Here is a 57,133-nt window from a genome sequence, read left to right on the forward strand (position 1 = left end):
TTGGGCCGGGGCCGGCAGGTCGATGATGGTCCACGACCGGCCGGCGGCATCCGTCGTCGTCTCAAGGAATGCGCGGAGGTCGCGCATCACCTCGTGGTCGGGATGAGCGGGATTCGGCTGCTCATGCAGGAGGATCGTGCCCGGCGACGGGATAGTGGCGACCATGTCGACGTGGCCGCGGGTACCGAAGTCCTCGTAGTCGCGGGTGAGACCGCGAGGCAGCCAGATGACCTTCGTGGCGCCGATGGTGCGCGCCAGCTCCTCCTCGACCCTGGCCTTGTCGGCATAGGGGTTGCGGCCGGGGTCGAGCTGCACGGTCTCGGTGATGATGACTGTGCCCTCGCCGTCGACGTGGATCGCCCCGCCCTCGTTCACCAGCATCGACGAGACGACGGGAACCGATGTCTCCCCGGCGATGAATCGGGCGATCTCACGGTCCTTGCCCCACGTCGCCCAGGCCGGAGCACCCCATCCGTTGAAGATCCAGTCGACCGCGCCGGGCCGGCCCTGCTCGTCAAACACGAAGGTGGGCCCGAAATCGCGCATCCAGAAGTCGTCGAGCGGGGCCACGACGACCTCCACCTCTGGCTTCAGATGACGACGGGCGTCGTCGACCGCCGATGGGTCGACGACCATGGTCACGGGTTCGAACTCGAGCACTGCGTGTGCGACCGATGCCCACGCGGCGCGGGCTGCCTCGCGCTCCTCCTCCGAGTCGCCGATGGTGAGTCCGGCGACGGGGAAGGCCATCCAGATCCGGTCGTGGGGAGCGGTCTCGGGGGGCATCAGCCAGGTCATGCGTTCAGCTCCAGTGCTGCCGGGCGACGGCTCGCGTCGCGGTATGGATTCGTGCGATACCAGAGCATCGCATAGAGGCTGCCGGCCACAAGGGGTCCGGCGAGGGCGGAGAAGTCGGCGCCGGCGAGGACCGCGGCGATCGGGCCGACGTAGAGGGTGGTGTTCGCCATGAGCACCGCGATGGTGGTGGCGACGAGCATCGCGATGACGCCAGGCCAGAACACGCCGTGGCTGTACCAGAACGGGCTGGTGCGGCTCTCATCGCCGAGCGCCCGACCGTCGTAGCGGTTGCGGCGCACCATGATGTCCACGGCGTAGACCGCCACCAGGGGGCCGAGCACCGTGACGCTCAGTTCGAGTGCGGCGCTGAAGGTGTCGAGGAAGTCGGGAGCGATGAACAGCGGGTAGGCCGTGATGGCTGTGGCGAGAAGTCCCGTGATCACCACGGTCCAGGCGCGTGGGATGCGCCCGAGGCGCCCGCCGAGAGCCTGGAAGTACAGGCCGGTCGAGTAGGCGCAGAGCACGTTGTTCGTGATGCTGCCGAGCACGATGACGAACAGGAAGACCGGATAGAACCAGGCCGGCACGATGGCCGCGATGGAGATCTGCGGGTCCGTCATGTCGATCACCGACCCGGCGAAGACGCCGAGCGCCGCGATGGCGACGGCCGGAATGAAGCCGCCGAGTGCCGTCCAGCCCATCACTGCCCTCTTCGACACCGAGGCCGGCAGATAGCGGGCGTAGTCGGCACCGGTGCCCCACGACAGCGGGTTGGCTGCGACGATGGCGAAGCCGAGCACGAGGATTCCCCAGTGGTCTGCCGTGGGCAGCGGCGCCGGCGCGTAGCCGTAGTCGGCCGCACCGAACACGAAGACGGCGAGCAGCACGAAGCAGACGGCGAGCGCTGCGGTGAAGGTGGGACTGAGACGGATGATCGTCGCGTGACCGTAGACGCTGATGCCGAAGCTGAGCACCGCCACCACGGCGAGCACACCCCACTCGGCGCCATCCGGCAGCGGAATGCCGAGGTGATCGAGCAGCGCCAGTGAGGCGAGGGTCGCGAAGGCGATGTTGATGATCTCGAAGAAGATGCCGATGGCCACGCCGAGCCCGGCCCCGAAGATCCGGTTGCCACGCACTCCGAACATCGAGCGCATCACGGTGACGCTCGGGGTTCCGGATGCCGGTCCGCTGATGGCGAGCCAGCCCACCGCGATCCACCACAGGTTGCCGAGCACCACGACGGCCAGCGACTCCCAGATGCCGAGACCGAGCAGCATGAGCACGCCGCCGATGACGAAGTACAGGTAGACCACATTGGCGCTCATCCAGACCCAGAACAGTTCCCGGGGCTTGCCGTGCCGTTCGCTCTCGGGGATGAAGTCGGTTCCCCGGGTCTCGATGACACCGGCCGCGTCGACCTCGTGGAGAGGGTGGGCGGATGCTGCTGCGGTTGCCGTTGCCGTGGCTGCGGCTGCTACTGCCGTTGCTGCGGCTGCGGCGTCCGCGCTTGCGGATTCCGCAGGTGCGGCATCCGAGGGTCGCGGGGAAGCGTCGATGCTCATGGGTCATGCCTCTCGATGGCCAGACGCCCTGCCGAAACAGGGCCTTGCTATTGATCGAGCGATCAATAAGATTGGGGAGACGCTACCCAGCCGGAGGTGATGATGTCAAGAGCGGTTCGTCCACGAGCGGCGCGCAAGAGCCCCGAGGAGCGTTCGGCCGAGATCCGTGCGGGAGCCCACGACGTCGCACTCGAGGGTGGTCTCTGGGCCGTGACTCTGCGCAGCGTCGCCGCGCGCGTCGGGGTGACGCCGGCTCTCGTCGCCCACTATCAGCCGAACATGGAAGTGCTGGTGGCCGACACTTTCACTGCCGTGGTCTCCGCCGAGCTGGCCGAGGTCGCGAGCATCGTCGAGCCGTACACCGCGCCGACGGACCGACTCGCAGCGCTCATCCACACGTTGGTCGAGGCTGGGCGCGACGACGTCACCGCCGTCTGGCTCGACGGCTGGAGCCTCGGTCGGCGCAGCGTCCCTCTGGCCACGGCGGTGCGTGCCCAGATGGATGCGTGGCAGCACCTCGTGCTCGGCGTCATCGAGGACGGATGCGCCACGGGCGCGTTCACCGCGTCCGACCCACAGGCGGTCGCCTGGCACCTGCTCGGCATGGTCGACGGGCTCAGCGCCCAGGGCCTGGTGTCGTACCGCGACCCAGCCGCCCGCGGACGCCTCATCACCGACGCCCTCGAGCACGCGTTGGGGCTGCAGTCGGGGGCGCTCGGGTCGCCGGGCCGACAGGCGTGACCAGCGGATGTTCAGCAGAGCGAGCTTAGGCTTGACCAATGACTTCTGAGACCTTCGACCGCATCACCATGTTCGGCGCCGAGTGGTGCAGCGACTGCCGCCGCTCCAAGCGCCTCCTCGACGGCCTCGGCGTGGAGTACGACTACGTCGACCTGGAGACCGTCGAAGACGGAGCCGACCGTGCCAAGGCGATCAGCGGACGCACCCAGATTCCCGTGGTCGTCTTCCCCGACGGCGATCACTTCGTCGAGCCGACGGATGCCACCCTGCGCGCCAAGCTCGAGACCGCCGCCGCGTAGGTTCACTTCGGGCTGAGCTCGAACCCGTCCCATTCGGGGCCCGCCGCCACGACCGCGGAGAATCATGCAGCTCCTGCTTTCGCCACTCGGGGCAGGTTGAACCTCGCCTTCCCGCCGAGTCGCGGCTCTTGATCGGGGTCGACGTGCGGCGGTGGGATGAACCACACCTCGTCCGCGGTGGCCCGGATTCCCCACCCGTCGCGGTGGATCATGTGGTGACAGAAGCTGCAGAGCAGCACTCCGTTGCCGATGTCGGTTCTGCCTTGATGTCGCTTCCACCAGCGGATGTGGTGGGCGTGGGTGTAGCCGATATTCTGGCCGCAGCTGGCGCACCCGCCGTCCCGTTCGAACAACGCGAGGCGTTGCGCTCTGTTGAACAGGCGGGCGGTGCGACCGACGTCGAGGGGGATGCTGTCGGTGCCGAGCACCATCGGGATGAGATCGGCGGATGCCGCCATGCGGCGCAGGGTTCCGGCGGAGACGGGCTGGTCGATGCCGTCGATACCTCCCAGGCCGTGCCCGGTGCGGAGAGCATCGAGGTCGATGCGGGTGATCGTGGTGACCGACGCGAGTGGCGGCAGAGTGCCGGTGCAGCCCAGCACGTGGCGCATGATCTCGACCAACGCGTCGGCCTGACGTTGCGGGATGCTGCGGTCATCGTCGATCACGGGTTCGGGTGACATTGCGGCTTCGCCGCTGCCCTTCTTCGTGCGCAGCCCGTCGGACACGATCGCCTCGATCGCCGTCTTGACGAGCCCCGCGGACTCCGGATCGAGCCGAGCGGTGAGTTCCGTCATCCCGGTGCGGGTCTGCCGTATGTTCAACGACCGGCCGAGCCATCGCTCCTCGTCCCGCGGTTCGGCGCCATCGGGATCGAGCCGCGCCTCAGCCTCTGCGATGACCCGCACCAGCAGGCTCAATGGCAGGTCGGCAGCGCGTTCGGCGAGGATCCGCTCGATGCCCTCTGCGGCGGTTGCGTCGGCCCGGGGTCCCACACGGTCGAGCATCCCGGTAATCGCCCCGGCCGCGTCGACGGAGATGAGCCCGGCGTCGAGTGCGGCGGCGACGTGCGGATGCCGCGCCGGCCTGGCCATGCCGGTGAAGTCCTGCCTGCGTGCCGTGGCAACACCCACAGCGATGAACCGGGCCGCCTCACCGGTGCCGCCGCCTGTCGATGCGGCGATCAGTCTGACCGGGGAGGAGAACCCGCTCTTCTTCGCCAACCCCTCCGCGCCCGACTCCGGGCCCGACCGTCGGCCGACCTCGGCCGCGGCCCGCACCAGGAGGGCGTCGGCATCACGGCGGAGTCGAGTCAGCGCATCCGTCACCGCCAGCAGACCCGGGCCACCCATCAGCTCGAGTCCACCCTGAGCATCGGTCGGCAACGGTCGAAAGGCGGGCAGGGCATCGGCCCACACCGCGGCCAGCGCTGCAACGTCGTGCAGCAAAGGAGCCAGTGGTGCCGGTACCTTTCCCATGCACACAGTCTCCCAGCACCCACCGACATTCGAAACGGACGAATCGCGCCATTGATCAGGGCTTTCAGGCGCAAGTGCTGTGGAATCTCGCGGCGCCAGCGAGCCTTGGGGAGGAGTGCCGGCGACTGCCAGTGGACGCCCTCCGACCGCGCGGGATTGAGTCCGTCAGCGAGCAGCCACGTACACCCACGCCGGCGTCCCCGATGCCAGCGTCACTGCCACCCGCACGTAGTCGGCCACCTCGTAGGCGTCGGCGGCCGCGAGCTGCTCCGGCGTGAGATCCAGCACCGAACCGGCAACCCTGTCCGTGGGGTCATCCGTCGCCTCGAGAATCGGATGCTGGTCCGACCCGCTCAGGGCGATGACGTGCGGGTCGGTGATCGTCAGCATCCCCAGTCGGAATCCCGGCAGAGCATCGTCGCGCGTCGGGAGTTCGGCGCCGAAGGTGCCGCGCTGCACCGAAGCGAGCCGCAGCGTCCCATAGGAGAAGAGATGTTCCACCGTCGCCGCAGTCCCGCCGCCGATACCTGCGCCGCCGCCGACACTCGGGCCGCCGCCGCCGTCGAAGCCGCCGACGTCGCCACCGCCGACGCCGCCACCGCCCATGCCACCGATCCCGCCGACGCCGCTCACGCTGACGCCGCCAACCTCGCCACGATGCTCTCGATGCGACGCTGGCGAGTGGCATCGGTCTTCGCCGACTCCACGTTCACCACATGCGCCTTCTTCGCGCTCGGTGAGAGCCTGTCGAAAGTAGCCTGCACCGGCGCCGACGCGGCGAGCGCCGCGGCCAGATCGTCGGGCACCGCCGTGACGCGCGGCTCGGTGTCGAGCGTGAGTTCCACCTCGATGGGGTCGCCGCCCTGGATGCCCGTCGCCGCACGCTTGTCGGAGCTGAAGGCGATGAGGTACTTGCCGCCCATCGGCGCCACCGTGCTGCGGTACTCGTAGCCGTTCACGGTCACGTTCACTGGAGGGCGCTTTCCGCCCCCGAGCGCCTCGATGACCTCCTCGGGCACGGGGATTCCCGTGTTGTTTCCGACCAGGAACATCGTCGTCGAGAAGCGCATGGCTCGATTATGGACCTGTCAGGCGGATGATGGGCCGGTCAGACCGACCGTGGAACCGGCCGGTTCGCCCATCGGCCAACGCCCGCAGTCCGTCGCCCGGTCAGGTCGTCGGCGGCGGGGCCTCGTCGTCATCCGTCTCGGCGCGCGATGCGTCTTCCTTCTTGTACATCTCGGTGAAGGAGACGGCGAGTGCTGTGCCGATGGCGACACCGATCGCGATCCCGATTCCCACGTTTCCCATGGCGACGCCGAGACCGGCGCCCAGCGCGATCCCGATGGCTAGGCCCAGCGCCCAGCCGCGTGCCGTCGGGTCCTTCGGATCGAATGCAGCCTTCTTCGTGTCAGCCATGAGTCGACGGTAGGCGGATGCCGTACCGGAAGGCATCCGTCGACCGGACGAACCCGCTCCCCCATGAGACGGAATCTCGAGCCGCGGATCACCGGATCATCTCTCCCGGAATAGCCGCCTCTCCTCGCCGGTTGCCCTTGGAGATGACTGCTCCACTCCGCCTCTCCGTTCTCGACCTCATTCCCGTGCGCAGCGGGCAGACGAGCTCCCAGGCGATGACCGCCTCGGTCGGGCTCGCCCAGCTTGCCGACACCCTCGGCTACACCCGCTACTGGTACGCCGAGCACCACAACATGCCTTCGGTCGCATCGACGACACCGCCCGTGCTCATCGCGGCAACGGCGGCGAAGACCGAGCGCATCCGTGTCGGCTCCGGCGGCGTCATGCTGCCGAACCATGCGCCTCTCGTCGTCGCCGAGCAGTTCGCCGCACTCGAGGCACTCGCCCCCGGGCGCATCGACCTCGGCATCGGCCGGGCCCCAGGCAGCGACCCGGTCATCACCCAGCTGCTGCGTATCAGCGGTCCGACCGCAGACGTCGACCGCTTCCCCGATCACATCGCCGACATCCAGGCGCTCATCCACCCCGGTGGAGCCGCCCTCCGCATGACGAGCGGCAGCGAGTACACGGTGCACGCGACCCCCGCCGCCGGCAGTGTTCCCACGATCTGGCTGCTCGGATCGAGCGACTACTCCGCCCGCCTGGCCGCGAGCCACGGCCTGCCCTACGTGTTCGCCTATCACTTCTCCGGCGACGGCATCGAGGCGGCCCTCGAGCTCTACCGCACCAACTACACGCCGAGTCCCGAGCATCCGGAGCCGCAGACGTTCCTCACGCTCAACGCCTCCGTCGCACCGACCGCCGAAGAGGCCCGCCGCCGCGCCCTGCCCCAGATGCGCGCGATGGCCCGCCTCCGCACCGGACGCCCGCTGAGCGTTCTCGAGACCGTCGAGGACTCCGAGAACTCGGGTCGCGACACCGCGACCGACGAGCTCGTCGCCGCCATGGAGAAGCGCTGGGTCATCGGGGCTCCGGATGCCGCCGGCCAGGCGGTCCGCCAGCTCGCCGCGCGCTACGGAGTCGACGAGGTGATGGTGTCGCCCATCAGCGGCGCGTTCGCGAGCGACCCCCTCGACGCGACGCCGGGCCGTGCCCAGACACTGGAACTGCTCGCGGGCGAACTGCTCTAGCCCCCCGCTGCTCGCCGGGCTGCCCAAGCCCACCGGGTCGGATCTGCCCACCCCCGGTCGGACTTCGCCCAGAACGCAGAAGCTGCGGGTCAGAACGCTCTCTGACCCGCAGCTTCTCCGTTCTCGCCGCTACAGCACCGGATGGTTCGAGCGGATGCTGTCGGCGGGGTCGTAGACGACCTTGATGGCGCGCAGGCGGTCGAGTGCTGATCCCCAGATGGCGGCGGGCGCCTGAGCCCCTTCGGCGAAGTTCTGGTAGAGCACCTCTGAGCGCCACGGGGAGAGGGCATCCGCCAGGCGAACCACGGATGCCGCAGCAGCGGCGCCCAGCTCGGGCGTCGCCGCGATGCCCCCGCCGAACACCAGGAACTCGGCGTCGAGGTGCGCGACGACGCCGGCTCCCCGTGGAGCGCGGCCGGCCGCACCGCCCACGTGACGGATCTCCGCCGAGAGCAGCGCAGAACCCGAGCCCGCTCCGACAGCGGCCACGAACGCGTCGACGGCGTCAGCCGTGAGCTCGGCCAGTGCGAAGCCATCGCCGACGCCGGGAACGGGACCCTGCGGGTCCATGTGCAGTTGGTCGAGCTCCGCCATCGGAGTGGGGCGGAACGTGTCGATGGCCGGGCCCAGGTCACGCAGCGGTGCGAGCACGTCGTCGGCATCGAGCGGAGGCGCCTGCAGCACCGCCTCGATCACGACATAGCTCTGGCCGCGCAGGAAGTCGGGCAACTCGGGCACGGGCGGGAACTGCAGGATGCGACCGACGCTGGTGACCTGCTCCGGCACGTCGGCGGTCCACTCGCGCCACGCCTGCAGCACCCGACTCGCGTCGGCGAGCGGGAAGAACAGCGTTCCGGCGTAGACCTCCGTCATCGGGAACAGCCGCAGTTCGATGGCCGTCACGATGCCGAAGTTGCCGCTTCCGCCACGCACGGCCCAGAACAGTTCGGGCTCATGGTCGGCGTCGATTCGGCGCAGCAGTCCATCGGCCGTGACGATCTCGATGGCGGTGACGCTATTCACGGCGAGGCCGTGCGAGCGGGCCAGCCAGCTCACGCCGCCGCCCAGCAGGTACCCGGCGATGCCGACGTCGGCGCTCGATCCGGCGAGAGCGGCGAGCCCGAAAGTCGCGGCCGGCGCGGTGACGTCGGCCCAGAGAGCACCCGACTCGCAGCGGGCGATGCGGGACTCCGGCACGATGCTCACGCGGCGGAGCGCGCTGGTGCGCAGCAGGATGGTGTCGGCCAGGGTGTCCGCACCACCGAGCGGGCCGGCATTGTGACCGGTGCTCTGCGGCGCGACGCGCAGGCCGAGCTCGCGGGCGGCGTTGACGGTCAGCACGACGTCGTGCGCGCTGCCGGCGATGACGACGGCGGCCGGATGCTGGTCGACGGCGAGGTTCCACGCCGAGCGAGCGGCATCCCAGTCGGCATCCTCCGGAAGGTGCACCGATCCGTCGAGGGCGTCGCGCAGAGCCAGGAGGGCACGGGCATCGGAGGAGGGCGAGGTCGGTGCCGGAATCGACGCGGCAGCGGGGGCGGGGATCGGTACAGCAGCCGGGGTGGCAACCGGGGCAGCGGACTGGTGGGCGATCGACTCGGCGATCGCGGCGGGCGCAGGGGTGTTCACAGATGGGTCCTTTCGGGTGAGGCGCTCCTCGGGTGGAGCTGCTCCGTCACGGAGCGGATGCCTCTACACGATCGGCGGGGCCCGAGGCCCTCCTCCGCCGCACGAGGCGCGAGCTCCATCGAACACCCGCCGGCGGCGGCGCCCATCGGTGTGCACCCGGCACTCGGCTCGGGGAGAACCCGCAGATCGATGCGGCACGGATGCAGGTATGCAGGATCACGCCCGAGGTGGCCGCGATATGCGGCCGTGTCGCCTCTGGTCCTGCATTCGTGGCGACATCTGCTCCAGCACACGACGAAGCCCCCACCCGGCGGACCGGATGGGGGCTTCGTCGTGACGCGGAGGCCGCGGGCTGTGCCTACAGGGCAGCGAGCTCGCGCAGCAGCTCGTCGCCGGGCCGCGTGTCGACGAAGTCGGCCGCGATCTCGGCGCGCTCGAGCAGCTCGCTCATGCGACGCTGACGCTGACGAGGGATGAGGGTGACCACGGTGCCCTGCTTGCCGGCGCGGCCGGTACGGCCGGCGCGGTGCAGGTAGGTCTTGTACTCGTCAGGGGCGTCGGCCTGGATGACCAGGTCGATGTCGTCGACGTGGATGCCGCGGGCTGCGACATCCGTCGCCACGAGAACGCTGACGCGTCCGGAGGTGAGCTGCGCCAGGTTGCGCGTACGGCGCCCCTGGTTGAGGTCGCCGTGGAGCGAGACGGCCGGGATTCCGGCGTCATCCAGCAGGTCGGCGAGCTGCTCGGCGAAGGCGCGCGTGCGGGCGAAGACCAGGGTCTTGCCGTCGCGGTCGGCGAGCTGCTCGATGATGGCGGCCTTGTCGCGGTGCTCGATGACGAGCACGCGGTGATCGATCGTGGAGGAGGCCTGGTCTTCACCGGCGACCTCGTGCACGGCCGGGTTCACGAGGAACTCGTTGACGAGAGTGGCGACACCCTTGTCGAGGGTGGCGGAGAACAGCAGCTTCTGGCCGCCGTCCTTGGTGTGGCGGAGGATGCGCTGCACGGGCTCGAGGAAGCCGAGGTCGCACATGTGGTCGGCCTCGTCGAGCACGGTGATGGCCACGTCGCTGAGGTCGAGGCGACCCTGCTCGATGAGGTCCTCGATGCGACCGGGGGTTCCGATCACGATGTCGACGCCGCGCTGGAGGGCACCGACCTGCTTGTACTGCGGCACGCCGCCGTAGATCTGCGTGGTGAACAGGCCGACGCTCTGGGCGATGGGCTGCACCGTGCGGTCGATCTGCAGGGCGAGCTCACGGGTCGGAGCGAGGATGAGCGCACGCGGCTTACGGCCGATCTGGCGCTTTCCGCCGGACTTGCCGCTCTGCGCCCACTGCTTCATGAGCAGTTCGACGGTGGGAGCGGCGAAGGCGATGGTCTTGCCGGAACCGGTCTTGCCGCGGCCCAGAACGTCGCGACCCTCGAGCACGACCGGGATGGTCGCCGCCTGGATCGGGAACGGGCTTGCCGCTCCGAGGGCGGTGAGGGCTGCGACGATGTTGCCGCCGAGGCCGAGGTCGCCGAAGCTCACGCCGTCGACATCCGTCGCCTCGATGGCCTGGGCCTCGAGACGCTCGAGCACGACGTCGTCCTCGGGGGTGAAGTGCCCCTTCTGGTCTCCGTGCACGCGGCCGGTGTTCTTGTGCTCGCGCGACGGGTAGAACTTGCTGTCGCTGCGGTCCGACGTCTTGAAGCCGGGGCGCTCGTAGGAGCCGCCGCGGTCGTCGCGGCGCGGGGGGCGCTCGCTGGCGTTGTAGGCGGGGCGATCCGAACGCTGGGCGCGGTCGTACGCGGGCCGCTCGGTGCGGTCTGCGCGCGGGGCGCGCTCCTCGCGGAGGCGGTCGCCGTAGCCGGACTCGCGCTTGCCGTAGGCGGGGCGGTCGCCGCGCTGCGGACGGTCGGCGCCGTAGGCCGGGCGGTCCGTGCGGGCGTTGCGGTCACCGTAGGCCGGGCGCTCCGTGCGGGCGTTGCGGTCGCCGTATGCAGGACGCTCGGTGCGCGCGCTGCGGTCGTTGCGGTCGCCGTAGGCCGGGCGCTCCGTGCGGGCGTTGCGGTCGCCGTATGCAGGGCGCTCGGTGCGCGCGCCGCGGTCGTTGCGGTCGCCGTAGGCAGGGCGCTCTGAGCGCTCCGAACGCTGACCGTAAGCGGGACGCTCGCTGCGCTCTCCGCGCTGCGGGCGGTCGTTGGAGTAGGAGGGACGGTCGCCGCGGGGAGCGCGGTCTCCGTAGGCGGGACGCTCGGTGCGGGCGTTGCGGTCACCGTAGGCCGGGCGCTCTGAGCGCTGGCCGTAGGCGGGGCGCTCGCCGCGCTCTCCGCGCTGAGGGCGGTCGTTGTTGTACGACGGGCGGTCGTTGCCGTAGGAGCGACGCTCTCCGGCACCGGATGCAGCACGCTCGGCGCGCTCGTCGGCGTTCCAGCGCGCCTTCTTGGCGGGGGCTTCCGACTCCGGCTTGTAGCCGCGGTGTCCGGGGCTGCGCGAACCGGACTTGGGTCCGTTCTTGCCGCTCCGGGCGTAGGGATCGAAGTTCTTGGCGGGTCGACCGCCAGCGGGCTTCTTGTTATTGGGCATAGCTCGTTCCTGGGTTGTTCTCGCGTACATGGCAGAACAGCGTGCGCACCAAAGCGCAGCGCAGCTGAGAACCCGGAATCTTCGTCGCCCGGGGCCGTTCACATACAGTGTGATTTTCGCCAGCAGAATTGCTGCGAAACCGGCCCAACAGACTTACAAACCCATCCGCACACAGTGCGGTGTCAAGAGCCGACTGAGAGAGCCTAGCGGACGAAGCTGGGAAACGTCGATGAAATATGCCCGGCCTAGCATGATCCCCGTGTCAGTCAGCATCACCGTGGAACCGCCCCGCCAGCCCGAGATCGAAGACCTCCTGCTCCAGTCCAGCGCGTACGCCCAGTCCCTGTATCCGCCGGAGAGCAACTTCCTGTTGGACATCGACTCGCTCGAGCAGCCGGGCGTCACCTTCTATGTCGCCCGCGGAAAGCACGGCGATGCACTCGGATGTGCCGCCCTCGTCGCCGAGCCCGACAACGACGCCCACCCGCCGACCGCTGAGCTCAAGCGCATGTTCGTCGCCCCCGAGGCGCGCGGCATGCGCATCGCCAGCCAGCTGCTCGGGCGCATCGAAACGGATGCCGCCGGTGCCGGCATCCGTCGCATCGTGCTCGAGACCGGCGACCTGCACGACGCCGCCCAGGCGCTCTACCGGCACGCGGGCTACGAGCTCATCGAGCAGTTCGGGCAGTACGTCGGCGAGCCCCACAGCGTGTGCTTCGCGAAGGAACTCCCTCGAACGGGAGATTAGGAATCGGGCCGATCCGGATCTATCCTCATCTCACGCTCAGTCGACCGGTCTCGGCACGTGGAGCTCGATCCACGCCGCACGACCGGAGCATCCGTGAAGTTCTCCCGACCCGCCCAGGGACGACCCCGCCGTCGAGCGCTCATCGCGCTCGCCGCATCGGCGACGGCACTGATAGGCGCCGCCATGCTCTCCGGCTTCCACGCCGAACTCCACGACATCGATCCGGCAGGCTCCGATCGGGCCAGTGAGCTGACGACAACCGAGCGCATCGGCATCCGCACCTGGACCGTGGCCACGGGAATCACCGTGGAGCCGGACATCACCTACGGAACCCGGGAGGACGGCACCCGTCTCGACCTTGATGTCTGCTCGCCGGCATCCGACCCGGCTCCCGGCGAGACCCGCGTCGGCATCGTGTCCATCCACGGCGGCAGTTGGGCGCGCGGCGACAAGTCGAACGACGACTGGCGCCACGTCTGCCAGTGGTTGGCCTCCGAGGGCTTCGTCGCCTTCTCGGTGAATTACCGCCTGGTCCCGACCGTGCACTTCCCGGCCGCCATCGACGACGTCGGACTGGCCGTCGAGTGGGTGCGGGCGCACGCCGAGGACTACGGCATCGATGCCGCACGCATCGGAGCGTTCGGCGGATCGGCAGGCGGAAACCTCGCCGCCCTTCTCGGCACCCGAGGCGAGGGGCCGCTCGACTCGGGCTCCCGAGTCGCCGCCGTCGCCGAACTCAGTGGACCCATCGACCTCACGGATGCCGCCATGCAGGCGAGCGGCGCCGGTGAACTCGTCGAGCGCATCGCCCTCAACTACCTCGGCTGCGACCGGCTGGCCGACTGCCCACAGGCGGCCGACGCGTCGGCGACGACCTTCATCGATCCGAGCGACCCGCCCGTCTTCATCGGACACTCCGAGGGCGAGTTCATCCCGCTCGGACAGTCGACGCTCTTCTCCGAGGCGCTCAGCGACGCCGGAGTCGCCAACACGATGCAGGTCATCCCGGGAGTGGGCCACTCCATCGGAATCCTCGACGATGCGATGCGCACAAAGGTCGCCGACTTCTTCCGGGCGACGCTCGCACCGCCGGTCGTGACGGATGCGGCTCCGGCGGTCGACGCGACACCGACGACCGCCGCACCGCTCGCGGCAGGCTGACCGCGCACTGCGCTTCGGGCGGAGCGGAACGACCCGCTCGCTGAGGCCCGGACGCAGTCCGCGGTCGAAGCGCACCTCAAGTCCACCTCCAGCCCACCTCGTGGCCGGTTCCGCCGTCAGCGGGCGGTGGACGGCGTCGCGGCCCCACGGATGCGACGACTCAGCTCCGTCGCCGTGCGCGTGATCTCCGCGGCGAGATCGGCGCGGTCGAAGGGCGCCACGTTCTCCCGAGGGAAGGTGCTCGCTATGCCGGCGGCCGGCCAGCCCGCGTGATCGAGCACTGCCACCGCCACCGAAGCGAACCCGGCCGTGATCTCCCCGTCCTCCACCGCGAATCCGTCGGCACGCACCCGATCGAGCACGCCGCGCAGTTCCCTGAGGGTGCGGGGGCCCGTCGCCTCGACGTCGTCGCTGCGCGCCACGAAGGCGGCGGCATCCGGATACAGCGCACGAACCTGGGCGAACGGCAAAGCGGCCAGAAGCGCCCGCCCGCTCGCGGTGAGGTGCGCGGGAAGGCGTACTCCGACATCCGTCACCAATGAGGGCCGCCGCCGCGCACGCTCCTCGACGATGTAGAGCACGTCGCGTCCGTGGAGAACGGCGAGGTGCGCACTCTCCCCCGTTCGGTCGACGAGCGCCGCCACCAGCGGACGACCGAGCAGCGAGAGCGGCTGCTGACGGGAGAAGCCGCTGCTCAGCTCGAAGGCCGCCACTCCGAGGCCGTAGCGTCGCGCCTCGGGCAGGTGCACGACGAAGCCGCGCTCCTGCAGCACGCCGAGCAGGTGGTAGACGGTCGAGCGCGGCAGGCCGAGGGCGCTCGCGATCGTCGACGCCGGAACCGGACCGCGTTGCGCCGCCAGATGCGACAGGATCGCCAGGGTCTGGTCGGCTGCGGGAACCTTGGGGCCGGGCATGCGCTCAGTCTGGCATCCCAGACGTGCGCAGTCATCGGCCGGCTAGGCCGCACGGAGGCAGAGTCGACTCCGACCTCAGCGGATGCGGGCCGAACGCCGAGTCGCCCGGATCTCATGCGGGAGCTCCGCCATCTGTCCCACCCGCAGCGCGTCGATGGCTGCGAGCGCCGATTCGAGACCGAGTGCCGAGCTGCCGTACCAGCGTCCGCAGGTGAGCACGACGCAGCCGTCGAGAGTGAAGTACCACCCGTGCGTGGCCGGCTCCGCCCCCGAGACGAGGAGGATGTCGAGATCGTTCACGGCCCGGCGGATGCCGATCGCGTGCTCGTGCGCTGACGCGAACGAGTCGTACCAGCCGGCGCTGCGCGCGAGTTCGCGGTTGTTCGACGCCAGCACCCGCCAGACGCCCGGGTGCTCGGCCCGATCGGCGCCGGTGACCTTCGGGCCGACGGGCGCGGGCCGGGAGTCGCCGGCGACGGAATCTCGGAACCGCCCCCAGGCGCGCAGCATCGGGTCTGCACCCGACCGGAAGGTCGAGAAGACGATCCTCGGGCTCCCGGTCACGGGTCCACCCTCCCGTGCGCCGGTGACATTCCGGGGGACTTCCGCTGAATCGGAGGTGAAGCGCGTGCGCCCGTCTGGGATCCCGGACACGGATGCCGCTCCCGCGGTGGCCGAACGGCCCGGCCTGGAGTGGGATCGAGAGCATGAGCACCAGCACCTCCCTCCCGGCATCCGAAGCCGCGCCGCGCACCGCGTCCGCGTCAGCCTCATCCGCAGCAGTCACCGTCGGCATCGGACCCCTGAACGTCGAGGACGTCGTGGCCGTCGCACGCCACGATGCCGTGGTCGTGCTCGACAAGGCCGGCCTGGTGGAGGTCGAGAAGAGCCGCGCGATCATCGACGCCCTGGCCGAGGATCCCGAGCCGCACTATGGCATCTCGACAGGCTTCGGCGCTCTCGCGACCACCTTCATCGCCGCAGATCGTCGCGCGCAATTGCAGGCCAGCCTCGTGCGCTCGCACGCTGCGGGATCGGGCTCGGAGGTCGAGCGCGAGGTGGTGCGGGCGCTCATGCTTCTGCGCCTCTCGACGCTGATGACGGGCCGCACGGGCGTGCGGCGGGTCACGGTGGAGACCTACGCCGCGATCCTCAACGCCGGCATCACCCCGGTCGTGCGCGAGTACGGGTCGCTCGGCTGCTCGGGCGACCTGGCCCCGCTGTCGCACTGTGCCCTGGTGGCCATGGGCGAGGGAGAGGTGCGCGCGAACGATGGAGAGCTGCATCCGGCAGCCGATGCCCTCGCCGCGGCAGACATCACTCCCCTCCAGCTCGGAGAGAAGGAGGGCCTCGCCCTCATCAACGGCACCGACGGCATGCTCGGCATGCTCGCACTGGCCATCCACGACCTGCGGATGCTGCTCACGACGGCCGACATCAGCGCGGCCATGAGTGTGGAGGGGCTGCTCGGCACCGACGCCGTCTTCGCTCCGGAGCTGCACCGACTGCGCCCGCAGGTCGGCCAGGCCGTCGCGGCGGCGAACATCCGCGCGCTGCTCGCGGGCTCCCCCATCGTCGCCAGCCACAAGGGTCCGGAGTGCACCCGCGTGCAGGACGCCTACTCACTGCGGTGCGCCCCCCAGGTGCACGGTGCGGCCCGCGACACGCTCAGCCACGCGGCATCCGTCGCCGACTGCGAGCTGGCGAGCGCGGTCGACAATCCGGTGCTGACGCTCGACGGTCGGGTGGAGTCGAACGGCAACTTCCACGGCGCCCCGGTCGGCTACGTTCTCGACTTCCTCGCCATCGCCGTCGCGGATGTCGCGAGCATGTCCGAGCGCCGAACGGACCGCTTCCTCGATCAGGCCCGCAACCACGGCCTGCCGCCCTTCCTCGCCCACGAGGTCGGCGTCGACTCCGGCCTCATGATCGCGCAGTACACGGCGGCCGGGATCGTCAGCGAGCTGAAGCGGCTCGCCGTGCCGGCATCCGTCGACTCGATCCCGTCGTCGGCCATGCAGGAGGATCACGTGTCGATGGGCTGGGCCGCGGCGCGGAAGCTGCGCCGCTCGATCGACGGCCTGACCCGGGTGCTGGCCATCGAGGTCATGACGGCGGCACGCGGCCTCGACCTGCGGGCACCGCTGCGTCCGGGCGCTGCGACTGGAGCCGTCGTCGCGCTCGTGCGTACGGTGGCGGAGGGTCCGGGACAGGACCGCTTCCTCTCGCCCGAGATCGAGGCGATCGTGGGCCTCGTGGCATCGGGAGCCGTCGCCGCAGCCGTCGGTGACGTCGTCGACGCGAACTGACTCGATTTCGGTAACGACTCGACGTCGGTTCAGCCGGAATTCACCGATCCGGTGCCCGATCGGCCCCGGAATCCATTGTCAGCGGGCTGGGCGAGTGACAGACTGAAAACGTCCGGTCGAACGGCCGGACATCCATCGCCCGAATGATGGAAACCAGAGCGTATGCAGACGTACACGGATCAAGGGCCGGCGGTACGACGGGGAGTCGTCCGCCGCATCGCCCTGCTGTCCGCTGCCACTCTGGTGGCCACCCTCGGCATCCTCGGTGTTCCCGCCTCGGCTCTCGCCGACGGATGCGACCCGACGGCGATCAGCGAGTCCACGGCGACTCCAGCTCCTCCGACGACGGCCGACCCCGAGGCGGCGGCGGAGGCCGAGTGCGACAGCGTGAGCACGCCGACGCCCACGCCGACGCCCACGCCGACGCCGTCACGGGATCCCGAGCCGACGCCGGACCCCACTCCCACGCCCACCCCGACGCCCAAGCCCACCCCGACGCCGACGCCGAAGCCGACGGAGACGCCGCGACCGACACCCGGACCCACCGAGACGCCGACGCCGACGCCGACGCCTTCACCTGACCCCACGACACCGACTCCGGCACCGACGACACCGCCCACCACCGCACCGACCCCGCCCGAGCCCGACGACGCCATCGCCCAGATCCCGGTGCGGCGCCCGATCATCAGGTCGTCGGTGATCTCGGCGCAGGCCAAGGCCCGAGCAGCCAGCATGCTCGCCGCGAAGACGAAGCTCGAAGCGGCGCGCGCCACCTACACGAAGGCCACCCGAGCCTACGAGTCGGCCCAGGCTGAGGTCGATGCCGCCCGCAGCGTGGCCGACAAGCTCGAATCCCTCGCCGACGCCGCCGACCTGAAGGCCCAGACCTCTGCCCGCGCGCTCCTCCAGGTCGCGCATGCCGCCGGGACGCATGCCGGACCGAGTTCGCTCGATGCGCTGTTCGACGCACCGGAGGGCGACCTGCTCGCCTCCCTCGGCGCCGTGAAGCAGCTCGATCGCATCTCGGCGAACCCGGCCGAGCTCGGCCTGAAGATGGAGGCTGACGCCGCCAGAGCCGATGAACTCCGCGAGAAGGCGACCGACGCTGCGCAGAAGGCCGCCGCCGTGCCGCTCGATGAGATGCAGCTCGCCATGAAGGCCGCAGACAGCACCGTGGGGACGGCGACGGCGGCACTGGCGACCGTTCAACTGCAGGTGGCGACGGCGGGTGAGGTGGCCCCGACCGTGCCGAGCGCCGTCGACCGCGGACAGCTCAGCGAGGCCGGCTGGACCACTCCCGTGATCGGCCCCATCACCGACGGCTACGGCCCACGACCGGAACGGCCGGCCGGCGCCGGCCCGTTCCACTACGGCGTCGACATCGGTGCAGCCTGCTCGACCTGGATCGGGGCTGCGACGGCGGGAACCGTGGTCGACACCGGCTGGTTCGGCTCCCTCGGCAACTGGGTGCTGATCGATCACGGCAGCGGCGTCGAGACGGCCTACGCCCACCTCGCCACCGGCGGCACAGTGGTGACGGTCGGCGAGAGGGTCGAGGCCGGCGATCCCATCGGCCTCGTCGGCAGCACGGGAGCATCCACCGGATGCCACCTGCATGTCGAGGTGCGCCTCGACGGTGTCCGGGCAGATCCGATGCCGTTCTTCGCGGCGCGCGGAGTCGTCCTGGGCGGCTAGGCCGCTGCCACTCGGCAGGAGCGTCAGCCCTCGTCGAGCACCCCCATCAGGCGGGTGGTGGTGCCCCAACTCCGAACCGTCATCCGCTGGAACACCGGCAGAGCCATGAGCCTCTGGATGCGGGTCTTCGTCGCCTGCGCAGCGACGCGCGAGAAGTACAGGGCACCGGGACCCGGCGCGATCGCATCGACGCCCTCCCGCAGCTCGGGGAGCTGAGGCCAGACCTCGTCGGCCGTCAGGGGCTGCTTCAGGAAGTACACGTCGCTCCGCAACGCGTCCGAGCCGTGGTCGGGCGGCGCAGCGGCGATCGTGGCCGCGAACTCCTCAGCCGACCGGACCACCACGAGCACTGGGATGCCGAACGCCTGCCGGAGCATCAGTTCGAGCGAGTCCTCGAGCGCCGGACCCGTCGCCGGTGACGCCGCCGTGAACACCACGTTGCCGCTCTGGAGGAGCGTCTGCACGTCGGCATACCCGGCGGTGCGGAACGCATCGACGAGCGCCGGCATCGCGACCAGGTTCCTGCCGCCGACATTGATTCCGCGCAACAGCGCGACAGAACGCGACATCACACCACTGTGGCACGGGCCCACTGGGCGCGCATCGGTCTCCGCCGCGCGTCTGGGATCCCGGACACTCGGACGGCGGCATCCGTTGCCGATGGCAGCGGCGTGCTGTGTGATCGATGCATGACCGATGCACCCACAGTCGCGCGCACAGTCCGGGCCTCCCGCGGAACCACCCTCACGGCGAAGAGCTGGCAGACCGAGGCGCCTCTGCGCATGCTCATGAACAACCTCGACCCCGAGGTCGCCGAACGACCGGAGGACCTCATCGTCTACGGCGGAACAGGCAAGGCCGCCCGCAACTGGGAGGCGTACGACGCCATCGTGCGCACCCTCGAGGGACTCGAGAGCGACGAGACGTTGCTCGTGCAGTCCGGCAAGCCCGTCGGAGTGTTCCGAACCCACGAGTGGGCGCCGCGCGTGCTGATCGCCAATTCCAACCTCGTCGGCGACTGGGCGACGTGGCCCGAGTTCCGACGCCTCGAGGCCCTCGGTCTCACCATGTACGGCCAGATGACGGCCGGCTCCTGGATCTACATCGGAACCCAGGGCATCCTGCAGGGAACCTACGAGACCTTCGGGGCCGTTGCACGATCGCTCGCCGCGCGCTCGCCTCGGAACGCTGCGGTCGGTGGAATCGCTGCGGACGGCGCCGTTGGTGCCCACGGCGCCGACGTCGAGAGGGCGACTCTCGCCGGAACCCTGACCCTGACCGGCGGATGCGGCGGCATGGGCGGAGCGCAGCCGCTCGCCGTCACCATGAACGACGGCGTCGTACTCATCGTCGATGTCGACGAATCGCGCCTCGCCCGCCGCGTGGAACACGGCTACCTCGACGAGTACACGGCCGACCTCGACACCGCCGTCGAGAGAGTGCTGGCCGCCAAGGCGTCGCGCACGCCGCTGTCGGTCGGTGTCGTCGGCAATGCCGCGACGGTGTTCACCGAGCTGCTGGAGCGCGGGGTGCCGATCGACATCGTCACCGACCAGACCAGCGCGCACGACCCGCTGCACTACCTGCCGGAAGGTGTGTCGGTCGAGCAGTGGCATGAGCTGGCGGCATCCGACCCCGATGCATTCACCGAGCGCTCACGGGCATCGATGGCCAAGCAGGTCGCTGCCATGGTGGGGTTCCAGGATGCCGGAGCCGAGGTCTTCGACTACGGCAACTCGATCCGCCGCGAGGCCGAACTCAGCGGCTACGACCGCGCGTTCGCCTTCCCGGGCTTCGTTCCCGCCTACATCCGCCCGCTCTTCGCCGAGGGCAAGGGGCCGTTCCGCTGGGCGGCGCTCTCGGGCGACCCGGCCGACATCGCGGCGACAGACCGCGCCATCCTCGAGCTGTTCCCCGAGGACGAGCACCTGCGACGCTGGATCACGCAGGCCGGCGAGAAGGTGCACTTCGAGGGTCTGCCCGCCCGCATCTGCTGGCTCGGCTACAAGGAGCGGCACCTAGCCGGCCTGAGGTTCAACGAGATGGTGGCGTCGGGAGAACTGTCGGCGCCCGTGGTCATCGGCCGCGACCACCTCGACTCCGGCTCGGTGGCCTCGCCCTACCGCGAGACCGAGGCGATGGCCGACGGCTCCGACGCGATCGCGGACTGGCCGCTGCTCAACGCCCTGTTGAACACTTCGTCGGGCGCGACCTGGGTCTCGATCCACCACGGCGGCGGGGTCGGCATCGGCCGTTCCATCCACGCCGGCCAGGTGATCGTCGCCGACGGCACGCCTCTCGCCGCCGAGAAGATCGAGCGCGTTCTGGTCAACGACCCGGGAACCGGCGTGATGCGCCACGTCGACGCCGGCTACGACCGCGCCCGCGAGGTCGCTCACGAGCGCGGTCTCCGCATCCCGATGGAGGAGTGATGGCGCCCCAGCCCGCCTCCTCGTCGCCGTTACCGTCCTCGTCCTCCTCGTCGTCCCCCGAGTCGCCCGTCTTCGTCGCCACGACGTCCTCCGAGAGCCCCCGTGACGACGAAAACGGGCGACTCGCCGGGGGTTCAGAGGGTGCAGCGGGGGCTGCGGCGAGGTCGGGCGCGGGGAGTGGGGCGGCGACGCGTTGGACGATCGGCAACATCGGCGAGCTCGTGACCAACGAGCCGGCGCACGGACGCGAGGGCGGAAAGCTCGGCATCATCCGCGACGCGGCCGTCGTGATCGAGGGCGGGCTGGTGTCCTGGGTCGGTCCCGCCGCCGAGGCGCCTCAGCCCTCCGGGGTGGGCGATGACCACGAGCTGGTCGACGCGGGAGGGCTCGCCGTCATCCCGGGGTTCGTCGACTCGCACGCCCACCTCGTGTTCGGCGGCGATCGCGCCGCCGAGTTCGAAGCGCGCATGGCCGGTCGGCGCTACGAGGCCGGCGGCATCCGTTCGACGGTCGCAGCGACCCGTGCGGCATCGGACGACGACCTCCGGATGCGGCTGGCCGCCTTCGTCGCCGAGATGCTGGCACAGGGCACGACGACGATCGAGATCAAGAGCGGCTACGGCCTGAGCGTCGCCGACGAGGAGCGCGCCGTGCGCCTCGCACGTGAGGTGACCGAGGAGGTCACGTTCCTCGGGGCGCACGTGGTCCCCGCCGAGTACGCCGATGACCGGGACTCCTACGTCGATCTCGTGGTGGGAGAGATGCTGGCGGCGTGCGCACCGCACTCCCGGTGGATCGACGTGTTCTGCGAGACCGGCGCGTTCACCATCGCCGAATCGCGGCGGGTTCTCGAAGCCGGCATCGCGGCCGGCCTGTTGCCCAGGGTGCACGCCAGCCAGCTCGGCGAGGGCGACGGCGTTAGGCTCGCCGTCGAGCTCGGAGCGGCATCCGTCGACCATTGCACGTATCTCACGGATGCCGACGTCGCAGCGCTCGCCTCATCGGGCGCGGACGGCGACGGCACCGTGGCGACGCTGCTGCCCGGCGTCGAGTTCTCGACCCGCCAGCCCTACCCCGATGCCCGCCGCCTTCTCGACGCCGGGGTCACGGTGGCGTTGGCCAGCGACTGCAACCCGGGATCGAGCTTCACGAGCTCCCTGCCGTTCTGCATCGCCGTGGCTGTGCGGGACATGGGGATGACACCGGGCGAGGCGCTGTGGGCTGCGACAGCCGGCGGCGCCGCGGCACTGCGCCGCGACGACGTCGGAGTCATCAGACCCGGTGCGCGAGCCGACTTGGTGCTGCTGAGCGCTCCGAGCCACGTGCACCTGGCCTACCGTCCGGGCGTTCCGCAGATCGCGGCGGTCTGGAAGGACGGCATGCCGGTTCGCCCGCTCGCTCGCTGAGGCCCGGCGAAGCCGCGGCCGAAGCGCTCCTCAGCGCGCATCGAACGCTGACTTCGTCCGCCCCTCAGCGAGCGAAGAGGACGTGCCGGCGGGTGATCACGCCCTGCGCAACCACGCCGCCGACTCGCCGTCCAGTCGATCTCCGACGAGAGGCGCGCTCGCGATGAGCACCTCGCCGCCGGGCAGTGCGACAGGCTCGGTGCCGAAGTTCAGCACGATCTCCCAGCCGTTCGGGCGGCGGAAGTGCAGAACGTCGGCACGATCGGTGGCGACCCACTCCAGTTCCTCGGCCGTCTGCAATTCGTGGCGCAGGGCCAGGGCGTCGCGGTAGAGCGAGAGCGTCGATGCCGGGTCTGCTGCCTCGGCCTCGACCGACGAGTCGCCGAACCAGGACGGCTGGGGCAGGTGCGCGGAATCGCCGCCGAACCCGAAGGAGGACCCGTCGCGGGTCCAGGGCAGCGGAACGCGGCATCCGTCCCGCCCGATGTCGACACCCGGATTGCGGAAGAACGCCGGGTCCTGTCGCTCGGCCGCCGGGATGTCGGCGACCTCGTGCAGGCCGAGCTCCTCGCCCTGGTAGATGTAGGCAGACCCCGGCAGCCCGAGCATGAACAGCGAGGCGGCACGTGCTCGCCGCAGCCCACGCGCCCGGTCGAGCACCGGCGTCACGCCGCCCGACAACAGCCACTGGGATCCGTGCTTCTCATCGGCATCGGCGCGCAGCGGCAGGCCGTACCGGGTGGCGTGGCGCACGACGTCGTGGTTCGAGAGCACCCAGGTCGTCGACGATCCGGATGCCTCCGCCAGAGCCAGGTTCGCCGTCACGATGGAGCGGAACTCGGCCGCATCGAACTCCGACTCGAGCAGGTCGAAGTTGAAGGCCTGGCCGAGTCCCTCTGGGCTCGCGTAGCGAGGACGCCGAGACGACTCCACCCAGGCCTCGGCCACAGCCGTGCGCGGGGGCGAGTAGCTGTCGAAGACGCGACGCCACTCGGCGTAGATCTCGTGCACCTCGTCGCGATCCCAGAGCGGGTGACCGCCGTCCTTGGGCATGGCATCCATCTCGGCCTGGCTCGGCAGCTCCTCGTCCAGCCTCTTGGCGAGGCCGTGCGCGACATCGATGCGGAAGCCGTCGACGCCCCGGTCCGACCAGAACCTCAGGGTCTTCACGAAGTCCTCGTGCACCTCCGGGTTGTCCCAGTTGAGGTCGGGCTGCTCGGTGGCGAAGTAGTGCAGGTACCACTGGCCGTCCCCGACAGGCTCCCACGCGGGCCCTCCGAAGGCGCTGGTCCAGTCGGCCGGCGGGAGCGACCCATCGGGCCCGAGGCCGTCACGGAAGATGTAGCGTGCCCGCGCGGCGGACCCTGCCGGCGAGGCCAGGGCCTCGACGAACCACTCGTGGCGGTCAGAGGTGTGGTTCGGAACGATGTCGACGATGATCCGGATGCCCGCCCCGTGGAGCGCGTCCACCATTTCGTCGAAGTCGGCCAGCGTTCCGAGCCGGGGATCGACGTCCCTGTAGTCGTCGACGTCGTAGCCGCCGTCTGCGAGGGCCGATGGGTAGAAGGGGCTCAGCCAGACCGCGTCGATCCCGAGTTCGCGCAGGTACGGAACCCGTGCGGTGATCCCGGGAAGGTCGCCGATGCCGTCGGCGTTGGCGTCGGCGAAGCTGCGGGGATAGATCTGGTAGACGGCGGCCTGGCGCCACCACGTGGCATCCTCGGTGAGCGGGGAGATGACGGTGGTCTCGAGCACGTCGGTCATGGGTGAGTGGGGTTCCTTCCGGTTGGGTGGTGCGTTTCTCGAACGAGAGGAGCGGTCATCCTTTCACGGCGCCCTGCGTGACGCCTTCCATCACCCAGCGCTGGGTGAACAGGTAGACCACGATGGCCGGGGCCATGGCCATGAGATACGACGCGAACGAGACGTTGTAGTTCGTGCTGAACTGCGTCTGGAAGATGTTCTGGATGACGGGAAGCGTCTGCTGGGAGGAGTCGGCGATGATGAGCGACGGCATCATGAAGTCGTTCCAGGAGGCGAGGAACGCGAAGATCGCGACCGTGGCGCTCATCGGCGCCAGCAGGGGGAAGATCAGCCTCCAGAACGTCTGCGTGGTGGTGGCGCCGTCGATGCGTGCGCTCTCCTCCAGCTCGAGCGGGATCGACCTGAGGAAGGCCGTGAACAGCAGGATGCTGAACGAGAGCTGGAACATGATGTGCAGGATCGTGACGCCCACGGGATTGGCGAGGCCGAGCAGCCCGGTCAGCTGGATCTGCGGGAGCGCGACGACCGTGAACGGCAGGAAGAGTGCAGCCAGCAGGTAGTAGAACGACCAGCGGAAGAACCGGCGATCCCAGTTGCGGGCGATCGCGTAGGACGCCAGCGCGCTGAGCAGCACCGTGCCGATCACGGTTCCGGCGGTGATCAACACCGAGATGGTGAACGAGACCGGGAAGTTCGTCAGCTCCCACGCCTTCGCGAAGCCCGAGACGTCGATCGGCGACGGGAGGGAGAACGCGTTGCCGTCGACGGCCTGGGCACCCGACTTCAGCGACATCGACACCGTCACGTAGAGCGGGACCAGCACGGTGAGTGCGCACAGGATGAGGATGATCATCACAGCCCAGTTGGTGCGTTCGCGGCCGACCCGACCACGGCTCGGCCGGGTCGTCGCCTGCGGCTGCCTGGCGGTCCTCTTCGCGTCTCCGAGCGGAACGCTCGCTGCTGCCTGAGTCATGCGATGGCCGCCTTTCCGCGGGTGATCCGGAGTTGGATGAGCGAGATGACGATGGCGATCACGAAGAAGATGGTGGCGTTGGCCATCTGGTAGGCGTAGTCGCCGCCGGTGAACCCTGTGAAGATCGTCATCGCGATGCTGCGTGTCGAGGTGCCGGGTCCGCCGTTGGTGAGGCCGACGATGACCTCGTAGGCGTTCAGGTAGTTCTTGAACCCGAGGATGACGTTGATCACCACGTAACCTGCGACCAGCGGCAGGGTGACCGACCAGAGCTGACGGAACGGCTTGGCTCCGTCGATCGCCGCGGCCTCGTACACCTCGCCCGGGATCGACAGCAGTCCCGCGATGTAGATGAGCAGCGTGGCCGGAATGGACTGCCACGCTGTGACGATGACGATCGAGAGCCAGGCGAGGTCGGGGTTCGCGAGGATCGACTCCTGCAACGGGCCGATGCCGACCGCCGTCGCGAAAGCCGGGAGCGAGTTCGAGAACAGGAAGTTGAACACGTAGGCGATGACGATGCCCGAGATGACCATCGGGATGACGAAGACCGCTCGCAGCGCGGTCTTCGCCCTGATCTGCGCGGTGAGACCGACGGCGAGGAGGAAGGCGATCACGTTCACCAGGACCACCGTGACGATGGCGAAGCCGAAGGTGAAGAGATAGCTCGAGAGGATCGCCGGGTCTGAGAACACGGCGATGTAGTTCGTGATGCCGATGAACTCCCACTCGCCGAACCCGATGAAGTTCGTGAAGCTGTAGAAGATTCCGAGCAGCGCGGGCACCGTGATCGCCAGCGTGAACAGCACGAGCGACGGAACGAGGAACAGGTAGTACACCCGGTCGGTACGCTGCCTGCGGTGCGGGTCCCGGCCCGCCGGGGGTGCCGTCGTCGTCGGGGATCGATCGGCGGATGCGGCCGTCCGCCCGGTCGATCCGGTCGATGCGGCTGATGATGCGGTGGTGGTCATTGCCTGGTGTCCTCTCGGGTCGCCTCAGCCACGGAGCGCGAGGCGCGCCCAGTCGGCGTCGAGGCGGCGCAGCGTCGCGTCCACGTCGGCGCCCGTGACGATGGACTGGATGTAGTTGTCTGTCGGGATGCTGAGCGGCACGAACTTCGACGCGCCCTGGTAGAACCGGCCGTCGTCGTAGTACTTCTGCATTCCGACGATGCGCTCGTCGGTGGCCGGCGCCGCGTCGACGGTGGTCCCGAAGCCGAGGAACTCCGCGTTGTACTCGTCGAGCGTGTCCTGCTCCATGAGATACGACACGAACGCCTTGGCCGCCTCCTTCTCGGTGCTCGCCTCGGGCACCCACAATGCGAGGTCGAGATTCACTCTCACCTTGAGGTCGTCGGGGTCATCCGTCATCGGAAGGGGGAAGGTGCCGAGTTCGACGTCGGGATCGGTCTTCGCGATCTCGCCCAGGGCCCACGGACCCTGCAGGTACATCGCCGCCTCTCCCTTGGCCATCGCCACGTTGCCGTCGCCATAGCTCCGGCTCGCCGCGTTGTCGTTCGAGTACTCCGCGAGCTCCACCATCCGTTCGACCGGCTCCTTCAGGGTCTTCTCGAAGGAGACCTCGGAGTCGGGACCGACCTCGGTGCCGAGCTCGTCCAGGCGGTCGTAGAAGTCGGCGACGTCGATGGAACCGCCCACCGTGTAGTCGAACAGGCCCTGGCCGACAGTCCACGGCTCCTTGTAGGTGCTGTAGATGGGCGTGATCCCGGCCGCCTCGAAGGTGTCGCAGGCGGCGATGAGTTCGTCCCAGGTGGTCGGCACCTCGACACCGTTCTCCTCGAACAGCTTCACGTTGTAGATGACGGATGCCGCAGCCACGGAGTACGGCAGAACGCTCGTGCGGCCGGGATACGTGGCGTACTGGTCGACGAGTTCCTGAACGTCGGGGCGGATGCGCTCGGCGACGGGGAGATCCGAGAGATCCGACAGGGCGCCGCGCTCCATGAAGCGCGCCATCTCCTCGTTGTAGTTGAGGAGCCCCACGTCGGGCGGGTTGCCGCGGAGGAAGCCGGCCGAGAGATTCGACGCCGTGTCGAGATCCACGTGCACGTCCGACTGCTCGGCGTTGAACTTCTTCGCCAGCTCGCGAAAGTACGGAATCGCCTCGGGCTTGCTCATGTGGAAGGTGATGTCGGTCGGCCCGCCGGAGTCCGTGGCGCAGCCCCCGAGGCCGAGAGTGAGGCCGACCGCCGCCGTGAGCGCGAGCGCCGTTCTCGAGCGCCACCGGCGCCGTTCCGTCTGCCGTTCTGATCCGTGGGGCACGTCGTCGTCTCCCTGTGTGGTCGGCGGCACGTCGGCGTGCCGCATCCGGTCGTCATAGATTTAGAGTGTAGATTTACTCGGTGTAGGAAATACTGAAGCATCCTCGAGGAAAGGTCAAGGGCTTGCCAGAATCGGCTGCGGCGAACTCCCCGACGATGCTGCGCCGTCGCAATGCCGACGTCGTGCTGCGTTTCGCATGGACCGGGCGGGCTTTCACAGCGAGCGACCTGATCGCCCACACCGGGCTCACGCGTTCGACGGTCATCGGGGTCTGCGATGAGCTCGTCGACCGTGGCTGGCTCCATGAGCTCGACGACGCCCGCAGCGTCGGCGAGTACAGCAAAGGGCGCCCGGCCCGTCGGTATTCACTGCGGGCGGATGCCGCCACCGTCGTGGGAGTCGACGCCGGCCTCCACAGGGTCACGGCCTCAGTGGCCGATCTCCGGGGTGTCGTGCTGGGAACGTCGGAGCGGGTCATCGCCGACGACGCCAGCGGCGGGCAGCGGCGGGCCATGGTGACGGCCGTCATCGCGGATGCCGTCACGTCGGCGGGAGTGGACGGAGACACCGTGCGGGCGATCTGCGTCGGGGTGCCGGCACCGGCGGACGCATCGGGTGCGTCACCGCAGGCCGACGGCTTCTGGTCGCTCTCCAACCCCGACTTCACAGGACTGCTCGCTGACGAGCGCCGTCTCGTCGTCGTCGACAACGACGCGAACCTCGCGGCGATCGCCGAGGCCGCGGAACCCGCCGGACACGGCGTCGGCGTCGACTCGTACATCACCCTGCTCTCGGGCGAGCGCCTGGGCGGCGGCATCGTCGTCGACGGCCACCTGCTGCGCGGGGTTCGCGGTGGGGCCGGGGAGATGCGCATGCTCGACCACGTCGAGGGAGTCGGATCCGCCGACGGCGCCGCCGTCCTCATCCGGGAGTGGTCGCGGGATGCTGTCGGCGACGGCTCCGTCCCGGCCGGAAGCGTGCTGCGTCACGCCGAGCGCGCGGAGTTCGACGCCCAGGACGTGCTCGATGCCGCACACGCCGGCGACGTGGGTGCCCTCGAGATCACGCGGCGCCTGGCCGACAGGTTCGCGCGCATCTGCGTCGTGCTCGGCGAGCTTCTCGACGTGCAGCGCGTCATCATCGCCGGCGCCATGGCCGAGCCCCTCGAAGCCGTGCTCGACGCGGCGCGCATCTCCATCGAGGGCTACGACGACCCGACGTCGCCCGAACTGGTCGGCTCCAGACTCGGCGCCGGCGTCGTGAGCCTCGGTGCCGTGCACCGCGCCATCACCGCGGTGCGGGAGAGCGCCCTCGACCTGACGCTCGCTCCCCCGGAGCCGTCGCCGGCATCCGTCGTGCGTTGAGGCCGGAGGGCCGCCGGCTGTCGGGGGTTCCCGTCAGTGCGCGTGCGCCGGTGAATCGAAGCGCACCGCGGTCGGGCGCCTCTCGGCGAGTCCGGTCCACGCGTCGGCATCGAAGGTGAACTCCGCGACAGCGCAGGTCGGCATCGCTGCGATGGCCTCCGCTCCCCGGTCCATGGTGAAGTGCGCGGCCAGGTCGCTCATGCCGGGGTCGTGCGCGACGACCATGACGGTTGAGCTCGAGGCATCGGCATCCGTCTCGTCCAGCTCGGCGACGACGTCGAGCATCGCAGCGGGTGACGCGCCGTAGAGCCGGTCGAGCACCCTGATGCCGTCGGCCGCGTAGCCGAGTTCGTCGGCGATGATCGTGGCCGTGGTCAGCGCCCGAACGGCGCTGCTCGAGAACACGACGTCGGGCGCGAGGCCGCGTTCATGCATCAGCCGGCCCATGCGCGGTGCGTCCCGACGACCCCGATCATTCAGAGGGCGCTGATGGTCGGTCAGGTCCGGGTCATCCCAGTCGGACTTCGCGTGCCGCACGATCACGAGGGTCTTCATGCCAGTCCACGCTACTCCGACGAGCCGCGACGCGCCCGGAGAGCGGGCGGCTACGATCGCCCCATGACAGCCGCCGCGCCCACAGCCACCCTCGACGGCTGGGTGGTGGCGCCGGTGACAGGAGCAGGCATCACCCACGACTGCTACGAGAAGGGGAGCGGCCCCGGGGTCGTGCTCATCCCCGAGGTTCCCGGCATCACGCCCGAGGTGCTCGGCCTGGCAGAACACCTCGTCGCCGAGGGATTCACCGTGGTCGTTGCCTCGCCCTTCGGCGAGCCCGGCCGACCGATGACCCCCGCCTACACCGTGGGCGTCGTCGCGCGTCTCTGCGTCTCGACGGAGTTCCGTGCCTTCGCGACGGATGCGGCCCGACCGATCAGCGCCTATCTGCGCGCCGTCGCCGCCGACCTGAACGCGCGCACCCCGGGTTCGGGCGTCGGCGTGATCGGCATGTGCTTCACCGGCGGGTTCGCCCTGGCCGCTGCCGTCGACGACTCGGTGCTCGCGGCCGTCGCCAGCCAGCCGTCGGTCCCGTTCCCTCTCGGCGCGCGGCGCATCGCCGACCCCGGCATGAGCGCGGCGGAGTTCGATCGGGTGGCAGCGCGAGCCGCATCCGGAGACCTGTGCGCCATCGGACTGCGGTTCAGCGAGGATCGGGCGGCGCAGGGCGCGCGCTTCCGAACGGTGAAGGCTCGCCTCGGCGACGCGTTCGAGATCATCGAGCTCGACTCATCGCCGGGCAACCCGGGTGGATTCGCGGGCACGGCGCACTCGGTGCTGACGGCAGAGCTGCGAGAGACACCGGGGCACCCCGCGCTCGGAGCTCGCGACAGGGTCGTGGCGTTCCTGCACGACCGACTCGACTGAGCGGCCGGCCCTCTGTGAACCTCGGTTCACAGGACCAGCGCGCCGATGAGGGCTGGCAGAGCTGCATCCTCGCCCTGATCCTGTGAACGGATGCGGCGCCCGTCGACGCGCCTAGCGCAGCGCGACTCCCGCGAGGGCCTCGAGCACCAGCAGGGCGGCGAGGCGCACGGTGCGGCCGTCCTCCGCATCGGCCGTGGCGTCGACCTCGGCGATGTCGATCGACCGCACCCGATCGTCGGCTGCCGCGGCGCGGGCGGCCGCTCGCAGCTCGTACGCCGAGATGCCGCCCGGCACGGAAGCCGGGCAGCCGGGCGCCACCGACCGATCGCAGACGTCGACATCGAGGTCGACGTGGATAGGACCTCCAGCGGCCCCGGCGATGTCGAGGGCCTCGGCCATGACGTCGCTCATCGGGCGGCGGTGCAGCTCGTCGCGATGCACGACGGTGATGCCGTGATCGAAGGCACGGCGGGCGTACTCGGCGGAGTTGACGAAGTCGGCGATGCCGATCTGCACGATGCGCCGCCCGTCGAGTCCGGCCTCGATGAGGCGGCGCACCGGGGACCCGTTCGACTCGCCGTCGCGCAGGTCGTAGTGGGCGTCGAGGGTGATGAGACCCGCCGTCGGGAGCTGCTCGCCCCAGACGCCGAGTGCTGTGGCGACGGTGAGGGAGTTGTCACCGCCGAGTGCCACGAGCAGGCGCGCCTGCTCGGCCGCATCCGCCACCGCCGCGATCGCGCGTCCCTCGCCGATCGGCCCGTCTGGGTCGTCGACGTCGCCGACGTCGACCGTGACGAGGGAACCGAGGTCGAGGTGGTCGAGCACGAGCCGGGATGTGGAGCTGCGGTCGGGCATGAGTGCCGGGCTGTAGCGGCGGAGCGCCTCGCGGATCGCGGCCGGAGTCGCGTGGGCTCCGGTGGGCGACAGCGAGGTGCGCCAGGCCGGGATGCCGACGATCGCGACATCGGGGTGGATGCCGGGCTCCAGCTCGTCGAGCGACGGCCAGTCTCCGGCCCGAGGCCACAGCGGGTCGTGCGGGAGACCGTGTTCGGCGTCGAGATCGGAGACGGGGTCTGTCGCAGGATCGGTCACTCTTCGAGCCTAACGAGTGGACCGGTTCCGGGGAATCGGGAACAGAAACCGAGTTCTGGCGTTACAGTGAAGTACCCCCCGGGGGTATGTGGACGAATGAAGGAGTGAGCCGGCATGGCCGAGAAGAACCTGGCGACCGAGGCAGCGGCCGAGCACGAGCACCAGCACCAGCACCAGCACCATGACCACGCGTCGCACGACACCCACGCGGGTCATGACGCTCACGCCGGCCATGACGCTCACGCCGGCCATGACGCTCACGCCGACCATGATGCCCACGGCGGCCACGGCGGCCACGCTCATCACGTGGACCGGTTCCGCCGCCTGTTCTGGATCATGCTCGTCATCGCCGTGCCCGTCATCGCGTTCAGCCCGATGTTCGCGATGCTGCTGGGGTACGAGCTTCCGGCGGCATCCGTCGTCGACTGGGTCTCGCCCGTCCTCGGCACCGTCATGTTCGCCTGGGGTGGGTGGCCGTTCCTCTCCGGCGCCGTCTCAGAGCTGAAGAGCCGGCAACCGGGCATGATGCTGCTCATCGCGCTGGCCATCACGGTGGCGTTCGTCGCCTCGCTGGGGGCGAGCCTCGGGGTGCTCGACCATGAGCTCGACTTCTGGTGGGAACTCGCCCTCCTCATCGTGATCATGCTGCTCGGACACTGGATCGAGATGCGCTCGATCGCCCAGGCATCGTCGGCACTCGACGCCCTCGCTGCCCTCCTGCCCGATGAGGCCGAGCGGGTGACGGATGCCGGCTCCGAGCTGGTCTCCCCGTCGCAGCTCGCGCTCGGCGACGTCGTCATCGTGCGTCCTGGTGGTCGAGTGCCTGCCGATGGCGAGGTCACCGAGGGGAGCGCCGATATCGACGAGTCGATGATCACCGGAGAATCGCGGCCGGTGCTCCGCGGCCCTGGCGATCACGTCGTCGCGGGAACCGTCGCGACCGACACGGCGGTCCGCGTGCGCATCAGCGCCGTCGGAGACGACACGGCCCTCGCCGGCATCCAACGTCTGGTGGCCAAGGCCCAGGCGTCGAGCTCGCGGGCGCAGCGCCTCGCCGATCGAGCGGCAGCCTGGCTGTTCTGGTTCGCCCTCGGTTCCGCCCTGATCACTGCCGTGGTGTGGACGGCGCTCGGCTACCCCGATGACGCGGTCGTCCGCACCATCACGGTGCTGGTGATCGCCTGCCCGCACGCCCTGGGTCTGGCCATCCCCCTCGTCGTCTCCATCGCCACCGAGCGCGCGGCGAAGGGCGGCGTGCTCATCACCGACCGTCTGGCTCTCGAGACCATGCGCACTGTCGACGCCGTGCTGTTCGACAAGACCGGCACCCTCACCAAGGGCGAGCCCGTGGTGACGGATGCCGTGGCGGCACCGGGCTTCGACCCCGACACCCTGCTCGCACTCGCAGCAGCCGCCGAGGCCGACTCCGAGCATCCGCTCGCCAGGGCGATCGTGGCGAATGCGGCGTTCCGGGGCCTCGATGCGCTGCCGGCGACGGGCTTCGTCGCCTCGGCGGCCGTCGGCGTGAGCGCGACCGTCGACGGGCACGAGGTGCACGTGGGTGGTCCGGCGCTGCTCGCCCAGCACTCTCTCGATGCCCTCGCCGCGTCGCTCGGCTGGTCGGAGGCCGGAGCCACCGTGCTGCACGTCGTCGTGGACGGGCGCGTCGCCGGCGCCCTCGCGCTGGCCGACGAGGTCAGGCCGGAGTCGCGTGAGGCCGTCGACGCGCTCCACCGTCGCGGCATCCGCGTGGTCATGATCACCGGCGACGCCGAACCCGTCGCCCGCACTGTGGCCGCGAGCCTCGGCATCGACCGCGTCTTCGTCGGCGTGCGCCCGGAGGACAAGGCCGAGAAGGTGCAGGAGCTGCAGGCGGAGGGCCTGCGCGTGGCCATGGTCGGCGATGGCGTGAACGACGCGCCCGCGCTCGCCCAGGCCGACGTCGGCATCGCGATCGGCGCCGGAACCGACGTGGCCATGGCATCGGCTGGCGTGGTCCTGGCCAGCTCCGACCCCCGCTCGGTGCTCTCGGTGATCGAGCTGTCCACGGCGAGCTATCGCAAGATGCAGCAGAACCTCTGGTGGGCTGCCGGCTACAACCTGCTGTCGGTTCCTCTCGCCGCCGGCGTGCTCGCCCCCATCGGCTTCGTGCTTCCGATGTCGGTCGGGGCCATCCTGATGAGCCTGTCGACCGTCATCGTCGCCGCGAACGCCCAGCTGTTGCGCCGACTCGATCTGCGTCCCGAGGTGTCTGTGCGCCGCTGAGGGACGACGCGCCCATCAGCGCTCGAAGTGCGCGGCCTCGTCGGCCGAGAGGGCGTAGTCGATGCGGCGGCGCTGGTCATCCGTCATGCCGACGGAGTCGAGGTCGTCGACGTGCACCCACATCACCTCGGTGTTCTCCCCGTCGTTCGGATGCGGGTCACCCGAGACGTACCGGCAGCGGAATGTCAGGTCGAGGTACACCGACCTGTCGCCGTTCTCGTAGGTGATCGGCTCGAGCACGTGCACCCAGGCGAGGCGCTCGACCTCGATGACGACGTTGGTCTCCTCGAAGGCCTCACGCACGGCCGCGACAGCAGGTTCCTCGCCCGGCTCGATGATGCCGGCGATCGGAGCGATGCGGCCGTTGTCTGCACGGCGGGCGACGAGCACCTCGTCGCCGCGCAGGATCACGGCGGTGACCCCGCTCAACCAGAGCGGGGCGGTGCCGATGGAGCGGCGCAGGTCGAGCACGAAGTCGGGGGTTGGCATGACGTCACCCTACCCAAGCCGTTGGTCGAGTAGCCCGCGACGAAGTCGCAGGACAACCCGTTGGTCGAGTAGCCCGCGACGAAGTCGCTGGCCCACCGCTGGTCGAGTAGCCCGCGACGAAGTCGCAGGACAACCCGTTGGTCGAGTAGCCCGCGACGAAGTCGCAGGACAACCCGTTGGTCGAGTAGCCCGCGACGAAGTCGCAGGCGTATCGAGACCACCCCTCACCCGATCGCTCGGTCGTGAGGGGTGGTCTCGATACGCGTCCTCGCTCCGCTCGGTCGCTCCTCGACCGGCGAGAGTGGTCTACTCGGCGGGCACGGCCTCCGCGGCGCCGGCCTTGGCCGCCTTCTTCTCGGCCCGGCGATCGCGCGCGCCCTCGACCAGGTTGTACAGCGTCGGCAGCACCACGAGGGTGAGCACCGTCGATGACACCAGGCCGCCGATCACGACGATGGCGAGGGGCTGCGAGATGAACCCGCCGTGCCCTGTGAGGCCGATGGCCATGGGCAGCAGCGCGAAGATCGTCGCGAGAGCCGTCATGAGGATCGGGCGCAGACGACGCGAGGCACCGTGCATGACGGCCTCCTCGACGCCCATGCCGCGCCGCCGGTACTGGTTGACCAGGTCGACGAGCACGATGGCGTTCGTCACCACGATTCCGATCAGCATCAGCACGCCGATGAGCGACGCGACACCGAGCGGGATGCCCGAGACGATCTGCAGGATGATCGCGCCCGTGGCCGCGAACGGAACCGAGACGAGCAGTAGCAGAGGCTGACGCAGCGACCGGAACGTGGCCACCATGACGATGTACACGATGAGGATGGCTGCGAGCAGAGCCAGGCCGAGCTGGCTGAACGCGTCGCCCTGGCTGGCGGTGACGCCGCCGATCTCGGCGTTGGCGCCCTGCGGGAGCTCGGTGTCCGTGAGGGCCGTCGTCACCTCGGTGTTGGCCACCGAGAGGTTGTCGGTGCCGGGCGTCGCCGTGATGGTGGCGCTCCGCAGTCCCTTGACCGTGGTGACGGATGCCGGACCCTCGGTGTTCTCCACCGTCGCGAGGGTGTCGAGTGCCACCGGGCCGGCCAGGGTCGGGATCGGCAGGGCCGAGAGCTCGGCGATCGTCGTGGGCGGGTTCTCCGACTGGAGGTAGATGGTCAGCGTCGAGTCGTCGATGGCGATGCTGCCGATCGTGCTCGGCTGCATGGCCTGCGAGACGATGCTTCCGATGGCGACCTCGCTGAGGCCGGCCTGGGCAGCGGCGTCCCGATCGACCGTGACGGCGATGTAGGGCAGCGAGGCGCTGAGGTTCGACGACACCGCCTTGATCGAGTCGAGGTCGCCGAGAGCCGACACGATCTCGTCCGAGGCCTTCTGGAGGTCGTCGCTCGACGAGGCCGTCACGTCGACGAGGATGTCGCTGCCGCCGCCGAAGCCGCTCGATGCCGTCACCGCGATCTCACCCTGATCGGTGATGTCGCCGAGCTGGTCCTCGATGTCGGCCTGCACGGCCGTCGCGTCGGCGTCGGGGTCCGTCGTGATCGAGTAGGTGATACCGCCGGCGCCGCCGGTGAACGCGTCGCGCAGGGCACTGCCGGAGGAACCGATGGTGAGCTGGACGGTCTCGACGCCGTCGGTGTCGAGCAGGGCCTTCTCGACCACTGTCGCCGCGGCATCCTGAGCCGCGAGCGATGTTCCGGGCTCGAGCGTCTGCGTGACGGTCAACGTGTTCTGGCCGGTCGCACCGAGGAAGTTCGTCTTCATGAGCGGCGTGAGCGCGAGCGTGCCGAGGAGAACGAGCACGGCGATGAGGATGGTCGCTACGGAGTGCCTGAGCGTCCAGCGGATGATCGGCAGGTAGCCCTTCTGCAGGCGCGACGGGTGCTCGAGCTCGTCGTAGTCGGCCGAGCCGCCCTCGTCGGCCGGAAGCTCGACGGCCTCGTGCTTGCGAGGCTTCGGCGGGCGCAGGAACCAGTACGCCAGCACCGGCACGATGGTCAGCGACACCAGCAGCGACGACAGCAGGGCGATCGTGATGGTGAGGGCGAAGGGCCGGAACAGCTCGCCCGTCACGTCGCCGACGAAGGCGATCGGCAGGAAGACGGCGACGGTGGTGATGGTCGACGCCGTGATGGCCCCGGCGACCTCCTTCACCGCGCGCAGGATGGTCTCGGCGCGATCGACGCCCGCGACCATCTGCCGTTTGATGTTCTCGATGACCACGATGGAGTCGTCGACGACGCGGCCGATGGCGATGGTGAGGGCGCCGAGCGTGATGATGTTGAGGGTGTAGCCCGTCGCCTGCATGCCGATGAAGGTGATCAGCACGCTCGTCGGGATGGAGATGGCCGTCACGAGGGTCGAGCGGATCGACATCAGGAAGATCAGGATGACGATCACGGCGAAGAAGAGGCCGAGCAGGCCCTCCTCGGTGAGGGACTGGATCGACTGCTCGATGAACGGCGCCTGATCGAAGACCACCGTGATCGTGGCGTTCGAGCCGAGCTTGTCCTCGATCTCGGGGATGAGGGCGTTGACCCCCTTGGAGACGTCGACGGTGTTGGCCGATGGCAGCTTCGTCACGGCGATGGTGAGCGCCGGCTTGCCGTCGACACGCGAGATCGACGTCGTCGGGTCATCGGTCTCGGCGACGGTGGCGACATCCCCGACGGTCTGGATTCCGGATGCGAACGCCGCAGGATCAGTCGGCACGAGGGGCAGCGCCGCGATGGCGTCGACGGAGTCGAGCTTCGCACCGGACTGCACGGTGAGGGTGAGGTCGTCCTCGGTGATGGAACCGGCGGGCAGCAGCACGCCGTTCTGCTTGAGGGCGTCGCTGATGGCCTGGCTGGTGAGCCCGGCCGCCGCGAGCGCGGCGTCGTTCGGCGTGATCGTGACGCGCTGGCCGATGGCCCCGGTCAGCTGGGCGCCGTTGACGCCGTCGACCTCCTCGAGATCGGGCAGGGCGAGCTTGGTGATGTCGGCGGCGAGACTCTTCTCGTCGTCGTCGCTGGTGACGGCGAGCTGCACGATGGGCAGGTCGTCGAAGCTTCCACTGAACACCTGCGGCTCCACGCCGTCCGGCAGGGTTCCCTTGACGCGATTGATGGCCTGGGTGAGCTTCTGCTCCGCCGTCGCGAGGTCGGTGCCATAGGTGAACTGGGCCGTGATCAGCGACTGGTTGGTGTTGCTGACCGCCGTGGTGCTCTCGAGGCCCGCCACACCCTGGATGGCCGACTCGACGGGCGTGCTGACGTCGTTGTTCACGACCTCGGGCGATGCACCGGGGTAGCTGGCCACGATCGCGAGCTGCGGGAACTGGATCGACGGCGCGAGTTCCTGCTTCAGCGTCGTGAGGGTGATGCCACCGAAGATCGCCACCACGACGGTGATGAGCGCGATGAGTGCGCGGTTCTTCATGCTGAGAACGGCAAGGAAGTGCACGGGTGATCCCCTCGGGAACAGGTGTGGATGCCGCGAGCTGCGACGGGAGGTGGTCGGCGGCGACTCACCAGGGTTCAGTATCGCATTGCAGTGACTGCAAAAAGGTCACGGGCAGCTGTGAACCCTGACGCGGATCGAGATCCCTCGACCCGCGCCCCGTCGGCGGAGCAGACTGGAGGCATGGCCCTCCACATCACCGGCGACGACGCCGCAGACGACCTCCTGACCCAGAGCCCGCTCGCGCTCATCATCGGCATGCTGCTCGACCAGCAGGTGCCGATGGAGACGGCTTTCGCCGGTCCAGCCAAGATCCGGGACCGCATCGGCACGCTCGACGCATCGGCCATCGCAGCCCTCCCCGAAGACGAGTTCGTCGAGGTGTTCCGCACGCCGCCGGCCGTGCATCGTTTCCCCGGATCGATGGCCGGCCGCGTCCAGGCCCTGTGCGCCGCCATCGCAGGCGACTGGAGCAACGACGCCGCTCAGCTCTGGACGCGCGGCGATCCCGACGGCGCCGAGGTGTTCCGCCGCCTCAAGGCGCTGCCGGGCTTCGGCGACCAGAAGGCGCACATCTTCGTCGCCCTGCTCGGCAAGCAGTACGGCTTCACCGGGAACGGATGGCGGGAAGCGGCAGGCTCCTACGGGGAAGAGGGCTCGCACCGGTCCGTCGCCGACATCGTCGACGCCGACTCGCTCGCCCAGGTGCGCGAGACGAAGCGTGCCGCGAAGGCCGCCGCCAAGAAGTAGGGGAGCCGGCCGGCTCAGACCACGGCCGCCAGATACGGGGCATCCGGAACCGGATGCGAGCCGAGGGCGGCCCACGACCTGGCGAGCGCCTCGACGGCCCGGTCGGTCTCCTCGGGCGTGTAGCCGATCGGGATGCGCAGGAACCTCTCGAAGGCGCCGTCGATGCCGAAGCGCGGCCCGGCGGCGATGATGAGGCCGTGCGCCCGGGCTCCGAGGGCGAGTTGAGAGCTCACGGGAGTGCCGAGGTTCACCCACGTCGCGAGGCCGCCGTTCACGTGCGGCACGCTCCACTCCGGGAAGGTCTCTGCCAGACGGGCCTCGAGGTGGTCACGGCCGATCCTCAGCTGCTCGCGACGGATCGCGAGCACCTCGTCCATGCGGCGCAGCACCTGCTTCACCACCAGCTGATCGAGGATGGGCGTGCCGAGGTCGTTGTGTGACCTGTTGGCCACGAGCCGACGGATGAGCGGGGCCTCGGCGCGGATCCAGCCGAGCCGCAGGCCGCCCCACACCGTCTTGCCGACGGAACCGATCATCACGGCGTCGCCGTAGGCCGCGAGCGGGAGGTAGGACTGCCGGCGGTCGATGTCCATCTCGGCCGTGGTCTCGTCGGCGACGATGATCGTGCCCTGACGCGAGGCGGCGGCCAGGATCCTCTGGCGTGCCTCGACCGTCATCGATCGGCCGGTCGGATTGTGGAAGTCGGGGATGAGATAGGCCAGAGCAGGATTGCTGAAGCTGATGGCCTGCACGAGGTCGTCGGCCTCGTCGGCGCCGTCGTCGTCCGCACCGTCGCCGAAGGTGCGGGCACCGGATGCCGCATCCCTCTCGGGAGTGATGCCGACGGGGACGAGCCTCGCGCCGGCAGCCCGCAGAGCCTCGTACGAGTGCGGATAGGTCGGCACCTCGATGACGGCACGGTCACCCCGGCTGACGAGGGTCCGCGACAGGAGGGCGATGGCGTGCTGAGCACCGATGGTCACCATGATCTGGTCGGGGCTGGTGGGCAGGCCCCTGTCCGCATAGCGCTGGGCGATCGCCTCGCGCAATGAAGGAATGCCCACGGGGTCGAAGCCGTGGCCGAGGAGGTGAAGGGGGAGTTCATCGACGGCCGCACGCGCGTCGTCGGCCAGACCCGGGATGGCGGGAGTAGTCGCCTGGCTGAAGTCGAGGAAGCCGGCATCGTGGGACGGCGCTGGTGCCTGGCGCGCCCCCGGCAGCCTCGCTGCGCTTCCCGAGCCGCGCACGCTGTCGAGATAGCCGGCCTCACGCAGGTGCCTGTAGGCCGCGGTAACAGTCGTACGACTGACCCCGAGACGCTCCGAGAGCTCGCGCTCGGCCGGGAGCCTGGTGTCGACGGGGATGCGCCCATCGAGCATGAGAAGGCGGATGCGCTCGGACAGAGCCAGATAGGCCGCTGCACCTCCGGAACGCCAGTCCCCGAGCAGGTTCTCCACGGATCGCGCGGTCAGTACCGTCTCAGCCATAAGGCCACTTTAGGTGAATTGGATATTTGATGGAAGGCCAATCATGTAATTGGATTGACCCATGCCCTCGACCGCCGCATCCGCCCCTCTGCTCATGAGCCGCCGCATCGCGCAGCTCCTGGTCGGACTCTTCCTCTACGGAATCGGCATCTCACTCATCGTGCGCGGGCAGATCGGCGCCGCGCCGTGGGACGTGCTCACCCAGGGCATCGCGAAGCACACGGGTCTCACGTTCGGGCTCATCACCATCCTCACCAGCGGCGTCGTGCTGCTGCTCTGGATCCCCCTCCGCCAGCGGCCGGGCGTCGGTACCGTGCTGAACGCCCTGCTCGTCGGGCCGTCCGCCGACATCGGCCTGGCGCTCATCCCCACCGACCTGCCGCTCGTCGCGCGCATCTTCGTGTTCATCGCCGGCCTGCTCGTGCTGGCCGGAGCCACCGGCCTCTACATCGGCGCACACTTCGGCCCCGGCCCTCGTGACGGCCTCATGACCGGCATGCACCGGCGCACGGGCTGGCCCATCTGGATCGTGCGGACGGGCATCGAGGTCGTCGTCGTCGCCATCGGCTGGGCTCTGGGCGGCAATGTCGGCATCGGAACCCTGGCCTTCGCGCTGCTCGTCGGTCCGCTCTGCGGCTGGGCCATCCCCTTCTTCGCCATTCCCCAGGCGACGACGGCAACGGATGCGGCGACCGAGCGCACCCTCGAAGGCGACGCGGTCCCGTCGGAGCCCGTCGTGGACTCCCCCGCGAACTAGCGCCAGCGCTCGCCCACCCACTCACGCGCTTCGACCGCGACTTCGTCGGGCCTCAGCGACCGGGCGTGGCCGGCGACCCCTCAGACCACCCAACGCACCAGGAGGTGCCCCATGTTCGTCGCCATCACAGCTCTCGCCATCCTCGCCCTGTGGGGCGTCGCCGGCACCGTCGTCGCTCTCGCTCGGGACGGCTACAGGCGCGTGCCGACGCGCTGAGGGCAGTTGGGCCCCCACCGCTGGTCGAGTAGCCCTCCAGCGCTGGTCGAGCAGCCCTCACCGCTGGTCGAGTAGGCAGCGAGCGCAGCGAGCAGCCGTATCGAGACCACTCCCAGCGTCGCGCAGACACTGGTGTGATCTCGATACGCGTCCTCGCTGCGCTCGGTCGCTACTCGATCAACGGCGGGGCGCCCCTCCTCGCCGCGCTCGGTCGCTACTCGATCAACGGCGGGCCGTGGGTCAGCTCAGCTGCTCCGCGTAGACCTTCATCGCGTCGCGCACGAAGGTGGCTCCCTGCACTCCGCCGTAGTTCGCCGCGAAGCGCTCGTCGGCCACGTACATCTCGCCGAGGCCGACGAAGTACTCCTTCGTCGGCCGGCCCTGCGCGCTCCCCGGAGTCCCCGGGATGCCGCCGAGCCACTCCGCGTGCCGCTGTGCGAGCGCCTGCGCCTCGTCGCTGTCGGGCGCCACCCCGCGAGAGGCGGCGTCTGCCCAGTCCGCGGCGAGCGCCGACTGACGCTGCTGCCAGTCCTTCTTCTCCGCGGCGCTCATCGAGCGCCACCACGCGTCGCTCTTCGCGTACGCGTCCTTGCCCCAACGGTCCTCGACCTCCTCCTTGTACTCGGTGTGGTCGAATCCGTCGAACATGTTCTCTGCCATCAGTTGTTCACCTCCTTCCATTCCCAGAATCGTGTTCTCGACCGACGCGATCTGTCGCGCCAGCCGGTCCTGTTCGCGTTGCAACCACGTGAGGTGGTTCAGCAGCGCTCGTCCCGAGTCGTGCTCGTTCTCGAGCACCTCGCCGATCGCCGGGAGCCCCAAGCCCAGATCACGGAGCAGCAGGATGCGCTGCAACCGCACGAGCGCCTGCTCGTCGTAGTACCTGTAGCCGTTGCTCCCGACGCGGGTCGCCTCGAGCAGCCCCACCTCGCCGTAGTGCCGGAGTGTCCTGCTCGTGGTGCCCGCGAGCTTGGCGATCTCCTGAATGGACCAGTCCATCAGTCGACCTCCTTTCCTCTCGGCCGATGTTCCCACGGTACAAGTTGACGTTGCGTCAAGGTCAAGCGAGAACTTCGGTGATTGTCTTGCACATCCCAGGAACGCGATATATCGTGTTCCCAGTCCTACTCGCGATATATCGCGACATAGCCTTCCGACATCCGAATTCCGGATGCACCCCCGCACGACACAGCAAGGAGAACACCATGGCGATCGAGAAATGGGTCATCCAGCCCGGCCAGACCAAGGTCATCGACCTGGAGCTCGTCCGCAAGCTCAAGGTCAGCCTCATCGGCGGACGCGTGAACATCATCGGCCACGACGAGCCCAACGCGCGCGTCGAGGTCAGCAGCGTCACGAGCAAGGAACTCACCGTCGAGATCGACGGCGACCGACTCGTGATCGACCACCCCATGGTGCGCTGGGACAACTTCATCGAGGTGTTCAAGGGCTTCCGCGGGCACGCCAAGGCCGAGGTCAGCGTGCTCGTCCCCCGCGATGTCGAACTCAAGCTCGGCGTCGTCACGGCCGACGCCCTCATCGCCGGGCTCACCACCGACGCGCGGCTCAACACCGTCTCCGGTGACGTGGTCGCCGACAACATCACCGGCGATCTCGACCTCAACTCCGTCAGCGGCGAGCTCTCCGTCGGCCACCACAGCGGTCGCATCCGCGCCAACACGGTCTCCGGCGACATCATCGCCAGCGGCGACATCAGCCGCTTCTCCGCCGATGGCGTGTCGGGCAACATCGTCGTCGACGCATCGGGTACACCCTCGTACGTCAACAGCAACACCGTCTCGGGCAATCTCACGCTGCGGCTCATCCGCGGTGACGGCGCCCGCTACCGCATCAACACCGTGAGCGGAAAGGTGCAGCTCGACGACGTCACCGTCAAGGGCACTCTGGGCAAGGGCTTCGAGCGCGTCACCGGCTCCCTCGACGGAGGCGCGTGGCTCGACCTGCAGGCGAACTCCGTCGCAGGCGACGTCTCGATCGTCGGTCGCACTGTGGCGCCGGCCGACTCACCGGCCTCGGCCGATCGGGCCGAGCAGAACGATGGGCAGGCCGCAGAATGACACCGCCGGTCTTCGCCCACGGCAACCTGCGCCTCTACCTGCTCAGCCTCTTGGCGGAGCAGCCCCGCCACGGCTACGAGCTCATCACGGCCCTCAGCGACCGATTCGGCGGCACCTACAGCCCGAGCGCCGGCACCATCTATCCCCGACTCGCGAAGCTCGAGGAGGAGGGGCTGGTGACGAAGTCGACCGATGGCCGCAAGACCGTCTACGAGATCACGGATGCCGGTCGCGCCGAACTCGCCGCCCGGGAGCACGAACTCGCCGGCATCGAGAACGAGGTGACCGACTCCGTGCGACGGCTCGCCGACGAGGTGCGATCCGAGGTCAACTCCGCGATGAAGAGCCTGCGCGCCGACCTCGCGAGCGCCGCCCGCGACGCCAGGCGTTCCGGCACGACGACTCGGGCCAGTGACAGCGTCACGTCGGAGACCAACCGCGCCGTGCGCGATGCCGACGTCGCGATCAACGAGTTCCGGCAGCAGCTGCGCACCGACCTGCGGCTGCAGGCGGCGCGCACCGGAGTGAGCGATGCGAGTGTCACGATGCTCCGTCAGCGTCTCGTCGAGCTGCGCACCGAGTTCCTGGACTCGCTCGCCGCGAAGGACTGACGCCGGTCGGCGGCCCATGGTGTGATGTGCTCATGGCAGACGTGACACTGAAGCCCTGGGCCGCCGACGACATCGAGACGCTGCGACGCAGCAATGCCCCCGAGATGATGACCTACCTCGGAGGTCCCGAGACCGAGGAGAGCCTGCTCGCCCGTCAGGAGCGCTATCTCCGGCTCGGTCGCGACGGTGAGGCCCACATGTTCCGCATCGTCACGCCGGAGCATCCGGAAGGCGTCGGATCGATCGGCTACTGGAACACCGTTCACCACGACATCGCCGTCTATGAGACGGGATGGAGCGTCGAACCGGCGTACCAGGGCCAGGGCATCGGCACTCGGGCCCTCATGGCCGCACTCGAGCATGCCCGGTTCGTCGGCGGCAGGCGCTCGGTGCACGCCTTCCCCCGCATCGACAACGCGGCATCGAACGCGATCTGCGCCAAGGCGGGCATGACCCTCAGCGGTGAGATCGACTTCGAGTATCCGCCCGGGAACCCGATCCGGTGCAACGACTGGATGTTCACCCTCGCGCCACCGCCCGTGATCGGCGGAGGAGAGTAGCGTCACGCGTAAGGGTTCCGTGAGGGAATCGTGTGGAACTTGACAGTGCGCGCCGAATGAGTAGGTTTGTCCCCCGTGGCAAATGACGGGGCATCCACGCCCCCACCAGAACTGAAGTCGCCGAAACACTGGATCATCGGCGACCCGCTCCCCAGCGAACGTCTCGAGGGGCAGCTGCTTCCGAAGCACCTCGCGCTCCCGATCTTCGCGAGCGATCCGCTCTCCTCCGTCGCCTACGCGCCGCAGGAGCTGCTGATGATCCTGCTGCTCGGCGGGCTCTCGTTCCTGACCTTCGCGCCGTGGGTCGCCGCGGCCGTTGTGGTGCTCCTCATCACCGTCGTCCTGTCGTACCGCCAGCTGGTCAAGGCCTACCCGTCCGGTGGCGGCGACTACGAGGTCGCGCACAAGAACCTCGGCGAGAAGGCGGGCCTCGTCGTGGCCTCGGCTCTGCTCGTCGACTACGTCATGACCGTCGTCGTGTCTGTCGCATCCGGAGTCGACAACATCATCTCGGCCCTGCCCTGGCTGGCACCGTTCCGGGTCGAACTGGCCGTCTTCTTCGTGATCGTCCTGGCGGCGGTCAACCTGCGCGGAGTGAGCGAGTCGAGCAAGGCCTTCGCGATCCCCACGTACATCTTCATCGGCAGCGTGTTCGTGATGATCGTCGTGGGCTTGGGCCAGACCATCTTCGGCATCGCTCCGGTCGCCGAATCCGCCTCGTACACGGTTCAGGGCGAGCAGCTCACGCAGGCCGCCATCGTGCTCCTCCTGCTGCGTTCCTTCGCGAGCGGATGCTCCGCCCTCACAGGCGTCGAGGCCATTGCCAACGGTGTACCGGCCTTCCGCCTGCCCAAGGTGAAGAACGCCCAGAGCACTCTCGTGATCATGGGCGGCATCGCCATCACGCTGTTCGTCGGGCTCACGGCTCTGGCACTCATCTCGAACGTGCACTACGCCGAGAACCCGTGTTCGCTCCAGGGCTGGGCCGACTGCGCCACCGAACCGCAACTCTCGCTCATGGCGCAGGTCGCCGGAGCCGTGTTCGGCAACAGCTCCATCATGTTCTTCGTGATCCAGGCTGCCACGGCCCTCGTGCTGCTGCTCGCGGCGAACACGGCGTTCAACGGATTCCCCCTCCTCGGCTCGGTCCTGGCCAAGGACGGCTACGCTCCGAAGTCGCTCTCCACCCGCGGCGACAGGCTCATCTACTCCAACGGCGTGCTGCTGCTCGGCCTCGCGGCCGTGGTCATCCTCGTGGTGTTCCAGGCCAACCTCACCGTGCTCATCCAGCTCTACATCATCGGAGTCTTCGTCTCGTTCACGCTGGGGCAGTCCGGCATGGTGCGCCACTGGCTCCGCGAGCTGAAGACACCGGGGGCACCCCGGGGATCGATCATCAAGAGCCTCACCATCAACGCGCTCGGCGCCGGCATGACCGCCATCGTGCTCGTGGTGGTGACCATCACGAAGTTCGGTCACGGCGCCTGGATCGTGTTCGTCATGATGCCGATCCTGTTCTTCCTCATGATGGGCGTGAACCGCTACTACCGCGACGTCGCGAAGGAGGTCGAGGTCGATCCCACCACGACGTTCGGCGCGACCGGCGACCACGCCATCGTTCTCGTCGGCAAGGTCCAGAAGCCCGTTCTCAAGGCCCTCGACTACGCCATCGCTGCGCGCCACGAGAGCCTCGAAGCCGTGCACGTCTCCATCGACGATGAGGAGACGAAGCAGGTCAAGAAGGACTGGGTGCGCATGAACATCCAGGTTCCGCTGCGCATCATCCAGTCGCCGTACCGCGATCTCAGCTACCCCGTCATCCGTCACGTCAAGGATCGCCGTGCCGAGCACGGATCCGAGGTGACCACCATCTACATGCCGCAGTACATCGTCGGACACTGGTGGGAGTCGTTGCTGCACAACCACAAGGCCCGTCGCATCCGCCAGAAGCTGATGCTCGTGCACGGTGTGACCATTGCGCTCGTGCCGTGGCTGCTCGACTCCTCCGACCTGCTCTACGGCCGCCGCTCGCGCCCACTGCCCGGACAGGACCGCCGCGGCGAGCCCGTCCGCCCCATACCTCGAGCGCCCATGCCGCCGGCGACGATCACGACGACGACGGTCGCTCCCCCCTCCATGGCGCCGGGCGTCTCGCGCCCGGCGGCGTCACGCCGACGCAAGCGCAAGTAGTCTGCAGCCATGCTCCGTGACCTCGCCGCCGTCTTCGTCGGCGGCTTGGTGGGAACAGGCCTGCGGGTGTCGATCGATGCGGCACTGCCGCATTCCGGTGCCCAGTTCCCGTTGTCGACCCTGATCCTCAACGTGTCGGGCGCCCTGGTGCTGGGGCTGCTCGTCGGCGGCCTCTGGAAACGTCCCGGCGTTCCCCACTGGCTCCGCGCAGGACTGGGCGCCGGCGTGCTGGGCTCGTTCACGACCTTCTCCGCCGTCATGGTCTCGGTGGTGGGCATGAGCGCCGCGGATGCCGTCGGTCCGGCAACCGTCTACCTCGGGGCCTCGATCGTGCTCGGCCTCGCTGCGGCGTTCATCGGCCTCCGCCTCGGATCGACGCTGGCGCACCTCATGATGCCCGGTGAAATCCAGGAGGGAGACACGCTGTGACTCCTCTCGTCGTGATCGCGACCCTGCTGTGCGGGGCGATCGGTGCCGTCATCCGCTACCTCGTGACCAAGGCCCTTCCCGTCGTGCCCGGCCACCTGCCGCGCGGTGTGCTGATCGTCAACGTCGTCGGATCGCTCGTCGGCGGACTGACCCTGGGTCTCGCCGAACGTGCCGCGGTCTCTCCTGAATGGCAGTTCGTCATCCTGAGCGGTGTCTGCGCCGGCCTGACCACCTTCAGCACCTGGACCGTCGAGACCATCGAGCTCGCCGAGGGCGGGCGCTGGTGGGCAGCAGGGCTGAACATCGCCGTCACGCTGGCCCTCGGCTTCGCAGTCACCCTGGGCGCCTACCTGCTCGTGCGGTGAGCCGCCCGCCGGTCGAGTAGCGCCCGAGCTCAGCGAGGACGCGTATCGAGACTCCATCCAGCGAGCCGATCAGTGCGAATGATCTCGATACGCGTGCTCCTGCGTCGCTCGCTACTCGATCAACGTCGGTGAGATGAACCGTCTACAGCAGCGCCACGATCTGCCGCGCGATCATGCGGCCGGCGCGCTGAGCACCGATGGTCGACGCCTGAGGTCCATATCCGGCGAGGAAGACCCGCGGATCACTCCATGACGCACCGGCCCCGACGCTCACGCCTCCGGTCTTCTCCCGCAGCTTGAGCGGTGCCAGCTGGCGAAGCTCCGGCCGAAACCCCGTGGCCCAGATGATGGCATCGGCTGGCGAGAACGATCCGTCGCTCCAGCGAACGCCGTCGGGCTCGATGCGCTCGAACATGGGGCGGGCGTCGAGCACCCCGCGCTCGATGCCGGCGGCGATGCGCCGGCTCCTGGGCACTCCCGTTCCGCTCACGATGCTCGGCAGTGCACGGCCCGATCGAGCGGCCTCATCCTGCGCCGCGACGGCGGCGGATGCCCCCTCGAGGTCGAGTGCCTCCCCATCCACCCAGTCGATCGGCCGGCGGGACGCCCAGACGGTACTCGCCGCAACCCCCTCGAGCTCCAGCAGGAACCCGATGGCAGACGTTCCGCCTCCGACGACCACTACATTCTGGTCGCGGAATTCTTCGGCCGACACGTAGTCGGAGGTGTGCACGTGGCGGCCGGCGAAGTCGCGCATGCCCGGGTAATAGGGAACGAACGGCGATCCCCATGTCCCGGTCGCGTTCACCAGGAAGCGCGTGCGGGTCTCTCCCTGCGAGTGATGCACGAGCAGGTCGACGCCGGCGTTCTCGACGCTCGACACCTCGACAGGTCGACGCACCTTGAGTCCGTAGTACTGCTCGTAGCTGCCGTAGTAGGCGCCGACGATCTCGCGAGCCGACCAACTGCGGTCGGCCGTATCGAAGCTCAGGCCCATCTCGGCCATGCCCGGCAGGTCGTTGACCTTGTGCGCCGTGCCGAGCTTCAGCGCCTCCCAGCGGTGCTGCCAGGCGCCGCCTGCGCCGGGCCCGCGATCGAGCACCTGGAAATCGACGCCGGGCTCCAGATCGAACCGCTTCAGGTAGTACGCCACCGACAATCCGGCCTGACCGGCACCGATGACCACCACGCTGGTCGCCGCGATCGACATACACCCTCTTCCCGTCGCGGCGCTGTGAGCACAGGCCGAAGTCCGGCCAGTGCTCCATGCTAAACTACGGGGAAGTTTTCATTAGTCCGGTCCACAGTCCGGGAGGCGATCACGCCACCGGCCAGCATTGTGAGGGGGTCTCGCATGGGGCGTGGCCGTCAGAAGGCGAAGCACACCAAGGTCGCTCGCGAGCTCAAGTACTTCAGCCCCGACACCAACTACGGTGCCTTGGAGCGTGAGTTGACGCACGGCGACGCTCGTGTCGTCGACGAGCGGCTCGACGAGGACCTCGCCAAGTGGCCCGAATACGAGGCCAGCGGGTCCGACGACTACGTCGACCACTATGCGACCGAAGACGAGCAGAAGCGCGCCTAGCGTTCTCTTGTCTTCTTCAGCGCGGCGCGATCATTCGCGTCGCGCTTTCGCGTTCGCTGCACGGCAGATCACGCTCGCAGGCGTGACCGGATGCCCGAGCGACGCGGCGACCGCTGATCAGGCGGCGTAGCCGCCGACCAGACGCACGGCTCCGCCGTTCACGCCCTTCTCGCCCTGCACGAAGGCACTGAGGTCGCGGCCGGCCGTGGAGACGTGGCCCGCGATCCAGCTCGGGATCCCCTCGGCCTGCATGCGCGCGATGACGCCGGCTGCCGCATCCGCTGCAACGACCGCGAACATGCCGATGCCGAGGTTCCACGTGCCCTCTGAGCTTTCGAGCGTGGTACCCGCGATGTCGCTGAGGACCCGGAACACCGGCGACGGCGACCAGCTGGCACGGTCGAGCTCGACCCAGCTGCCGACGGGCAGGACGCGTGCGAGGTTGGCCGCGATCCCGCCGCCCGTCACGTGGCTGAGGGAGTGCACGGAGCCGGCGAGGTCGGGATCTGCGAGCAGGCGTACGAGCGGCCCGGTGTAGAGCCGTGTCGGCTCGAGCAGCGCCTCGCCCACGAGTCCGCCGAGCTCCGGCAGCGAATCCGTGTAGCCGATGCCGCCCTCGCTCAGGATGTGGCGAACGAGCGAGAAGCCGTTGGAGTGCAGGCCGGACGACGACAGCGCGACGACGACGTCGCCGTCGCGCGCGCGATCGGCGCCGAGCAGCGCGTCGGCCTCGACGGCGCCGACGGCGGCGCCTGCCACGTCGTAGTCGTCCGGACCCAGAAGCCCGGGGTGCTCGGCGGTCTCCCCACCCACGAGCGCGGTTCCGGTCTCGGCGCAGGCCTTCGCGATGCCGCCGACGATGGCGGCGATGCGCTCCGGCACGACCTTGCCGCAGGCGATGTAGTCGGTCATGAAGAGGGGTGTCGCGCCCACGACGATGATGTCGTCGACCACCATGCCCACGAGGTCCTGGCCGATGGTGTCGTGCTTGTCGATGGCCTGCGCGATGGCGACCTTCGTGCCGACGCCGTCGGTCGAGGTGGCTAGCAGCGGGCGCGAGAACCGGGTGAGGAACGACACGTCGTAGAGGCCTGCGAACCCTCCGACGCCTCCCAGGACGTTGGGGCCGTGCGTCTTGGCGACGGCCTCCTTCATCAGCTCGACGGCGAGATCGCCAGCAGCGGTGTCGACTCCGGCTGCGGCGTAGGACGAGTTGGCGCTCACGCGTCCAGAGTACCGGCTCGCCGACGGGCGGATCGGCCCGGCGGGATCCGCGCCGGTCCGCGCCTGCGCGTGCTGCGCGGCGTAGAATTCTCGGCATGAGCATCGGCGGTCAGCCGTCCTGGATGATCCACGAGGATTCGAGCATCCCCGTGCTCCTCGCGCTGTGGGTTCGCGAGACTCTGCACATCGCCTCCCCGACCGACCTGCCCCGACTTCGCGGGGTTCCCGTCGCCGATGCTCCCGTGCGCGACGTCGACCAGCAGGACCGCCTCGAACGCCAGTGGCGCGAGTGGTGGGCCATGACGGTCGAGCCCGAGGCGCATCCGTCGCCGGTGCCCCTCGAACTCATCGAGGAGTACGGAACCTGGGTGGCCCTGCCGACGACTGGGGCCGACGACCTGGCCGAGGCCATCCGTCCCCTGCACGTGGCCGCGACCTCCTGGGTGGAGTGGGCGCGCAACGGCTACACGAAGGCGGCGATCGGCCGCCCGTCCGACAGCTACCGCGCCTACGCGGGCACCATCGCCGAACATGAGCGGGAGGTGGGCCGACGTGCCCACTCCTTCGAGTTGAACGTCGAGGTGCTGCCGCTCGCCGAGCGCGGCGTCTGGTGGATCGGATCGCTCACCGTGGCCGTGACGGACTCGCTGCGAACGGATGCAGCAGCCTTCGACGCGGCGATCCATCCGATCATCGCCGAGATCGCGTAGCTCCCCCGCGAGTCGAGTAGCGCGAGCGGATCGAGTCGGCCCCGCTGGTCGAGTAGCCAGCGAGCGGAGCGAGTCGGCCCCGCTGGTCGAGTAGCCGGCGAGCGGAGCGAGTCGGCGTATCGAGACCCCGTTCCGCGCGCCGGTGAGCGTGATCTCGATACGTGACCTCGCTGCGCTCGGGCACTACTCGATCAACGGGACCCGGCGGCATCCGTGCAGCGAATCCGCAGCCTGCGATGTGCGAGACTTGTCGCGGCCCGATTCTGGGCCGAAAAGCCAACCCCCGGGAGCCCTTTCCGCATGTGCGGCATCGTCGGCATCGTCTCGACTGAGGCGGCCAATCAGCAGGTCTACGACAGCCTCCTCCTCCTGCAGCACCGCGGGCAGGACTCGACCGGAATCGCGACGGCCGACGGCCCGACCTTCCACATCACGAAGGCGAAGGGCCAGGTTCGCGAGGCGTTCCGCACCCGTGACATGCGCTCGCTGCTCGGCAACATGGGACTCGGTCACGTTCGCTACGCCACCAAGGGCGCCGCCGAGCGCGAGGACGAAGCGCAGCCGTTCTACGTGAACGCCCCGTACGGCATCATCCTCGTGCACAACGGCAACCTCACGAACACCCGCGAGCTCAGCGACGACCTGTTCCGCATCGACCGCCGCCACGTGAACTCGGCGAGCGACACGGAGATGCTGCTGAACGTTCTCGCAACCGAACTGCAGGGTCAGATCACCAGCCTCTCCCTCGACCCGGCTCAGATCTTCGAGGCCGTCACCCAGGTGCACGAGCGCGTCGAGGGCTCCTACGCCGTCATCTCCCTCATCGCGGGCTACGGCCTGCTGGCGTTCCGTGATCCCTACGGCATCCGCCCGCTCATCCTCGGCCGTCGTCTGACGGATGCCGGCAAGGAGGAGTGGATCGTCGCATCGGAGTCGCTCGTTCTCGAGAACGGCGACTACGAGATCGTGCGCGACGTGGCGCCTGGCGAGGCCATCTTCATCTCGCTCGACGGCACGATGCACTCGAAGCAGTGCGCTCGAAACCCGCGCCTGGTTCCGTGCTCGTTCGAGTACGTCTACCTCGCCCGCCCCGACTCGGTGATGAACGGCATCTCGGTCTACGAGGCGCGCCTGCGCATGGGCGACCGCCTGGCCGACACCATCGCGACCCACATGGACAAGGGCGACATCGACGTCGTCATGCCGATTCCCGACTCGTCGCGCCCGGCCGCCATGCAGGTGGCCCAGAAGCTCGGAATCGAGTACCGCGAGGGCTTCTACAAGAACCGCTACGTCGGCCGCACGTTCATCATGCCGGGCCAGGCGCAGCGCAAGAAGAGCGTGCGCCAGAAGCTCAACGCCATGGGCACCGAGTTCAAGGGCAAGAACATCCTCATCGTCGACGACTCGATCGTGCGCGGCACGACCTCGAAGGAGATCGTCGAGATGGCCCGCGCCGCCGGAGCCAACAAGGTCACCTTCACGTCTGCGGCTCCCCCGGTGCGCTACCCGCACGTCTACGGCATCAACATGCCGTCCCGTACCGAGCTCATCGCCGCCGGCCGCAAGATCCCCGAGATCGGGGCCGAGCTCGGCGCCGACGCGATGATCTACCAGGAGGTGGCCGACCTGCGGTCCGCCATCATCGAGGGCAGCGACGTGACCGACCTCGACCTCTCCTGCTTCACGGGCGAGTACGTCACCGGAACCGTCACCCCCGAGTACCTGGACTGGGTGGAGCGCACGCAGCTCTCCTAGGCCGCCGCGTCGGTTCGGATCCGAAACACCGCCGGTCCGGTCCTCTCGGCGAGGCTCCGTCCGGGCCTGTCCGTGCATCCGTTTACGATTGAGTGTGGAGGGCGCGCTTCTGCCGCGCCCTGGGGAAAGCAGTAGGAGTCGTTGCGCTTCGCTCGTCACGAGCCGCGCAACAGGTACGTGTGCGAGGGGTTCCACATGGATGTGTCGTCGGTCGTTTTCGCGAGCCTGGTCGGTGCCTGTCTCGTTCTCGCGCTCAGCGGGCTCATCCCGGTGATCGCCGCCGCGAGCACCTTCCTGGTCATCCCACTCCACGCCTGGATCAACCACTACGGCAAGGCGAAGGCGTACTTCCCGCGAGTGGCCATCGTCGTCCCCGCGTGGAACGAGGGAGCCGTGATCGGCGCATCCATCGATCGACTGATGAAGCTGGAGTATCCGAAGGAGTCGTTGCGGATCTATGTCGTCGACGATGCGAGCACCGATGCCACACCCGACGTGGTGCGCGAGAAGGAGGCGGTGTATCCCGGCAACGTCGTGCTCCTGCGCCGGGACAACGGCGGGCAGGGGAAGGCTCACACGCTCAACCACGGCATCCGCGAGATCATCGCGGACGAGTGGATGGAGGCGCTGCTCATCATGGATGCCGACGTCATCTACCTGCCGAACTCGCTTCGCCGCATGACCCGGCATCTCGCAGATCCCGAGGTCGGGGCGGTGTCCGCGTACATCCGCGAGGGCAGCCTGGACCGCAACTACCTGACGAAGTTCATCAGCATCGAATACGTCCTCTCCCAGCCCGCCGCCCGGCGTGCCCAGAACGTGCTCGGAGCTCAGGCCTGCCTCGCCGGTGGTGCCCAGCTGCACTCGCGCGAGAATCTCGTCGCCCTCGGTGGCGAGATCGACACGTCGAGCCTCGCCGAAGACACGATCACGACGTTCGAGACGCAGTTGCGCGGTCGCAAGGTGGTGTTCGAGCCACTCGCCGAGGTCCTGGCCGAGGAGCCCCGGAGTGTCGATGGACTCTGGAAGCAACGGCTGCGTTGGGCACGCGGCAACGTCACGGTCACGTCCCGCTATCGCGACATCTGGTTCCGTCCGTCGCGCGCCCACAAGCTGGGAGCCTGGACGTTCGGTGTCGTCTGGTTCAGTCTGTGGCTGCTTCCGATCATCATGGTGGTGTCGTCCATAGGCCTTGCGGGGCTGCTCCTGCTCGACAGCGCGTTCGCCACGTCGGTCTTCCGCACGCTCTGGATCTCCGCTGCGCTGGCCTATCTGTTCGTGCTGATCCTCGGGGCGATGACGGATGCCCGCACGAGCGCACGCGCGTGGGGACATGTGGTCCTGTTCCCGGGAATCGTCAACATGCTCGTGATGATTGCAGCGCTGTTCCCCTCGCTGCTGCTGGTCTGGCTCCCGGGCCTGCTCGGTGTCACGCTGGATGATCGCACCCTGTTTCTCATCACCCTGGCCATCTACGTCTGGATCCCGTTCTCCATGGTGGTGGCCTGGCTGGCCCGGCGTGCCGAGCGGACGGTGCTCGGGAGCTGGCTCACGCCGGCGCTGATCTACCTGGCCGGCTACGGCTCGCTCCTGTGCGCGATCACCTTCGATTCCTACTTCAAGGAGATGGCCGGCGTGGAGGCGCGCTGGGACAAGACGGAGAAGGTCGGTCGGGTCAGCGCGAGCTGAGGCCGACGCTCGCCTCCAGGGTGTCCCGCCGGTGGGCTAGGTTGGGGCCGTGAAGAGCAATCGGGTGTTCCTGATCACGGGTGTCGTCCTGGGCTGCATCGGTCTGGTGTGGACACTGCAGGGAATCAACGTGCTTCCGGGTTCCGCCATGAGCGGGTCGACATTGTGGGCCACCATCGGTCCCGTGGTTCTCCTCGTGGGCCTGGTGCTGATCGTCGTGGCCATCGCACGGCGGCGCCGGCACCACCCTCGCTGAGTGCCGCTGCGCGAGCACCCTCGGGACGATGGGCGTGATGCCGCGAGGCGAGGGTGACCGCCGCGCCCGTCAGTCGAGGGGCTCGAACTCGTTGAGCCGCCAGGTCTGGTCGAACCACGGCTCCAGCGGCCCGTAGAGGCGGAAGAGCTGGAACCACGCCTTGCCCGGGATGGTCTCCACCCAGTTCGACTCCTTGCCCTCGGGGGCGACAGGGCCGAAGTAGAGGTCGTACGAGCCGTCGTCGTTCTGCTGGATTTTGCCGTCGTTGCTGGCGACGGCGGGATACGGGGTGGACGGAACGACGAGAAGCGAGCGCGTCTGGGTGTCGTAGACGTCGACCGCCCAGAAGTTCTTCGCCGGCGGGTTGGCATCGACGTGCAGGCGGTACGAGCGTGCGCCGTCGAGCAGGTCTCCATTCGCATCGTGGACTGTGTAGGCGTAGGCCGAGCCGGCACCGACCTGCGCATGCGCCATGGCCGGCGTGATGACAGTGGCCAGATAGTGGAACTGGGTGCGCGCGTCGAGGAGTCGGGCGCCGTTCCGCAGGAACTCGTAGCTGCCGCCGACGAAGCCGTTGCGCCAGGAACCGTAGAGAACGGCATCGGGATCGCGCGGCGCGTAACCGAGCACGCGTGCGATGCCGGCGGCGACAGGTGCGGCCCGTTCGAGGATCGCCTTCAGCCGGTCGTCCGGGGCGAACAGTTCTCCGTGCACGATGCCGATCGCAGCGAGCTGACCTGCACGCTCGGCATCGAGCGCTTCGATGGGCTCCTCCTGCACGAGCTCGGCGACCTCCTCGTAGAACGAGAAGTCGTTGGCGTGCACTGTGTTGACCGGGGTCTCAGCGATGTTGATGAATTCGTTCTCGTCGGGGCCGTCGGCCTCCGCGAGCGGGTAGATGCGCGTCTGCTTCATGGCAGGGACCCCACCGAGAGCGCGCAGCACCACGAAGTTCGTATAGGTCGGCGTGCGGTAGACGAAGTATCCATCGGGAACGTCGCCCTCGAAGTCCGGCGGCAGGAACAGGTACTTGCCGCCAGCCCCCTTGTCCGGGCCCGCGATGCCCATGTCGGCGACGTAGCGGAACCAGAAGTCATCGACCACGCACAGCGACTGCGGTGGCGCTTCGATGACAGTCGGGCCCCAGGCCTTCAGGTCGAGCATCGTGACGCCATAGGTCGTCTCGGTGTTCGGGGTGAGGAAGATGGCCTTCGACGTCGCCCTCGGCTCGGTGATGCCGATCTGGCGAGCAGTGGTCACACCGGCTGCGCGGAGACCGTTGCGGAAGGCGACGAGAGACGCTCCTGGGACGGCGTTCAGGAACACCTCGATCCCGCGCATCAGATCGAGGGCGTCGTACGCTGTGGCGACGGTCTCGGGCAGCGGGAGCCCGTCGAAGAATCGAAGGTCGCCGAAAGGCGAGGGAATCGTGTCCGGTGCGCTCAGCGAGGCCACGGCTCTCGCCATTTCGTCTGTGCTGAGCCCTGCGCTGTTCTCTTCGGACATGCATCCCCCTCGATCTGGGCGCCCTCTCGAGACGCCCCGGCGTACTCGTATGTCTATCGCACGATCGGCGAAGAGGTCGTCATCCTGAAGGGGTGATCGAGGCGACCGAGTGGCGGATCAGTCCTCGCGCGTCGTCAGCGTCGTGTGCTCGACCTGCTCGGTGTGGGCGCGCTTGGACAGCACCCGATCGAAGACCAACGCGATGACGGCCCCCAGCGCCAGGCCGATGACACCGCAGAGCAGCAGGAGGAAGCCGAAGACCTGGCCGATGCTGAACTCGGGGTTGGCGGGGAACGTGACGGTCAGGATCAGTGCGACCAGGATTCCCACGATGGCGCCCGCCAGGAGGAACCGGAGGTAGCGGGGGGAACGGCGAACCACGGCCTCACCGCGCACGATCTCGACGGTCGCGGCGTCGGCATCCGTCACTCCCTCGGGCTTAGAGGCGGGACGATCGGCGGGGTTCTCGAGGCTCACCCCTCCATTGTCCCACTCGCCCGCCCTGCTCGCTGAGGCCCGGACGGAGTCCGCGGTCGAAGCGCGTCGACGGCGCAGCGCCCTGCGCTCAGCTCGCAGCGCTCAGCGCTCAGCGAGCGAGGGTGCGCCTACCGAACGACCGGCAGCAGCCCGTCGAGCTGCGCACGCTGGCCGGAGGCGTGCACTCGGCCCGACCCCAGCGCGTCATCCCACGCCTCGGCGCCGGTGGCGAGGCCGAGCCAGGTCGCGGCATCCGTCTCGATGACGTTCGGCGGAGTTCCGCGCGTGTGGCGGGGGCCCTCGATGCACTGAGTGGCTCCGAACGGCGGCACCCGAACCTCGACGGTGTTGCCGGGGGCGCGGTCGGCGAGTGCCTGCAGCGTGAAGCGCACCGCCATCGCCGTCGTGTCGCGGCTGGCGGATGCGGCATCCGCCTGCCACAGCCGCAGCGCGGCGAGCCCCTGACCCTCATCGATCCGTGCGCGTCCCATGTCTCCATTGTCCCGCGCGACACCGGCGGCCTGAACCGAACGGGTAATCTGAGCCGGTGAAGATTCTCGTTCTGGGCCCGGGTGCGCGCGAGCACGCCATCATCACTGCACTGCTCGCGGATGCCGCCGGCCACGAGGTCATCGCTGCTCCTGGCAACGCGGGCATCGCCGGCGCCGTTCCCGTGTTCCCGATCGACGCCGAGGATCCGGATGCCGTCGCAGCCCTCGCGGCGGAGCACGGCGTCGACCTCGTCGTCGTCGGGCCCGAGGCTCCCCTCGTTGCGGGAGTCGCCGATGCCGTACGGGCCGCAGGCATTCCCGTGTTCGGGCCGGATCAGGCCGCGGCAGCCCTCGAGGGATCCAAGACCTTCGCCAAGCGCATCATGGATGCCGCCGGCGTGCCGACCGGGCGTGCCGTCCGCGCGGCCACGGCGGAAGAGGCTTCCGCAGCCCTGGACGAGTTCGGAGCCCCGTACGTCGTGAAGGCTGATGGGCTGGCTGCGGGCAAGGGCGTGCTCGTCACGAGCGATCGTGCCGCAGCCATCG

General features: G+C 69.0%; 52 protein-coding genes (2 of these 52 running past the window's edge). 26 read left to right on the forward strand and 26 right to left on the reverse strand.

Annotation, left to right across the window (positions count from 1 at the left end; all coding sequences use genetic code 11):
• Positions 1-798 carry the 5' portion of an agmatine deiminase family protein gene (locus tag ASC59_RS11445; RefSeq protein ID WP_055822354.1) on the reverse strand. 234 nt of this gene lie to the left of the window's left edge, so the window shows 798 of its 1,032 coding nt (coding positions 1-798); its start codon is at positions 796-798; the stop codon falls past the left edge of the window.
• Complete coding sequence (locus ASC59_RS11450) at positions 795-2,363, reverse strand: purine-cytosine permease family protein (protein WP_055822356.1); 1,569 nt, start codon at positions 2,361-2,363, stop codon at positions 795-797. The genes ASC59_RS11445 and ASC59_RS11450 overlap by 4 nt, the downstream gene beginning before the upstream one ends.
• Positions 2,364-2,462: 99 nt before the next feature.
• Between ASC59_RS11450 and ASC59_RS11455 the strand changes: the two genes are divergently transcribed.
• Positions 2,463-3,104, forward strand: coding sequence for a TetR/AcrR family transcriptional regulator (locus ASC59_RS11455; RefSeq protein WP_235492708.1), 642 nt, complete (start codon positions 2,463-2,465; stop codon positions 3,102-3,104).
• A gap of 38 nt (positions 3,105-3,142) precedes the next feature.
• The gene (locus tag ASC59_RS11460; protein ID WP_055822358.1) at positions 3,143-3,403 is read left to right on the forward strand and encodes a glutaredoxin family protein; all 261 of its coding nucleotides are present in this window, start codon (positions 3,143-3,145) and stop codon (positions 3,401-3,403) included.
• Positions 3,404-3,465: 62 nt separating this feature from the next.
• On the opposite strand, the gene ASC59_RS11465 is transcribed toward ASC59_RS11460, so the two are convergent.
• The 4 genes from ASC59_RS11465 to ASC59_RS17515 form a co-directional block, all read right to left on the reverse strand.
• A complete protein-coding gene (locus tag ASC59_RS11465) occupies positions 3,466-4,881 on the reverse strand; it encodes an HNH endonuclease signature motif containing protein (protein ID WP_082513548.1) in 1,416 nt (471 codons plus the stop codon).
• Between the two features lie 165 nt (positions 4,882-5,046).
• A complete protein-coding gene (locus ASC59_RS11470; RefSeq protein ID WP_235492672.1) occupies positions 5,047-5,514 on the reverse strand; it encodes a gamma-glutamylcyclotransferase family protein in 468 nt (155 codons plus the stop codon).
• Positions 5,511-5,951 (reverse strand): YdeI/OmpD-associated family protein, encoded by a 441-nt coding sequence (locus ASC59_RS11475; RefSeq protein ID WP_055822362.1) that lies wholly within the window; start codon positions 5,949-5,951, stop codon positions 5,511-5,513. Before ASC59_RS11475 ends, ASC59_RS11470 begins: the two co-directional genes overlap by 4 nt.
• A gap of 100 nt (positions 5,952-6,051) precedes the next feature.
• Entirely contained in the window at positions 6,052-6,300 is a 249-nt protein-coding gene (locus ASC59_RS17515; protein WP_055822364.1) for a hypothetical protein, read from the reverse strand.
• 143 nt (positions 6,301-6,443) lie between these two features.
• On the opposite strand from ASC59_RS17515, the gene ASC59_RS11485 reads away from it, so the two are divergent.
• Positions 6,444-7,490, forward strand: a complete 1,047-nt coding sequence (locus ASC59_RS11485) for an LLM class flavin-dependent oxidoreductase (protein WP_055822366.1) — start codon at positions 6,444-6,446, stop codon at positions 7,488-7,490.
• Positions 7,491-7,619: 129 nt separating this feature from the next.
• On the opposite strand, the gene ASC59_RS11490 is transcribed toward ASC59_RS11485, so the two are convergent.
• Together ASC59_RS11490 and ASC59_RS11495 are read right to left on the reverse strand one after the other, a co-directional pair.
• Positions 7,620-9,119 (reverse strand): FAD-binding oxidoreductase, encoded by a 1,500-nt coding sequence (locus ASC59_RS11490; RefSeq protein ID WP_235492673.1) that lies wholly within the window; start codon positions 9,117-9,119, stop codon positions 7,620-7,622.
• 358 nt (positions 9,120-9,477) lie between these two features.
• The gene (locus ASC59_RS11495) at positions 9,478-11,691 is read right to left on the reverse strand and encodes a DEAD/DEAH box helicase (RefSeq protein WP_055822368.1); all 2,214 of its coding nucleotides are present in this window, start codon (positions 11,689-11,691) and stop codon (positions 9,478-9,480) included.
• A gap of 259 nt (positions 11,692-11,950) precedes the next feature.
• Between ASC59_RS11495 and ASC59_RS11500 the strand changes: the two genes are divergently transcribed.
• Both ASC59_RS11500 and ASC59_RS11505 read left to right on the forward strand, forming a co-directional pair.
• On the forward strand, positions 11,951-12,439 hold the full coding sequence (locus ASC59_RS11500; protein ID WP_055823262.1) for a GNAT family N-acetyltransferase: 489 nt from the start codon (positions 11,951-11,953) through the stop codon (positions 12,437-12,439).
• A 93-nt stretch (positions 12,440-12,532) separates the two neighbouring features.
• A complete protein-coding gene (locus ASC59_RS11505; RefSeq protein WP_162243185.1) occupies positions 12,533-13,600 on the forward strand; it encodes an alpha/beta hydrolase in 1,068 nt (355 codons plus the stop codon).
• A gap of 116 nt (positions 13,601-13,716) precedes the next feature.
• Here ASC59_RS11505 and ASC59_RS11510 read toward each other — a convergent pair whose 3' ends face one another.
• Complete coding sequence (locus ASC59_RS11510) at positions 13,717-14,514, reverse strand: IclR family transcriptional regulator (RefSeq protein WP_055822373.1); 798 nt, start codon at positions 14,512-14,514, stop codon at positions 13,717-13,719.
• A 75-nt stretch (positions 14,515-14,589) separates the two neighbouring features.
• Positions 14,590-15,078: a hypothetical protein gene (locus tag ASC59_RS11515; protein WP_055822374.1), complete on the reverse strand. Its 489-nt coding sequence runs from the start codon at positions 15,076-15,078 to the stop codon at positions 14,590-14,592.
• Positions 15,079-15,221: 143 nt separating this feature from the next.
• Here ASC59_RS11515 and hutH point away from each other — a divergent pair, with 143 nt between their 5' ends.
• On the forward strand, positions 15,222-16,823 hold the full coding sequence (gene hutH / locus ASC59_RS11520; RefSeq protein WP_082513641.1) for a histidine ammonia-lyase: 1,602 nt from the start codon (positions 15,222-15,224) through the stop codon (positions 16,821-16,823).
• A gap of 162 nt (positions 16,824-16,985) precedes the next feature.
• On the forward strand, positions 16,986-18,518 hold the full coding sequence (locus ASC59_RS17035) for a M23 family metallopeptidase (RefSeq protein WP_082513549.1): 1,533 nt from the start codon (positions 16,986-16,988) through the stop codon (positions 18,516-18,518).
• 23 nt (positions 18,519-18,541) lie between these two features.
• Here the strand turns inward: ASC59_RS17035 and ASC59_RS11535 are convergent, their stop codons facing one another.
• Positions 18,542-19,087, reverse strand: coding sequence for a DUF1697 domain-containing protein (locus ASC59_RS11535; RefSeq protein WP_055822380.1), 546 nt, complete (start codon positions 19,085-19,087; stop codon positions 18,542-18,544).
• 120 nt (positions 19,088-19,207) lie between these two features.
• Between ASC59_RS11535 and hutU the strand changes: the two genes are divergently transcribed.
• Positions 19,208-20,950 (forward strand): urocanate hydratase, encoded by a 1,743-nt coding sequence (hutU, locus tag ASC59_RS11540; protein WP_055822383.1) that lies wholly within the window; start codon positions 19,208-19,210, stop codon positions 20,948-20,950.
• A gap of 221 nt (positions 20,951-21,171) precedes the next feature.
• Complete coding sequence (gene hutI, locus ASC59_RS11545; protein WP_235492674.1) at positions 21,172-22,356, forward strand: imidazolonepropionase; 1,185 nt, start codon at positions 21,172-21,174, stop codon at positions 22,354-22,356.
• A gap of 96 nt (positions 22,357-22,452) precedes the next feature.
• Here hutI and ASC59_RS11550 read toward each other — a convergent pair whose 3' ends face one another.
• Genes ASC59_RS11550 through ASC59_RS11565 form a run of 4 tightly spaced genes read right to left on the reverse strand, consistent with a single transcriptional unit; the run spans position 22,453 to position 27,420 of the window.
• Positions 22,453-24,120, reverse strand: coding sequence for a glycoside hydrolase family 13 protein (locus ASC59_RS11550; protein ID WP_055822386.1), 1,668 nt, complete (start codon positions 24,118-24,120; stop codon positions 22,453-22,455).
• A 55-nt stretch (positions 24,121-24,175) separates the two neighbouring features.
• Positions 24,176-25,093, reverse strand: a complete 918-nt coding sequence (locus tag ASC59_RS11555) for a carbohydrate ABC transporter permease (protein WP_055822389.1) — start codon at positions 25,091-25,093, stop codon at positions 24,176-24,178.
• Positions 25,090-26,064: a carbohydrate ABC transporter permease gene (locus ASC59_RS11560; RefSeq protein ID WP_055822392.1), complete on the reverse strand. Its 975-nt coding sequence runs from the start codon at positions 26,062-26,064 to the stop codon at positions 25,090-25,092. Before ASC59_RS11560 ends, ASC59_RS11555 begins: the two co-directional genes overlap by 4 nt.
• Before the next feature lie 24 nt (positions 26,065-26,088).
• Positions 26,089-27,420 (reverse strand): extracellular solute-binding protein, encoded by a 1,332-nt coding sequence (locus ASC59_RS11565; RefSeq protein ID WP_055822394.1) that lies wholly within the window; start codon positions 27,418-27,420, stop codon positions 26,089-26,091.
• Positions 27,421-27,497: 77 nt separating this feature from the next.
• Here ASC59_RS11565 and ASC59_RS11570 point away from each other — a divergent pair, with 77 nt between their 5' ends.
• A complete protein-coding gene (locus ASC59_RS11570; RefSeq protein ID WP_157488011.1) occupies positions 27,498-28,739 on the forward strand; it encodes an ROK family protein in 1,242 nt (413 codons plus the stop codon).
• Between the two features lie 33 nt (positions 28,740-28,772).
• Here ASC59_RS11570 and ASC59_RS11575 read toward each other — a convergent pair whose 3' ends face one another.
• On the reverse strand, positions 28,773-29,294 hold the full coding sequence (locus ASC59_RS11575; protein WP_055822402.1) for a SixA phosphatase family protein: 522 nt from the start codon (positions 29,292-29,294) through the stop codon (positions 28,773-28,775).
• Between the two features lie 63 nt (positions 29,295-29,357).
• Here ASC59_RS11575 and ASC59_RS11580 point away from each other — a divergent pair, with 63 nt between their 5' ends.
• A complete protein-coding gene (locus ASC59_RS11580) occupies positions 29,358-30,161 on the forward strand; it encodes a dienelactone hydrolase family protein (RefSeq protein ID WP_055822404.1) in 804 nt (267 codons plus the stop codon).
• A 111-nt stretch (positions 30,162-30,272) separates the two neighbouring features.
• On the opposite strand, the gene ASC59_RS11585 is transcribed toward ASC59_RS11580, so the two are convergent.
• On the reverse strand, positions 30,273-31,253 hold the full coding sequence (locus ASC59_RS11585) for an arginase family protein (RefSeq protein WP_082513551.1): 981 nt from the start codon (positions 31,251-31,253) through the stop codon (positions 30,273-30,275).
• A gap of 114 nt (positions 31,254-31,367) precedes the next feature.
• Here ASC59_RS11585 and ASC59_RS11590 point away from each other — a divergent pair, with 114 nt between their 5' ends.
• Positions 31,368-33,518 (forward strand): copper-translocating P-type ATPase, encoded by a 2,151-nt coding sequence (locus tag ASC59_RS11590; RefSeq protein WP_055822407.1) that lies wholly within the window; start codon positions 31,368-31,370, stop codon positions 33,516-33,518.
• A gap of 15 nt (positions 33,519-33,533) precedes the next feature.
• Here ASC59_RS11590 and ASC59_RS11595 read toward each other — a convergent pair whose 3' ends face one another.
• Together ASC59_RS11595 and ASC59_RS11600 are read right to left on the reverse strand one after the other, a co-directional pair.
• A complete protein-coding gene (locus ASC59_RS11595) occupies positions 33,534-34,007 on the reverse strand; it encodes an NUDIX hydrolase (protein WP_055822411.1) in 474 nt (157 codons plus the stop codon).
• Between the two features lie 306 nt (positions 34,008-34,313).
• Positions 34,314-37,451 carry an efflux RND transporter permease subunit gene (locus tag ASC59_RS11600; RefSeq protein WP_055822414.1) on the reverse strand — a complete coding sequence of 1,046 codons (3,138 nt, stop codon included), beginning with the start codon at positions 37,449-37,451 and terminating at the stop codon, positions 34,314-34,316.
• A 180-nt stretch (positions 37,452-37,631) separates the two neighbouring features.
• On the opposite strand from ASC59_RS11600, the gene ASC59_RS11605 reads away from it, so the two are divergent.
• On the forward strand, positions 37,632-38,198 hold the full coding sequence (locus ASC59_RS11605; RefSeq protein WP_055822417.1) for an HhH-GPD-type base excision DNA repair protein: 567 nt from the start codon (positions 37,632-37,634) through the stop codon (positions 38,196-38,198).
• 14 nt (positions 38,199-38,212) lie between these two features.
• On the opposite strand, the gene yczR is transcribed toward ASC59_RS11605, so the two are convergent.
• Complete coding sequence (gene yczR / locus ASC59_RS11610) at positions 38,213-39,685, reverse strand: MocR-like transcription factor YczR (RefSeq protein ID WP_055822420.1); 1,473 nt, start codon at positions 39,683-39,685, stop codon at positions 38,213-38,215.
• A 61-nt stretch (positions 39,686-39,746) separates the two neighbouring features.
• On the opposite strand from yczR, the gene yczE reads away from it, so the two are divergent.
• On the forward strand, positions 39,747-40,442 hold the full coding sequence (yczE, locus tag ASC59_RS11615) for a membrane protein YczE (protein ID WP_200942364.1): 696 nt from the start codon (positions 39,747-39,749) through the stop codon (positions 40,440-40,442).
• Between the two features lie 456 nt (positions 40,443-40,898).
• Here yczE and ASC59_RS11620 read toward each other — a convergent pair whose 3' ends face one another.
• A complete protein-coding gene (locus ASC59_RS11620) occupies positions 40,899-41,657 on the reverse strand; it encodes a MerR family transcriptional regulator (RefSeq protein ID WP_055822423.1) in 759 nt (252 codons plus the stop codon).
• Positions 41,658-41,863: 206 nt separating this feature from the next.
• Between ASC59_RS11620 and ASC59_RS11625 the strand changes: the two genes are divergently transcribed.
• The 6 genes from ASC59_RS11625 to ASC59_RS11650 all read left to right on the forward strand — a co-directional run bounded on the left by ASC59_RS11625 (position 41,864) and on the right by ASC59_RS11650 (position 46,891).
• The gene (locus ASC59_RS11625) at positions 41,864-42,736 is read left to right on the forward strand and encodes a DUF4097 family beta strand repeat-containing protein (RefSeq protein WP_082513552.1); all 873 of its coding nucleotides are present in this window, start codon (positions 41,864-41,866) and stop codon (positions 42,734-42,736) included.
• On the forward strand, positions 42,733-43,347 hold the full coding sequence (locus ASC59_RS11630) for a PadR family transcriptional regulator (RefSeq protein WP_055822426.1): 615 nt from the start codon (positions 42,733-42,735) through the stop codon (positions 43,345-43,347). Before ASC59_RS11625 ends, ASC59_RS11630 begins: the two co-directional genes overlap by 4 nt.
• A 32-nt stretch (positions 43,348-43,379) precedes the next feature.
• Complete coding sequence (locus tag ASC59_RS11635; protein WP_055823274.1) at positions 43,380-43,907, forward strand: GNAT family N-acetyltransferase; 528 nt, start codon at positions 43,380-43,382, stop codon at positions 43,905-43,907.
• Positions 43,908-43,982: 75 nt separating this feature from the next.
• Complete coding sequence (locus tag ASC59_RS11640; protein WP_442915090.1) at positions 43,983-46,097, forward strand: APC family permease; 2,115 nt, start codon at positions 43,983-43,985, stop codon at positions 46,095-46,097.
• Positions 46,098-46,106: 9 nt separating this feature from the next.
• The gene (locus ASC59_RS11645; protein ID WP_055822429.1) at positions 46,107-46,526 is read left to right on the forward strand and encodes a fluoride efflux transporter FluC; all 420 of its coding nucleotides are present in this window, start codon (positions 46,107-46,109) and stop codon (positions 46,524-46,526) included.
• Complete coding sequence (locus tag ASC59_RS11650) at positions 46,523-46,891, forward strand: fluoride efflux transporter FluC (protein WP_055822431.1); 369 nt, start codon at positions 46,523-46,525, stop codon at positions 46,889-46,891. The genes ASC59_RS11645 and ASC59_RS11650 overlap by 4 nt, the downstream gene beginning before the upstream one ends.
• Before the next feature lie 142 nt (positions 46,892-47,033).
• Here the strand turns inward: ASC59_RS11650 and ASC59_RS11655 are convergent, their stop codons facing one another.
• Entirely contained in the window at positions 47,034-48,101 is a 1,068-nt protein-coding gene (locus ASC59_RS11655; RefSeq protein WP_055822434.1) for an NAD(P)-binding domain-containing protein, read from the reverse strand.
• Between the two features lie 144 nt (positions 48,102-48,245).
• On the opposite strand from ASC59_RS11655, the gene ASC59_RS11660 reads away from it, so the two are divergent.
• Entirely contained in the window at positions 48,246-48,476 is a 231-nt protein-coding gene (locus ASC59_RS11660) for a DUF3073 domain-containing protein (protein WP_055822436.1), read from the forward strand.
• A 117-nt stretch (positions 48,477-48,593) separates the two neighbouring features.
• On the opposite strand, the gene purM is transcribed toward ASC59_RS11660, so the two are convergent.
• Positions 48,594-49,700, reverse strand: coding sequence for a phosphoribosylformylglycinamidine cyclo-ligase (gene purM, locus ASC59_RS11665; protein WP_055822439.1), 1,107 nt, complete (start codon positions 49,698-49,700; stop codon positions 48,594-48,596).
• Between the two features lie 95 nt (positions 49,701-49,795).
• On the opposite strand from purM, the gene ASC59_RS11670 reads away from it, so the two are divergent.
• The 4 genes from ASC59_RS11670 (at position 49,796) to ASC59_RS11685 (ending at position 54,113) form a co-directional block, all read left to right on the forward strand.
• A complete protein-coding gene (locus ASC59_RS11670) occupies positions 49,796-50,410 on the forward strand; it encodes a hypothetical protein (RefSeq protein WP_055822442.1) in 615 nt (204 codons plus the stop codon).
• A 300-nt stretch (positions 50,411-50,710) separates the two neighbouring features.
• Positions 50,711-52,168: an amidophosphoribosyltransferase gene (purF, locus tag ASC59_RS11675; RefSeq protein ID WP_055822445.1), complete on the forward strand. Its 1,458-nt coding sequence runs from the start codon at positions 50,711-50,713 to the stop codon at positions 52,166-52,168.
• A 195-nt stretch (positions 52,169-52,363) separates the two neighbouring features.
• Complete coding sequence (locus ASC59_RS11680; protein WP_055822448.1) at positions 52,364-53,857, forward strand: glycosyltransferase family 2 protein; 1,494 nt, start codon at positions 52,364-52,366, stop codon at positions 53,855-53,857.
• A gap of 49 nt (positions 53,858-53,906) precedes the next feature.
• Complete coding sequence (locus ASC59_RS11685) at positions 53,907-54,113, forward strand: hypothetical protein (protein ID WP_055822450.1); 207 nt, start codon at positions 53,907-53,909, stop codon at positions 54,111-54,113.
• Between the two features lie 69 nt (positions 54,114-54,182).
• Here the strand turns inward: ASC59_RS11685 and ASC59_RS11690 are convergent, their stop codons facing one another.
• The 3 genes from ASC59_RS11690 to ASC59_RS11700 form a co-directional block, all read right to left on the reverse strand.
• Positions 54,183-55,619, reverse strand: a complete 1,437-nt coding sequence (locus tag ASC59_RS11690; protein WP_082513553.1) for a DUF1254 domain-containing protein — start codon at positions 55,617-55,619, stop codon at positions 54,183-54,185.
• A 117-nt stretch (positions 55,620-55,736) separates the two neighbouring features.
• Positions 55,737-56,096 (reverse strand): potassium transporter Trk, encoded by a 360-nt coding sequence (locus tag ASC59_RS11695; protein ID WP_235492675.1) that lies wholly within the window; start codon positions 56,094-56,096, stop codon positions 55,737-55,739.
• A gap of 128 nt (positions 56,097-56,224) precedes the next feature.
• On the reverse strand, positions 56,225-56,587 hold the full coding sequence (locus ASC59_RS11700; RefSeq protein ID WP_055822457.1) for a sterol carrier family protein: 363 nt from the start codon (positions 56,585-56,587) through the stop codon (positions 56,225-56,227).
• 56 nt (positions 56,588-56,643) lie between these two features.
• On the opposite strand from ASC59_RS11700, the gene purD reads away from it, so the two are divergent.
• Positions 56,644-57,133 carry the 5' portion of a phosphoribosylamine--glycine ligase gene (purD, locus tag ASC59_RS11705; RefSeq protein ID WP_055822460.1) on the forward strand. The gene runs 794 nt beyond the window's last position, so only the first 490 of its 1,284 coding nucleotides appear in the window; its start codon is at positions 56,644-56,646; the stop codon falls past the right edge of the window.

Origin of the sequence: Leifsonia sp. Root1293 (genome assembly GCF_001425325.1) — a bacterium.
GTDB lineage: Bacteria > Actinomycetota > Actinomycetes > Actinomycetales > Microbacteriaceae > Orlajensenia.

Coding starts and splice junctions, on each gene's coding strand:
- ASC59_RS11450 (WP_055822356.1), bottom strand. CDS start 2,363: ATGAGCATCGACGCTTCCCCGCGACCCTCGGATGCCGCACCTGCGGAA.
- ASC59_RS11455 (WP_235492708.1), top strand. CDS start 2,463: ATGATGTCAAGAGCGGTTCGTCCACGAGCGGCGCGCAAGAGCCCCGAG.
- ASC59_RS11460 (WP_055822358.1), top strand. CDS start 3,143: ATGACTTCTGAGACCTTCGACCGCATCACCATGTTCGGCGCCGAGTGG.
- ASC59_RS11465 (WP_082513548.1), bottom strand. CDS start 4,881: ATGGGAAAGGTACCGGCACCACTGGCTCCTTTGCTGCACGACGTTGCA.
- ASC59_RS11475 (WP_055822362.1), bottom strand. CDS start 5,951: ATGCGCTTCTCGACGACGATGTTCCTGGTCGGAAACAACACGGGAATC.
- ASC59_RS17515 (WP_055822364.1), bottom strand. CDS start 6,300: ATGGCTGACACGAAGAAGGCTGCATTCGATCCGAAGGACCCGACGGCA.
- ASC59_RS11485 (WP_055822366.1), top strand. CDS start 6,444: ATGACTGCTCCACTCCGCCTCTCCGTTCTCGACCTCATTCCCGTGCGC.
- ASC59_RS11495 (WP_055822368.1), bottom strand. CDS start 11,691: ATGCCCAATAACAAGAAGCCCGCTGGCGGTCGACCCGCCAAGAACTTC.
- ASC59_RS11510 (WP_055822373.1), bottom strand. CDS start 14,514: ATGCCCGGCCCCAAGGTTCCCGCAGCCGACCAGACCCTGGCGATCCTG.
- hutH (WP_082513641.1), top strand. CDS start 15,222: ATGAGCACCAGCACCTCCCTCCCGGCATCCGAAGCCGCGCCGCGCACC.
- ASC59_RS17035 (WP_082513549.1), top strand. CDS start 16,986: ATGCAGACGTACACGGATCAAGGGCCGGCGGTACGACGGGGAGTCGTC.
- ASC59_RS11535 (WP_055822380.1), bottom strand. CDS start 19,087: ATGTCGCGTTCTGTCGCGCTGTTGCGCGGAATCAATGTCGGCGGCAGG.
- hutU (WP_055822383.1), top strand. CDS start 19,208: ATGACCGATGCACCCACAGTCGCGCGCACAGTCCGGGCCTCCCGCGGA.
- ASC59_RS11550 (WP_055822386.1), bottom strand. CDS start 24,120: ATGACCGACGTGCTCGAGACCACCGTCATCTCCCCGCTCACCGAGGAT.
- ASC59_RS11555 (WP_055822389.1), bottom strand. CDS start 25,093: ATGACTCAGGCAGCAGCGAGCGTTCCGCTCGGAGACGCGAAGAGGACC.
- ASC59_RS11560 (WP_055822392.1), bottom strand. CDS start 26,064: ATGACCACCACCGCATCATCAGCCGCATCGACCGGATCGACCGGGCGG.
- ASC59_RS11565 (WP_055822394.1), bottom strand. CDS start 27,420: ATGCGGCACGCCGACGTGCCGCCGACCACACAGGGAGACGACGACGTG.
- ASC59_RS11575 (WP_055822402.1), bottom strand. CDS start 29,294: ATGAAGACCCTCGTGATCGTGCGGCACGCGAAGTCCGACTGGGATGAC.
- ASC59_RS11580 (WP_055822404.1), top strand. CDS start 29,358: ATGACAGCCGCCGCGCCCACAGCCACCCTCGACGGCTGGGTGGTGGCG.
- ASC59_RS11590 (WP_055822407.1), top strand. CDS start 31,368: ATGGCCGAGAAGAACCTGGCGACCGAGGCAGCGGCCGAGCACGAGCAC.
- ASC59_RS11595 (WP_055822411.1), bottom strand. CDS start 34,007: ATGCCAACCCCCGACTTCGTGCTCGACCTGCGCCGCTCCATCGGCACC.
- ASC59_RS11605 (WP_055822417.1), top strand. CDS start 37,632: ATGGCCCTCCACATCACCGGCGACGACGCCGCAGACGACCTCCTGACC.
- yczR (WP_055822420.1), bottom strand. CDS start 39,685: ATGGCTGAGACGGTACTGACCGCGCGATCCGTGGAGAACCTGCTCGGG.
- yczE (WP_200942364.1), top strand. CDS start 39,747: ATGCCCTCGACCGCCGCATCCGCCCCTCTGCTCATGAGCCGCCGCATC.
- ASC59_RS11620 (WP_055822423.1), bottom strand. CDS start 41,657: ATGGACTGGTCCATTCAGGAGATCGCCAAGCTCGCGGGCACCACGAGC.
- ASC59_RS11625 (WP_082513552.1), top strand. CDS start 41,864: ATGGCGATCGAGAAATGGGTCATCCAGCCCGGCCAGACCAAGGTCATC.
- ASC59_RS11630 (WP_055822426.1), top strand. CDS start 42,733: ATGACACCGCCGGTCTTCGCCCACGGCAACCTGCGCCTCTACCTGCTC.
- ASC59_RS11635 (WP_055823274.1), top strand. CDS start 43,380: ATGGCAGACGTGACACTGAAGCCCTGGGCCGCCGACGACATCGAGACG.
- ASC59_RS11645 (WP_055822429.1), top strand. CDS start 46,107: ATGCTCCGTGACCTCGCCGCCGTCTTCGTCGGCGGCTTGGTGGGAACA.
- ASC59_RS11655 (WP_055822434.1), bottom strand. CDS start 48,101: ATGTCGATCGCGGCGACCAGCGTGGTGGTCATCGGTGCCGGTCAGGCC.
- ASC59_RS11660 (WP_055822436.1), top strand. CDS start 48,246: ATGGGGCGTGGCCGTCAGAAGGCGAAGCACACCAAGGTCGCTCGCGAG.
- ASC59_RS11670 (WP_055822442.1), top strand. CDS start 49,796: ATGAGCATCGGCGGTCAGCCGTCCTGGATGATCCACGAGGATTCGAGC.
- purF (WP_055822445.1), top strand. CDS start 50,711: ATGTGCGGCATCGTCGGCATCGTCTCGACTGAGGCGGCCAATCAGCAG.
- ASC59_RS11680 (WP_055822448.1), top strand. CDS start 52,364: ATGGATGTGTCGTCGGTCGTTTTCGCGAGCCTGGTCGGTGCCTGTCTC.
- ASC59_RS11690 (WP_082513553.1), bottom strand. CDS start 55,619: ATGTCCGAAGAGAACAGCGCAGGGCTCAGCACAGACGAAATGGCGAGA.
- ASC59_RS11700 (WP_055822457.1), bottom strand. CDS start 56,587: ATGGGACGCGCACGGATCGATGAGGGTCAGGGGCTCGCCGCGCTGCGG.